Annotated in this window: 44 protein-coding genes (1 of these 44 cut by a window edge); 20 read left to right on the top strand and 24 right to left on the bottom strand. The window is 63.6% G+C overall.

Annotation, left to right across the window (positions count from 1 at the left end; translation table 11 throughout):
• Both AWB79_RS06055 and AWB79_RS06050 read left to right on the top strand, forming a co-directional pair.
• A partial coding sequence (locus AWB79_RS06055; RefSeq protein WP_198398973.1) for an electron transfer flavoprotein subunit alpha/FixB family protein occupies nucleotides 1-198 on the top strand: 198 nt, incomplete at its 5' end.
• Nucleotides 199-200: 2 nt separating this feature from the next.
• Nucleotides 201-725, top strand: a complete 525-nt coding sequence (locus AWB79_RS06050) for a DUF2889 domain-containing protein (RefSeq protein ID WP_061166441.1) — start codon at nucleotides 201-203, stop codon at nucleotides 723-725.
• A 12-nt stretch (nucleotides 726-737) separates the two neighbouring features.
• Here AWB79_RS06050 and glcF read toward each other — a convergent pair whose 3' ends face one another.
• From glcF to glcD, 3 genes are read right to left on the bottom strand one after another with little or no spacing between them, the layout of a single operon-like run.
• Nucleotides 738-1,964, bottom strand: coding sequence for a glycolate oxidase subunit GlcF (gene glcF, locus AWB79_RS06045; protein WP_061166440.1), 1,227 nt, complete (start codon nucleotides 1,962-1,964; stop codon nucleotides 738-740).
• Between the two features lie 21 nt (nucleotides 1,965-1,985).
• Entirely contained in the window at nucleotides 1,986-3,053 is a 1,068-nt protein-coding gene (gene glcE, locus AWB79_RS06040; RefSeq protein ID WP_061166439.1) for a glycolate oxidase subunit GlcE, read from the bottom strand.
• Nucleotides 3,053-4,552: a glycolate oxidase subunit GlcD gene (gene glcD / locus AWB79_RS06035; RefSeq protein ID WP_061166438.1), complete on the bottom strand. Its 1,500-nt coding sequence runs from the start codon at nucleotides 4,550-4,552 to the stop codon at nucleotides 3,053-3,055. The genes glcE and glcD overlap by 1 nt, the downstream gene beginning before the upstream one ends.
• Nucleotides 4,553-4,775: 223 nt before the next feature.
• On the opposite strand from glcD, the gene glcC reads away from it, so the two are divergent.
• The gene (gene glcC, locus AWB79_RS06030) at nucleotides 4,776-5,540 is read left to right on the top strand and encodes a transcriptional regulator GlcC (protein ID WP_061166437.1); all 765 of its coding nucleotides are present in this window, start codon (nucleotides 4,776-4,778) and stop codon (nucleotides 5,538-5,540) included.
• Between the two features lie 20 nt (nucleotides 5,541-5,560).
• Here the strand turns inward: glcC and AWB79_RS06025 are convergent, their stop codons facing one another.
• From AWB79_RS06025 to AWB79_RS05990, 8 genes are all read right to left on the bottom strand, one after another.
• Nucleotides 5,561-6,163, bottom strand: coding sequence for a phosphatase PAP2 family protein (locus tag AWB79_RS06025; protein WP_061166436.1), 603 nt, complete (start codon nucleotides 6,161-6,163; stop codon nucleotides 5,561-5,563).
• A 112-nt stretch (nucleotides 6,164-6,275) separates the two neighbouring features.
• On the bottom strand, nucleotides 6,276-6,776 hold the full coding sequence (locus tag AWB79_RS06020; protein ID WP_198398972.1) for an SRPBCC family protein: 501 nt from the start codon (nucleotides 6,774-6,776) through the stop codon (nucleotides 6,276-6,278).
• Nucleotides 6,777-6,790: 14 nt separating this feature from the next.
• The gene (locus AWB79_RS06015) at nucleotides 6,791-8,254 is read right to left on the bottom strand and encodes an efflux transporter outer membrane subunit (RefSeq protein WP_374728524.1); all 1,464 of its coding nucleotides are present in this window, start codon (nucleotides 8,252-8,254) and stop codon (nucleotides 6,791-6,793) included.
• A complete protein-coding gene (locus AWB79_RS06010; RefSeq protein ID WP_061166435.1) occupies nucleotides 8,251-9,216 on the bottom strand; it encodes an efflux RND transporter periplasmic adaptor subunit in 966 nt (321 codons plus the stop codon). The genes AWB79_RS06015 and AWB79_RS06010 overlap by 4 nt, the downstream gene beginning before the upstream one ends.
• Nucleotides 9,213-9,422 (bottom strand): DUF1656 domain-containing protein, encoded by a 210-nt coding sequence (locus AWB79_RS06005; protein WP_061166434.1) that lies wholly within the window; start codon nucleotides 9,420-9,422, stop codon nucleotides 9,213-9,215. Before AWB79_RS06005 ends, AWB79_RS06010 begins: the two co-directional genes overlap by 4 nt.
• 34 nt (nucleotides 9,423-9,456) lie before the next feature.
• A complete protein-coding gene (locus AWB79_RS06000; protein WP_061166433.1) occupies nucleotides 9,457-11,559 on the bottom strand; it encodes an FUSC family protein in 2,103 nt (700 codons plus the stop codon).
• Between the two features lie 4 nt (nucleotides 11,560-11,563).
• A complete protein-coding gene (locus AWB79_RS05995) occupies nucleotides 11,564-12,076 on the bottom strand; it encodes a MarR family winged helix-turn-helix transcriptional regulator (RefSeq protein ID WP_061166432.1) in 513 nt (170 codons plus the stop codon).
• Between the two features lie 76 nt (nucleotides 12,077-12,152).
• Complete coding sequence (locus tag AWB79_RS05990) at nucleotides 12,153-13,034, bottom strand: LysR family transcriptional regulator (RefSeq protein WP_061166431.1); 882 nt, start codon at nucleotides 13,032-13,034, stop codon at nucleotides 12,153-12,155.
• Between the two features lie 108 nt (nucleotides 13,035-13,142).
• On the opposite strand from AWB79_RS05990, the gene ampC reads away from it, so the two are divergent.
• The 4 genes from ampC to AWB79_RS05970 all read left to right on the top strand — a co-directional run bounded on the left by ampC (nucleotide 13,143) and on the right by AWB79_RS05970 (nucleotide 18,767).
• Entirely contained in the window at nucleotides 13,143-14,306 is a 1,164-nt protein-coding gene (gene ampC, locus AWB79_RS05985; RefSeq protein ID WP_061166514.1) for a class C beta-lactamase, read from the top strand.
• Nucleotides 14,307-14,322: 16 nt separating this feature from the next.
• Complete coding sequence (locus tag AWB79_RS05980; protein ID WP_061166430.1) at nucleotides 14,323-15,216, top strand: LysR family transcriptional regulator; 894 nt, start codon at nucleotides 14,323-14,325, stop codon at nucleotides 15,214-15,216.
• 93 nt (nucleotides 15,217-15,309) lie between these two features.
• Nucleotides 15,310-17,271: an aconitase family protein gene (locus AWB79_RS05975; protein WP_061166513.1), complete on the top strand. Its 1,962-nt coding sequence runs from the start codon at nucleotides 15,310-15,312 to the stop codon at nucleotides 17,269-17,271.
• A 53-nt stretch (nucleotides 17,272-17,324) separates the two neighbouring features.
• Complete coding sequence (locus AWB79_RS05970) at nucleotides 17,325-18,767, top strand: MFS transporter (RefSeq protein WP_061166429.1); 1,443 nt, start codon at nucleotides 17,325-17,327, stop codon at nucleotides 18,765-18,767.
• Between the two features lie 32 nt (nucleotides 18,768-18,799).
• Here AWB79_RS05970 and AWB79_RS05965 read toward each other — a convergent pair whose 3' ends face one another.
• Nucleotides 18,800-19,705 (bottom strand): LysR family transcriptional regulator, encoded by a 906-nt coding sequence (locus AWB79_RS05965; protein ID WP_061166428.1) that lies wholly within the window; start codon nucleotides 19,703-19,705, stop codon nucleotides 18,800-18,802.
• A gap of 98 nt (nucleotides 19,706-19,803) precedes the next feature.
• Here AWB79_RS05965 and AWB79_RS05960 point away from each other — a divergent pair, with 98 nt between their 5' ends.
• Complete coding sequence (locus tag AWB79_RS05960; RefSeq protein ID WP_061166427.1) at nucleotides 19,804-23,340, top strand: indolepyruvate ferredoxin oxidoreductase family protein; 3,537 nt, start codon at nucleotides 19,804-19,806, stop codon at nucleotides 23,338-23,340.
• Here the strand turns inward: AWB79_RS05960 and AWB79_RS05955 are convergent.
• Complete coding sequence (locus AWB79_RS05955) at nucleotides 23,304-24,284, bottom strand: LysR family transcriptional regulator (RefSeq protein ID WP_232470828.1); 981 nt, start codon at nucleotides 24,282-24,284, stop codon at nucleotides 23,304-23,306. The genes AWB79_RS05960 and AWB79_RS05955 overlap by 37 nt on opposite strands.
• 116 nt (nucleotides 24,285-24,400) lie before the next feature.
• Here AWB79_RS05955 and AWB79_RS05950 point away from each other — a divergent pair, with 116 nt between their 5' ends.
• The 6 genes from AWB79_RS05950 to araH are packed head-to-tail and all read left to right on the top strand — an operon-like array spanning nucleotide 24,401 to nucleotide 31,698.
• Nucleotides 24,401-26,134, top strand: coding sequence for an IlvD/Edd family dehydratase (locus tag AWB79_RS05950; protein WP_061166426.1), 1,734 nt, complete (start codon nucleotides 24,401-24,403; stop codon nucleotides 26,132-26,134).
• A gap of 29 nt (nucleotides 26,135-26,163) precedes the next feature.
• Entirely contained in the window at nucleotides 26,164-27,093 is a 930-nt protein-coding gene (locus AWB79_RS05945) for a dihydrodipicolinate synthase family protein (RefSeq protein WP_061166425.1), read from the top strand.
• A 45-nt stretch (nucleotides 27,094-27,138) separates the two neighbouring features.
• Nucleotides 27,139-28,077, top strand: a complete 939-nt coding sequence (locus tag AWB79_RS05940) for a Gfo/Idh/MocA family protein (protein ID WP_061166424.1) — start codon at nucleotides 27,139-27,141, stop codon at nucleotides 28,075-28,077.
• Nucleotides 28,078-28,124: 47 nt separating this feature from the next.
• The gene (locus AWB79_RS05935; protein ID WP_061166423.1) at nucleotides 28,125-29,129 is read left to right on the top strand and encodes an arabinose ABC transporter substrate-binding protein; all 1,005 of its coding nucleotides are present in this window, start codon (nucleotides 28,125-28,127) and stop codon (nucleotides 29,127-29,129) included.
• 6 nt (nucleotides 29,130-29,135) lie between these two features.
• Nucleotides 29,136-30,662, top strand: coding sequence for an L-arabinose ABC transporter ATP-binding protein AraG (gene araG, locus AWB79_RS05930; protein ID WP_061166422.1), 1,527 nt, complete (start codon nucleotides 29,136-29,138; stop codon nucleotides 30,660-30,662).
• A 40-nt stretch (nucleotides 30,663-30,702) separates the two neighbouring features.
• A complete protein-coding gene (gene araH / locus AWB79_RS05925) occupies nucleotides 30,703-31,698 on the top strand; it encodes an L-arabinose ABC transporter permease AraH (protein WP_061166421.1) in 996 nt (331 codons plus the stop codon).
• Nucleotides 31,699-31,701: 3 nt separating this feature from the next.
• On the opposite strand, the gene AWB79_RS05920 is transcribed toward araH, so the two are convergent.
• Nucleotides 31,702-32,733, bottom strand: coding sequence for a LacI family DNA-binding transcriptional regulator (locus AWB79_RS05920; protein ID WP_061166420.1), 1,032 nt, complete (start codon nucleotides 32,731-32,733; stop codon nucleotides 31,702-31,704).
• Nucleotides 32,734-32,932: 199 nt separating this feature from the next.
• On the opposite strand from AWB79_RS05920, the gene AWB79_RS05915 reads away from it, so the two are divergent.
• Together AWB79_RS05915 and AWB79_RS05910 are read left to right on the top strand one after the other, a co-directional pair.
• Nucleotides 32,933-34,240 carry an MFS transporter gene (locus AWB79_RS05915; protein WP_061166511.1) on the top strand — a complete coding sequence of 436 codons (1,308 nt, stop codon included), beginning with the start codon at nucleotides 32,933-32,935 and terminating at the stop codon, nucleotides 34,238-34,240.
• 35 nt (nucleotides 34,241-34,275) lie between these two features.
• Nucleotides 34,276-35,418: an L-talarate/galactarate dehydratase gene (locus AWB79_RS05910; RefSeq protein WP_061166419.1), complete on the top strand. Its 1,143-nt coding sequence runs from the start codon at nucleotides 34,276-34,278 to the stop codon at nucleotides 35,416-35,418.
• A gap of 1 nt (nucleotide 35,419) precedes the next feature.
• Here the strand turns inward: AWB79_RS05910 and AWB79_RS05905 are convergent, their stop codons facing one another.
• The 5 genes from AWB79_RS05905 to AWB79_RS05885 form a co-directional block, all read right to left on the bottom strand.
• Nucleotides 35,420-37,885, bottom strand: a complete 2,466-nt coding sequence (locus AWB79_RS05905; RefSeq protein WP_061166418.1) for a glycosyl hydrolase 2 galactose-binding domain-containing protein — start codon at nucleotides 37,883-37,885, stop codon at nucleotides 35,420-35,422.
• 69 nt (nucleotides 37,886-37,954) lie between these two features.
• Nucleotides 37,955-38,959 carry a DUF1839 family protein gene (locus tag AWB79_RS05900; protein WP_061166417.1) on the bottom strand — a complete coding sequence of 335 codons (1,005 nt, stop codon included), beginning with the start codon at nucleotides 38,957-38,959 and terminating at the stop codon, nucleotides 37,955-37,957.
• A complete protein-coding gene (locus AWB79_RS05895; protein ID WP_061166416.1) occupies nucleotides 38,956-40,023 on the bottom strand; it encodes an amino acid--[acyl-carrier-protein] ligase in 1,068 nt (355 codons plus the stop codon). The genes AWB79_RS05900 and AWB79_RS05895 overlap by 4 nt, the downstream gene beginning before the upstream one ends.
• Before the next feature lie 4 nt (nucleotides 40,024-40,027).
• Nucleotides 40,028-41,272: an acyl-CoA dehydrogenase family protein gene (locus AWB79_RS05890; RefSeq protein ID WP_061166415.1), complete on the bottom strand. Its 1,245-nt coding sequence runs from the start codon at nucleotides 41,270-41,272 to the stop codon at nucleotides 40,028-40,030.
• Entirely contained in the window at nucleotides 41,269-41,520 is a 252-nt protein-coding gene (locus AWB79_RS05885) for an acyl carrier protein (protein ID WP_061166414.1), read from the bottom strand. The genes AWB79_RS05890 and AWB79_RS05885 overlap by 4 nt, the downstream gene beginning before the upstream one ends.
• A gap of 228 nt (nucleotides 41,521-41,748) precedes the next feature.
• On the opposite strand from AWB79_RS05885, the gene AWB79_RS39345 reads away from it, so the two are divergent.
• Complete coding sequence (locus AWB79_RS39345; protein ID WP_157695698.1) at nucleotides 41,749-41,901, top strand: hypothetical protein; 153 nt, start codon at nucleotides 41,749-41,751, stop codon at nucleotides 41,899-41,901.
• Between the two features lie 27 nt (nucleotides 41,902-41,928).
• The gene (locus AWB79_RS05880) at nucleotides 41,929-42,645 is read left to right on the top strand and encodes a YdcF family protein (RefSeq protein ID WP_061166413.1); all 717 of its coding nucleotides are present in this window, start codon (nucleotides 41,929-41,931) and stop codon (nucleotides 42,643-42,645) included.
• Nucleotides 42,646-42,664: 19 nt separating this feature from the next.
• On the opposite strand, the gene AWB79_RS05875 is transcribed toward AWB79_RS05880, so the two are convergent.
• Entirely contained in the window at nucleotides 42,665-45,346 is a 2,682-nt protein-coding gene (locus AWB79_RS05875; RefSeq protein WP_061166412.1) for an excinuclease ABC subunit UvrA, read from the bottom strand.
• 154 nt (nucleotides 45,347-45,500) lie between these two features.
• On the opposite strand from AWB79_RS05875, the gene AWB79_RS39340 reads away from it, so the two are divergent.
• Entirely contained in the window at nucleotides 45,501-45,764 is a 264-nt protein-coding gene (locus tag AWB79_RS39340; RefSeq protein ID WP_061166510.1) for a hypothetical protein, read from the top strand.
• A 77-nt stretch (nucleotides 45,765-45,841) separates the two neighbouring features.
• Here AWB79_RS39340 and AWB79_RS05865 read toward each other — a convergent pair whose 3' ends face one another.
• Entirely contained in the window at nucleotides 45,842-46,264 is a 423-nt protein-coding gene (locus tag AWB79_RS05865) for a hypothetical protein (protein WP_061166411.1), read from the bottom strand.
• Between the two features lie 357 nt (nucleotides 46,265-46,621).
• Nucleotides 46,622-46,816 (bottom strand): hypothetical protein, encoded by a 195-nt coding sequence (locus AWB79_RS39335; RefSeq protein WP_157695697.1) that lies wholly within the window; start codon nucleotides 46,814-46,816, stop codon nucleotides 46,622-46,624.
• Between the two features lie 60 nt (nucleotides 46,817-46,876).
• On the opposite strand from AWB79_RS39335, the gene AWB79_RS05860 reads away from it, so the two are divergent.
• Complete coding sequence (locus AWB79_RS05860; RefSeq protein WP_061166410.1) at nucleotides 46,877-47,632, top strand: FadR/GntR family transcriptional regulator; 756 nt, start codon at nucleotides 46,877-46,879, stop codon at nucleotides 47,630-47,632.
• 68 nt (nucleotides 47,633-47,700) lie between these two features.
• Here the strand turns inward: AWB79_RS05860 and AWB79_RS39330 are convergent, their stop codons facing one another.
• Together AWB79_RS39330 and AWB79_RS05855 are read right to left on the bottom strand one after the other, a co-directional pair.
• Nucleotides 47,701-47,955 carry a hypothetical protein gene (locus AWB79_RS39330; protein WP_157695696.1) on the bottom strand — a complete coding sequence of 85 codons (255 nt, stop codon included), beginning with the start codon at nucleotides 47,953-47,955 and terminating at the stop codon, nucleotides 47,701-47,703.
• Nucleotides 47,956-48,333: 378 nt separating this feature from the next.
• Nucleotides 48,334-48,412, bottom strand: partial view of a hypothetical protein gene (locus tag AWB79_RS05855; protein WP_061166409.1) — the 3' portion only. Its footprint extends 332 nt past the window's final position; 79 of the gene's 411 nt are visible here — the last part of the coding sequence; the start codon falls outside the window, past its right edge; it ends in the stop codon at nucleotides 48,334-48,336.

Raw genomic sequence — 48,412 nt, 5'->3', positions numbered from 1 at the left:
ACCGGCAAGATCGTCGCGCCGCAACTGTACGTGGCCGTCGGCATCTCGGGCGCGATCCAGCATCTCGCGGGCATGAAGGACTCGAAGGTCATCGTCGCGATCAACAAGGACCCGGAAGCGCCGATCTTCAGCGTAGCCGATTACGGTCTCGTCGGCGATCTCTTTACCGTCGTGCCCGAACTCGCGAGCATCCTGTGACGATGGAACGTGCGCCCTTACATACGCGGCAGATCACGCTGCAAGGCTTCAAACGCGCGGACGGCCTCTACGACATTGAAGGCCGTCTGCGCGATACGAAGTCGTACGATCGAGCGTCACATGGCGTGATCGTCAAGGCGGGCGAACCGGTGCACGAGATGATGCTGCGCATCACGACAGGCATCGACTTCGTGATACGTGACGCGCATGCCGAATCGATCACCGTGCCTTATGTCGGACATTGCGAAACGATCACGCCCGAGTATCGCAAGCTAAAGGGCATGAAGCTCGCGCCGGGCTTCATGCGCGAGATCAGGAGCCTGTTCGGCGGCGTTCAGGGTTGCACGCATCTGACCGAACTCATAGGCGCCGTGGCGACCGCTGCATTCCAGACCATGAGCGAGGAAGTCAACGCGAGTGGCGCCACGCGGCCGTTTCAGCTCGACGGTTGCCACGCGCTGCGCACCGACGGCCCGCTCGTGAAAGCATTTCATCCGAAGTGGTATACGGCGCCACAGCGCGCGTGACTTGGTGCTGACTCAGCGCAGCGCGTCTTCCACCAGCTCGATCCAGTGACGCACGCCTGTGCGTTGCGCTCCCGCCAGATGCGTTTGACAGCCGATATTCGCCGTGACGATCTCATCGGGCGCGCCGCTTTCGAGCGCATCCATCTTGCGGTCGCGCAGTTGCTTCGACAGCTCCGGCTGCGTGATCGAATACGTGCCCGCGGAACCGCAGCACAGATGCGCATCGGGCACGGCGGTGAGGTCGTAACCGAGACGCGTGAGAATCGCTTCGACCGCGCCCCCGAGCTTCTGCGCATGCTGCAATGTGCAGGGACAATGAAAGGCGATGCGCCGGCGTTGTTCGGAGTCGGGCGCTTCGAGTGACTCGAGCGGCTCCGCACCGAGTACTTCGACGAAATCGCGCGCCAGTTCGCTTACGCGCGCCGCTTTGGCCGCGTAATGCGGATCGTCGCGCAGGAGGTGCCCGTATTCCTTGACGAACGCGCCACAACCGCTTGCGGTCTGCACGATCGCTTCCGCGCCGGCTTCGATCGCGGGCCACCATGCGTCGATGTTGCGCCGCGCGCGCATCAGCCCCTTTTCCTGCGCGTTCAGGTGATAGTCGGTGGCCCCGCAACATCCGGCCTTCGATGCATCGATCACGCTGATGCCGAGCCGGTCCAGCACGCGGGCCGCTGCCGCGTTAGTGTTCGGCGACAGCGAAGGCTGCACGCAGCCTTCGAGCATCAGCACGCGTCGCGCATGCCGTGCGGGCGGCCGAGGCTTCGCGGTCACCGTGCCCGCCGGAATCTTGTGCCGCAGCGATGCGGGCAGCAACGGACGCGCGATACGCCCGGCCTTCAGGAGCGCATCGAAGACGGCTGGGCGCGGAATCACCTGACGCAAGCCGCCGCGCAACATGCGCTCGCGCGCGGGACGCGGCACACGGCGCTCCAGTTCGGCGCGGCCGATATCGAGCAGCGCGTGATACGTGACGCCCGAGGGACAGGTCGTTTCGCAATTGCGGCACGTGAGACAGCGGTCCAGATGCAACTGCGTCTTGTCGCTGACCGGCTCGCCTTCGAGCATCTGCTTGATGAGATAGATGCGCCCGCGCGGACCATCGAGTTCGCTGCCCAGCAATTGATAAGTCGGGCACGTGGCGTTGCAGAACCCGCAATGCACGCATGAGCGCAGAATGTCTTCGGCTTCCTTTGCGCGCGCGAGCGTTTTGGCTTCGTCGCTGAGATTCGTTTGCATGGCTTGTGCGAGTCGGTGACGTCAATAGTCCGCGTACATGCGGCCGGGATTGAATACGCCGTGTGGATCGAGGCGTTGCTTCAGTTGCCGGTGAACGCGCATGAGCGGCGCAGCGAGCGGATGAAATGGCTCGCTTGCCGCGCCGGGCGAGAAGCAGGTCGCATGACCGCCCGCAGCGCTGGCGATGCCGCGGATCACATCGGCGGAGGCATCGCTCCTGAGCCAGCGTTGAGCGCCGCCCCAGTCGAGCATGACCGCGCCGGGCAGGTCGATGAGCGGCGTATCGTTGGGCAGGGATAAACGCCAGAGCGGGCGAGCATCGTCGAAGAACGGCAGGCGACGTTCGCGCAGATCGGCCCAGAAACACGCATCGAGATGCTCTCCGCCGATGCGTTCGACGGCCGCACGCACCGAACCCGTGCCGCCTTCGAGGCGTACATGCAGACGGCCATCGACATGACACGCGCCGCTGACGGGCAACGCCGCCTCGCGCCAGGCGGAAAGCTCGCGCATGGCCTCGCCGGGTTCCAGCGCCAGAGTGAGGCACCTCGTTTCGCGTGGCTTCGGCAGAACTTTCAGCGAGACCTCGGTGAGAAGACCGAGACAGCCGAAGCTGCCGCTCATCAGGCGCGATACATCGTAGCCCGCGACGTTTTTCATGACCTGGCCGCCGAAGCGCAGATGCTTGCCTTCGCCGGTCACGACACGGCAGCCGAGCACGAAGTCGCGCACCGAGCCCGCCCACGGACGACGCGGTCCCGCCAGTCCCGTCGCCACCACACCGCCGATGGTCGCCGCTTCGCCATGTGTGGACGGCTCGCATGGCAGCATCTGGCCAGCTTCATCGAGGATCGCGTTCACTTCGGCAAGCGGCGTGCCGGCGCGCGCGGTAATCACGAGTTCGCTCGGGTCATAGCTGACGATGCCGCGATGCGAGCGCGTGTCGAGCGCTTCCGCCTGGACCGGTCTGCCGAGAAACGCCTTGCTGTCGCCGCCATGAATGCGCAACGGCTGCTTGCGCGCGATCGCGCGCTGCACTTGATCGACGAGGCGCGCGCTGTCGTCGATTGAGATGAGGTCGCGTCGCATCAGAAGCGCTCCAGTTCGGGATGAGGCAATGCGCCGTGGTGCACGTGCATCGAGCCGAATTCGGCGCAGCGATGCAGTGTCGGCACGTTCTTGCCGGGGTTCAGCAGCCCGTCGGGATCGAACGCGGCCTTCACGGCATGAAAGAACGTGAGTTCGTCGCTATTGAATTGGGCGCACATCTGGTTGATCTTTTCGCGGCCCACGCCATGCTCGCCCGTGATGCTGCCGCCCACTTCGACGCACAGTTCGAGGATGCGCGCGCCGATGATCTCGGCGCGTTCCGTTTCGCCAGGTGCGTTGGCGTCGAAGAGAATGAGCGGGTGCATGTTGCCATCTCCTGCATGGAACACGTTTGCAACGCGCAGCCCATATCGTTCCGACAGTTCCGCGATGCCGCGCAGCACGCGCGACAACTCGCGGCGTGGAATCGTGCCGTCCATGCAGTAATAGTCGGGCGAGATGCGGCCCACCGCCGGGAACGCGTTCTTGCGGCCCGCCCAGAAGCGCTGGCGCTCGGCTTCGTTCGCAGCGAGGCGGATCTCGGTCGCGCCCGCCGTGCGCAGAAGCGCTTCCACGCGCGCGCAGTCTTCATCGACGTCCGATTCCGCGCCATCGACTTCGCAGAGCAGGAGCGCCTGGGCATCGACGGGATAGCCCGCATGGATGAAGTCCTCGGCGGCGCGAATCGCGAGGTTGTCCATCATCTCCAGGCCGCCGGGGATCACGCCCGCCGCGATGATCTGCGCGACTGCATCGCCGGCCTTCTCGACGTCCTCGAAACTGGCGAGGAGGACCTTGGCGCTCTGCGGCTTCGTCAGCAATTTGACGGTCACTTCGACGACCACGCCGAGCATGCCTTCCGAACCGGTGATGAGCGCGAGCAAATCGAAGCCGGGTGAATCCAGTGCTTCGGAGCCGAGCGTCAGGCGAACGCCATCGATCGTCACGATCTCGACGCGCAGGATGTTATGCACCGTGAGACCGTACTTGAGGCAATGCACGCCGCCCGCGTTCTCCGCCACATTGCCGCCGATGGAGCATGCGATTTGCGAGGAAGGATCGGGCGCGTAATACAGACCATGGGGCGCGGCCGCCTGCGAGATGGCGAGATTGCGCACGCCGGGCTGCACGCGCGCGATGCACGCTTGCGCGTCGATCCCGATGATGCGGTTGAAGCGCGACATCACGAGCAGGATGCCCTTTTCCAGCGGCAACGCACCGCCCGACAGACCCGTGCCCGCGCCGCGCGCGACCACCGGCACGCCATGGGCGTGTGCGTATTCGAGCAGCGTCTGCACCTCGTCGACGGTGCCGGGCAGGGCGACGAGCATTGGCGTGATGCGATAGGCGGAAAGGCCATCGCATTCGAAAGGGCGCAAATCCTCTCTGGAATGGAGAAGCTGAAGATCGGGAAGCAGCGCCTCGAGGTCGCGCACGATCGCGGCCTTGTCGTGATCGCGCAGCGGGCCGTCGAGCTTTTCGTCGTATGCGTAGGACATGCGGTGTCTCCGGTGGGACGCGGGTGCGTGCCCACGTATGCTTTGGGGCGATTCTTGCGGGTCCGCGCCGCAATGTCGATTCCTTTTCGGCTGGTAATACCAGTTTGTGAACTTGCTCGTGTGCCGAATGTCAGCTTGGATAGCGCAGGTAAAAGGCGAAGCGAAGGCCGATAAGCGAACGGCGTGCTACCATTTTTCACTGGTAATACCAGCGGTGAGCGCGATGAACGAAGCAGACGGAAGCAAACGGAAACTGGCGGATGTGGTCGTCGAACGCATCGAGGCGCTGATCGTCGATGGCGTGTTGAAGGTCGGGCAGACGCTGCCGTCCGAGCGGCGGCTGACGGAGAAGCTCGGCGTGTCACGGACCGCGCTGCGCGAGGGCTTGAAGATTTTGCGGGCGCGGGGATTGATCGAGACGTCGCAGGGCAAAGGTTCGGTCGTCGCGAAGCTGACCGCCGAGCCCGTTCAGACGCCAATGATGCATCTGCTCGGCTCGCAACCGCGCACGCTTTACGATCTGCTGGAAGTGCGCGAAATGCTCGAAGCGGAGGCGGCGCGTCTCGCGGCGCTGCGTGGCACGGCGGCCGATCACATCATGATCCGGCGGCGCTACGATGAACTCGTCGCCGCCGACATGCACGAAACCGATGCATCGACTCATGCGCGGCTCGATCACGCGTTTCATCTGGCGATTTGCGAGGCGTCGCACAATCCCGTGCTCGTTCACACGCTGGGCATGTTGAACGACCTGATGCTGAGCGCGGTGTATGCGTCCGTGAACAACCTCTATCACCGCGAGCCGCAGAAGCGCCTGATCGACAGGCAGCACGCGCGGCTCTATAACGCCGTGACCGGCATGCTGCCCGAGCAGGCGCGGCGCGCGGCGGGTCAGCATGTCAGGAGCGTGCGCGACAGCCTGGCCGAGATCGAGCGCGAGGAAGAGCGGCTCGTGCGCTCGACTTTACGGCTGGAAGGATGGAGTTGAGGGGCAGGCGCTCATGGCGCTCATGGCGCGAGCCAACCCCGGTTGATCGGCCACGCAAGCACCTTGCGATACAGGGCGATCAGCACGCGCATCAGCGTGGCGCCCGCGCGGGCCCACAGCGGGGCGACGAGCATATACGCCACGCATGCGACGCCCGCCGCGCCTGCCATATCGAGCGGAAAGTGCACGCCGACGCGCACGCGCGCCCACGCGATCATCAGGCCGGCCAGCGCAACCAGCATCCCGTTACGCCAGAGCCTCGCGAGCAAAAACGTCAACGCGACGCTCGCGCAGACGGTCGCGTGATCGCTGGGAAACGACGAGTCCGGCGCGTGCTCGATGAACGTGTGCCCGAGCCCGATCATGAACGGCCTTGGATGCATCCAGACCAGGCCGATCAACTGATTGAAGCCGAGCGCGAGCAGCGCGACGCAACATGCGCGCACGGCTGCGTCGCGCTGGCGGCGATCGCCGAGCAGCCACAACAGGGCAAGCAGAAGGGGAATCAGATAAACGAGGTCATTCGCTATGGCAATCGCGACTTCGACTTGCCATTGTGGCGTGGCGGGCGTCGCGTTGATCGAAAGGAACAGTGCGCGGTTCAACGCTTCGAGTGTATTCATGCGGCTGATTCACGGGCTACGAGAAGTCAGGTCATCGTAGCGCGCGAACCTTATGCGAGACTTAGCCCTCCGCCACGGCGGCGCGTGGGCGGTTTCCGGGCGGCGTCGTGTCTCAGCCATCCGGTTCGCGATGACTTATGCTCACCAGCGCCGCGCCGAGACGTCGTGCGAGCGCTTCGCCGCCTTGCTGCATGACGTAATCGTGATTCCATTCGAAGAGCGGGCGCGCCACGGGCGCGAGCAGGTTCATCCATCCACGACCGGTGCGCACGCGCCAGTCGTATCGCACGACGGTGACGTCATCGCTCGATGAAAAGGTCCAGCGTCCGATGCCCTCCACATCGCCGCTCGCAACGCCCTCGAGCAAGGCGAGCGGCTCGACCCGCGTGACGCGCATGTCGAAGCGCACGCGATACGGCAGACGTCCTTTCCACGTATAGCGATGCAAGGCGCCGACGCCATCGGCCGCGCCGCTTTGCACTTCGGTCACATGTTCGACGCAGGTCCACCATTGCGGCCACGCAGCCGGATCGTGGATGGCGTCCCATACCGCCTGAAGCGGCGCCGCGATCTTCCAGACGGTGACGAACCGGTATTCGCTCGTGCGCACCATCGCCTCCGGAGCGCTTATTTGCCCTTCGAATTCTGCGCGATGGCTTGGTCGGTTTCCCAGCCGCCGCCGAGCGCGCGGAACAGATTCACCTGATCGATCGCGACCTGTCCGTTCGCGGCGGCGACCTGAGCGGCGACGCCGGTGAGCGTGCGCGTGGCGTCGAGATCGTTGAGGAAGGACTCGCGGCCCGAGCGATACAGCCGGTTCGTTTCATCGGCCGACTGGATCGCGGATTTGTACGCGGTGCGCAATGCATCGGCGCGCGTGGTGTCGGATGCATACGTCGCGAGGCTGCTCTGCGTTTCCTGCAACGCCTTCAGCACGACGCCGTCGAAGTGCGCGAGCGCGCCGCCGGTTGCCGCTTCGGCCTGATGCACGCGCGCGCGCTGGCCGTTGATCGGAAAGCTCCAGCTGATGAGCGGACCGAACGCCCAGCGATTCGTGTTCGAGCCGAACAGGTCTTCCGCTATGCCGACGGAACCCACCGACGCCCCCAGCACCACCGACGGATACAGCGCCGCCGTCGCCACGCCGATGCGCGCGGTGGACGATGCAAGCTGCCGTTCGGCCTGGCGCACATCGGGGCGGCGCTTGAGCAGCGCGGCGCCGTCACCGACGGGAATCGGCGCGCGCAGCTTCGGCAGCTTCTTGCATTCGAGCGCGGCCTTGGGCAAGTCCGAGGGCGCGCGCGCGAGCAGCATCGCAAGGCGATATTGCGCGACCTTGCGGCGCGCGACGAAGCGCGGAATGTCGGCGGCGAGCGTATCGGCCTGCGTTTGTCCGCGCGTCACTTCCGACTGATTGCCGCGGCCCGCATCGCGCAGACGTTGCGTGAGCTTCACGCGCTGCTTCTGCAAATCGAGCGATTGACGGGCGATATCCAGCTCTTCCGCCGCCGAGCACGATTCGACATACGCGCGCACGACATCCGCGACCACGGTGATACGAGCGAGATCCTGCGCGGCTTCGACGGCTTCGTCGTCGGCGTTCGCGGCTTCTATGCCGCGTTTGATCTTGCCGAACAGATCGACCTCGTAGGAGATGGACAGATCGAGCGCGCCTTCGTTGACGACCGGAAGCTTTTCCGTCAGCAGATATTGTTCCGCTGATTCCTGCGCACGCTGAAACGCCGCCGATGTCTTGCCCGAGAACCCGCCTTGCTGATTCGCGAACTCGACTTCGGCGCGCGAGCGCGCGAGATTCGCGGCGGCCACGCGCAGATCGGTGTTCGATGCGAGCGCCTGCGTGACGAGCTGATCGACCACGGGATCGTCATAGAGACGCCACCATTTCGCCGGTACTTCGCCCTGCGTGACGGGCGCCTGATCCGCGCCGTCGATAGGCGCGTTCACATAAGGCGCGTTGACGGCCGCGTTCGCGGGCAGCTTGTAATCGGGTCCGACGGTCGTGCAGCCGAACAGCGCGACTGTCGATGCAATCGCCACGCTCAGCGCCTTCATGTTGCGCACGTCCTTCATTTCGAGGCACCCGAAGCCGGCGCGGCCACGCTCGACGTAGGCGCGGGCGCCGATGCGGGCGAAGTCTCCGACGCCGCGCGCTTGCCGATACTCGGTCCGATGCCGCGCACCGACACCGTCGCCGTGCGGCCCGCGATCATGCGGAAGTCGGCGGGAATTTCATCGAGCGTCACGCGCACCGGAATGCGCTGCGCGAGACGCACCCAACTGAACGCGGGGTTCACGTTCGGCAACAGACTCGGGCTCTGCTGACGGTCACGGTCCTCGATTGCCGCGACGATGCTCTGCACATGTCCGCGCAGGATATTCGGCTCGCCCATCACCTTGATATCGACGGGCTGGCCAATGTCGATGCCATGCAGCTTCGTTTCCTCGAAGTAGCCATCGACGCGGAACGAATGCATGTCGACGACGGAAAGCACCGCGCGCCCCGACGCGACGAATTCGCCGACGCGCGGCGCGCGGTCGTTCAGATAACCATCGACCGGACTGACGATCTCCGTGCGTTGCAGATTGAGACGCGCGGTATCGATGGCGACTTCGGCATCGGCGAGCGCCGCTTGCGCCTGCTCGACGCGCGAATGCGTTTCCTCGACCACTTCACGCGCCACGAGATTGCCCAGCGTGCGATTGCGCGCATCTTCGCGACGCGCCTGATCGAGCGTCGCGCGACGCTGCTGCGCCGTGGCCTGCGCGTTGCGCAAGGCAAGCGCATAACGCGCCTGATCGATCACGAAGAGCACGTCGCCTTTCTTGACCTGCTGGTTGTCGGCGACCTTCACGTCGGTGATGAGGCCGGACACATCGGGTGCGACCTGGATCACGTCGGCGCGCACGTGGCCGTCGCGCGTCCATGGCGCGAACATGTAGTAGTCGACGAGCTTCCACAACACGACCGCCGCGATTGCGACGACGATGAGCGTAAGCAGAATCTGCCCGAGAGAAAGCCAGGTTTTTTTCACGTGATGAGCCGATGCGAAACGATGACGACAACTCCCAGCACCAGCACATAGATGCCGAGATCGAAAATGGAGCGATGCCAGACGAAACGATAGAAGCCGACTCGCGCGAGCACCGTGCGGATCGCCAGATTCACGAGGTAGGCGATGAACATCAGCACGAGCACCGAAGGCACGAACACGCCGAGAATGTCGATTTCGCCGATCATGTGTGGCGTTCCGATGAAAGGTGATTGAGCAGCATCATGCCGGCTCCGCGCGCGGCGGCGCGCCGTTTGCAGTGTCCGCCTGCGCTTGCGTTTCGGGCGGATGCAGCGACAGGCGCATGCCGACGAGAGCATGCAGCGTGTCGCGCAGCCACTTCTCCGCGATCGCGTCCTGCGACTGCGCGATGGCGCGCGAGCTGACCCGTGCGCTCGTCGCATCGATGTCGCGGATGAGTTCGGCCGGCACCGGCTGACGCGTTCTTCTCGCGATGCAGAGCTCGAAGTAACGGCGCAACGCATCGAGCACATCGTCGACCGAAGACTGCAATTCCGCAGGCAGCTTGCGGCGCGTGCGGCGCAGATCGAGCGCATTCAGCGCGACGCGAAAATCGCGAAAGCTTTCGATCGACGGATGACGGTGCGAGTCGGTCGCGGCATGACGCGGCAGGAGTTGCATCAGGCGGTCGAGCATGCGTGCATAGAGATTGCGCTGATCTTCGATCACTTCAGCCTGCGACGCGCTCAAAACGATATCGGCCCATGCCGAGCGCGTGAGACGCGACGCCGCCAGCTCCGCGCCGAACGGACGCGTGACGAGCGTCCAGATGAACGCGAACAAAAGTCCCGCGACGCCCGCGAGATTGCTATTGAGAAACACGAAGAAATTCGCTTCGTACGCGCTCTGAATGCTGATGAACGTGGCCGTGTTCACCGCGACGAGCATCGTGACGAGACTGAAGCGCGGGTTCGTCGTCAACGTGCCGATGAGAAGAAACGGCACGGCGAAGATCACGACGAGCATTGCGAAATCATGCACGTTCGGCAGCACGACGAACACATAGAGACCAGCAAGCACCACGCTCATGCTCGTCGCCACGAAGAACTTGAAGAGCTGCGGCGCCGGTTCGTCGAGCGCGGCGAAGAAGCAGCACGACACAGCGGCGAGCGCCACGGCGGAGGCGCCATCGTTCCAGCCCGATTCGATCCACAGCGCGGACGCGACGATGATCGCGCCTACCGCGACGGCCGTCGAAAACATCATCATGCCGCGGTCGAAGAAGCGTTCGGCGCCGCCGAGACGCCAGTGGCGGAAATGCGGACGCCACTCGCTCGTCTCGTTGAGAATGGCCGCGCGCAGCGCGCGGATGTCCTGCCACACGTCGATGACCTGTCCGAGACGCCAGAGCGCATTCGAGAGCAGCAAGCCATCGGCGTTCGCGAGCGCTTCGACGGAAGGGCGCATCGCGTTGATGCGTTCGCGCAACGCATCGGGCTCGCGTTCGTTCTCGATATCCTTCTCCGATTGCGGCGTGGGCGAACCGACCCACGCGGCCACGTCCTTGAGCAGCGCTTCGAGCCCTTCGGGGTGATGGCCGCGCTTGGCGACGAGTTCGATCAACGGGTCCGCCATCGACGAGATCAGCGGCAGAAAAATCTGCATGCGGCCCTGCAGCGCGCGCGCGCGGCGGATGATGTCGGGGCGCGTGTGATCGTAGGTCAACTGGCTCAACAGCAACTCCAGCCCGTTCACAGTGGCGGCAAGCCGTTGTCGGGCCGCCGAGATCTTCGCGCCCGCGATATGACCCGAGAGGGTTTCGCACGCGTAATACGCGGCATCGCGAAACCATGCGTCCGTTCGTGCGATGAGCGTGGGCGCGAGACGGCTCGGAAACACCGCGCTGCCGACGATGCTCGCCACGATGATCCCCAGCAGAATCTCTTCGGTGCGCGTGATGGCGAGTTCGAACACACTGGCGGGATTGGTCACGGTGGGCAGCGCGATCAGCGGCAGCGTGTAGCCCGCGAGCAGGAACACGTAGCTGCGCGCGCTGCGATCGAACATCGACAGATAGAGCAGCGTGCCCGTCCACAACGCGACGATCACGCTGAACAGAAACGGCGACTCGACGAAGGGCGGCACGATCACCACCGCGCCCGCCGCGCCGATCATGGTGCCGAGCGCGCGATAGAGCGCCTTCGAACGCGTTGCACCAACAAAGGGATTCGACACGATATAGACCGTCGCCATCGCCCAGTAAGGACGCGGCAACTCGAGTCTCAAGCCGATATAAAGCGCGATCATCGCTGCCGCGAAGGTCTTGGCGGAAAAGAGCCACTCGCGCGCGGAAGGAAAGGGCATGATGCTACGCTCCGCGCCTGGACGGAGCGAGCGCCGGCTTGTCGGCGGGCACGTCGATCGCTTCGAGCGCGGCCAGCAGCTTCGCGTCGGGCGAAGCGCTGAACGCATTGAGCACGCGCAGCGTCGTTTCCAGGTCTTCGCGGGTCACGCCCTTCAACAGACGCGCGCGCAGCGTGACGAGGCGCTCTTCCATGCGCGCCGTGACGGCGCGGCCTTCATCGGTCAATGTGATGGTCTTGGCGCGCTTGTCCTCGGGGTCTTCGTCGCGACGCACGAGGCCCGCCGCGCAAAGCTGATCGAGCAGGCGCACCAGCGACGGCCCTTCGATGCCGACATGCTCCGCGAGCGTCACCTGCCGCACCGCTTCGCCGAGCCGGTTCGCCGTGAGCAGCGGCACGGCGCAGGCTTCCGACACACCATAAGAGGCGAGCACGCCGTGGCTCGTGCGCCGCCAGCGTCGCGCGGCAAGCACGAGCGTGCTGCTCACGGAGCGGCGCAGAATATCGAGATGGGTCATGCGGCGGGATTATAGCGACAAGCTTATTCGTTAGCATCCTATCTAACGATGAATTTTTCTTTCAGTTTCCGTACGGTCAGGACGCGTCCGCGGCTTGCGCGATGATCCAGTCGCGAAACAATCGCATGCCTGGCGACAAGCGCCGCGACCTGAGCCACGTGAGCCAGTAGCTTCCGGTCTTCACTTCGATATCGAACGGGCGTACGAGCAGGCCCGCCTGCAATTCGCGCACGAACATGCGCGACGGCGCGAGCGCGACGCCCGCGCCCTGCACGGCGGCTTCCACCATCAGGCGCGACGAATCGAACACCGGGCCGTTCATGGTCCAGGGCTCGATGCCGGCCGCCTCGAACCATTCGATCCAGTCGTCGGCGCGATACGAACGCAACAGCACTTCGCTCGCGAGGTCGGATGGCCTCGCGAGACGTCGCGCGGTATCGGGCGGGCACAGCACGGCGAGCGGCGCATCGAGCAGCGGCGCGTTATGCGTCGCGGGCCAGATGCCGCTGCCGAAGCGGATCGCGAAGTCGAGTCCCTCCGAGGCCGGATCGACGAGATTGTTATGCGTGAGCAGCCGTAATTCGACGAACGGATGCGTTTCGCGAAACGCCTTCAGGCGCGGCATGAGCCAGCCCACGGCGAACGTGCCGACGACGCCCACTGTAAGCACCTCATGGAAATGACCGCCGTCGAACTGCTTGAGCACGGCTTCGATGCGGCCGAACGCATCGCTCAGCACGGGCAATAGCGCGCGGCCTTCGTCGGTGACGCCGAGCCCGCGCGGCAGGCGTCTGAACAGCGGCGTGCCGAGCCTTTCCTCCAGCGCGCGCACTTGCTGGCTCACGGCAGCCTGCGTGACGTTCAGTTCCTGCGCGGCGCGCGTGAAGCTCAAATGCCGCGCGGACGCTTCGAACGCTCGCAGCGCATTCAGCGGAAGATGGGGTCGCATGACTGGCATAAGAATTTCTATTGCGTGCGGTAAATTATCCTCGTTTGTGGAAGTGGTCGAAAGAGCGGATATTTCGCTTCGTTCCCTTAACACATAGAACGAGCAAGGATCATGACGATGAAGTTCCGGGCGCTGGGTCTTTTGGCGACAACTATTTTTTCTTTTGGCGCACTGTCCACTGCCGCGCATGCGGACGATACGGCGAACATCAAGGCGACCGTCGACAAGACGATCAAGCCCTTGATGGCATTGCACGGCATCGCGGGCATGGCGGTGGGTGTCGTCGTGAATGGCAAGCCCTATGTGTTCGATTACGGCGTGGCCTCGAAGGAGACGAAGCAGCCGGTCACGCGCGACACGCTCTTCGAACTCGGCTCGGTCAGCAAGACCTTCACCGCGACGTTGACCACCCATGCGCAAGGGCAAGGCGATCTCTCGCTGAACGATCCGGTGAGCAAATATCTGCCGACGCTCGACGGTAGCGAATTCGGCAAGGTAACGCTGTTGAATCTTGGCACGCACACGCCCGGCGGACTCCCGCTGCAAGTGCCCGATGAGGTCCGCAACAACGACGAGCTGATGCAGTACTTCAAGACGTGGCGTCCGACGCAGCCGCCAGGCACGATCCGCACGTATGCGAATCCCGGTATTGGCACGCTCGGCCTCATTACCGCGAAGAGCATGAGACAGGACTTCGATTCGTTGATGCAGAAGCGCCTGTTCCCCGCGCTCGGCCTCGCGCACACCTATATCGACGTGCCCGCCGCGAAGCAGCGCGACTATGCGCAAGGCTATGCGAAGAACGATGCGCCGATTCGCATGAAAGGCGGCGTGCTGTCTTCCGAGGCTTACGGCGTGCGATCGACGGCGGCGGACATGACGCGTTACATGCAGATCAACATGAACCTGGTGCGCGTCGATGCGCCGTTCCAGCGCGCAGTCGATGCCACGCACACCGCCTATTTCCAGGCCGGTCCGATGACGCAGGATCTCATCTGGGAACAGTATCCGTATCCCGTCGCGTTGCAGTCGCTGGTCGAAGGCAACTCGCAGTCCATGATCCTGAACGCGACGGCCGTCACGAAGATCGAGCCGCCGCAAGCGCCGCGCGACGATGTATGGATCAACAAGACTGGATCGACCAACGGCTTCGGCGCGTATATCGCGTTCGTGCCGAAAGCGCGCACGGGCATCGTCATGCTGGCGAATCGCAACATCCCGAACGAGGAGCGGGTGAAGGCCGCGTATGCGATCATCACGTCGCTCACCGGCGGACAATGACCACCCACGACGAACGATGCGTATCGATCCCTATAGTCTCGAACTCTTCATCTCGGTGGTCGAGGAGGGATCGATCGCGCGCGCGGCGAGCCGTAGTCATATCGCGCCTTCCGCATTGAGCAGACGCATCGCGGATCTGGAGGCGGCCATCGGCGTCGCGCTGCTGATCCGCTCGCCGTCGGGCGTGCAACTCACCGAAGCGGGTCAGCATGCCTACGCGAGCGCCCGCTCCATTCACGGCCAGCTCGAAAGCATGGCGCGCGAAGTGCAGTCGCTGAGCGGGCAGATCGCGGGCGTCGTGCGGCTGCATGCGAATGCATCGGCGATCGTGGGCTTTTTGCCGGAGCGTCTGACGCTTTTCAAGGCGCGTTATCCGCTCGTGCGGATCGCGCTGACCGAACAGATCAGCGATGAAGTCATGCGCGCCTGTCTCGACGATCGCGCGGATGTCGGCATCTCCGCTAGCACGAAGACGCCCGCGGGCCTCGACTCATGGCGCTTCGCCGACGACCCGCTGATGGTCGTCATGCCGCCCGCGCACGAACTCGCGCAAGCCGAGGGATTGAGCTTCGCTGAAGTGGTGCGCTTTCCGCTCGTCGCGCTGCAGGCGGGCGGCTCGCTCGATCAGACCATGAAAGAACATGCCGAAGCCGCGCGCGTGCCGCTCGAAGTGAGCGTCACCGTCAACAGCTTCGATGCGCAATGCCGCATGGTGGAAGCAGGCCTTGGAATCGGCATCGTGCCGACGAGCGCGGCGTCGGCGTTCGCGGGCTCGCGCAATTTCGTGCGTGTGCCCTTGCGCGAAAGCTGGGGCAGCGGCCGTCGCCTGTATGTACATGCGCCGCGTAAATCGACGCGTCTGAAGGCGGTGCAGGCGCTTATCGACATCCTCGTCGACGACAAGGGTTAACGCGGACATCGCATCTCGCGATGCCCCCAGTGCCCAACGAACACTTCGTGCCCGCGCGCTCGCGCGACTAGATTGGCATCCAAGGAGAATGCGATGGCCAATCTTGAAGTAAGCGGGCGAATCCTGTTTCTGTGCGCGGACGCGGCGCAAGTGGAGCGTCAGCTCGCGGGCGAGGACTTCACGCTCGATGAAGCCGGCGCCTTGCGCGACGATATTTCCACCGACGAGATCACGCCGATCAGCGTGCTCACGCGCTTCGACGAACGGCTCGGGCAGTGTCCGTATGTGGGCTTTCATGTCGGCGGGCGCAACCCCATCGGTCATGACGCGGTGCGCGCGGGCGGCTTTCAGGTGACCGTCGGCGGGAATCGCTACGGCAAGGGCTCGTCACGGGAACATAGCCCGCTCGCGGAATATTCGGCGGGCATTCGTCTCGTGATCGCGCGCAGCTTCGAGCGCATCTATCGGCAGAATGCGGACAATCTCGGTCTCTTCACATCGACCGATTTCGGTTTGATCGAGCGCATCCGGCGCGGCGAGGCGATCGATATAAATGAACTCGTCGCGGGTCGCGATCCGCTCGCCGCCGCGATTCTCAAGAGCGGCGGCTTGCTGCGCTTCGGCCAGTTGCATATGCAGCGCGTGAGCGTCGGCGCTGAAGCGAACGACGATACGCCACGCACGCTCGTCGAAAAGATTCTCGCGCGCCATGTGTTGACCACCGACGCGACCAACGCATCGCTCGAACCGGGCAACGGCATTTTCGTGCGCGCTGACTGGCGCTTCGTCCACGAGTACTACACCGGCATGGCCGCGCACATGCTGCACGCAACCTTCGGACGACCGCTCAACTTGCGCGAGCCGCAGAGCATGCTCGCGTTCGAGGATCATCTGTCGTACTCGCATCGCAGCGAACTGCATATCAGGAATGGCCTGCTGCCGAACGTGCGTGAGATGTCGCAGGCGCATCGCGCGTTCGCGCGCGACTACGGCGTGCGCAATCACGGCTATCTGAACGAAACGAACAGCGAACTCGAAGAAGGCTCCGAAGGAATCTCGCACGCGATGATGGCCGAACGTTATGCGTTGCCGGGGCAGATCGTCGCGGGCACGGATTCGCATACGCCGCATAGCGGCGCGTTGGGCTGCGTCGCGTTCGGCGTCGGCACGACGGACATGGCGAACGCGTTCGTCACTGGCGCCGTACGCATGACGGTGCCGCAATCGTTGCGCATCGAATTGTCGGGTGCGAATCGGGCGGGCGTGACGGCGAAGGACATCGTGCTGCATCTGCTCGCCGATGCGCGCATTCGCGCGGGCGCGGGCGTGGGCAAGGTGTTCGAGTTCGCGGGACCGGGCATCGCCACGCTTTCCACCGACGAGCGCACGACGCTCACCAACATGACGGCGGAGCTGGGCGGCTTCACCGGCATCGTCGCACCGGACGATGAAACCGTGCGCTTCCTGAAGGAGCGCCGCGGTATAGACTTCACGATCGAGCCGTGGATGCACAGCGACGAAGGCGCGCGCTACGCCGATGTCATCGAGATCGATTGCGCGCGTCTTGCGCCGATGCTCGCCGCGCCCGGCGATCCGGGCAACGGCATCACGCTCGACGCGCTCGATGAGCGTCCGCGCATCGATATCGCTTATGGCGGTTCGTGCACGGCCGGCAAGCGCGAGGACTTCGACCACTATCATGACGTGCTGTCGTGGGCGGCGGAGCGCGGCCTGCGCGTGCCCGATCACGTGAAGCTGTATTTGCAGTTCGGCACACAGGACGTGCGCGACTATTGCATCGCACAAGGTTATGTCGATGCGTTCGAGCGCGTCGGCGCGATTCTGCTTCAGCCTTCGTGCGGCGCGTGCGCGAACTGCGGGCCGGGTTCATCGACCGACACGAACCAGATCACGATCAGCGCGATCAATCGCAATTTTCCGGGCCGTTCGGGTCCGGGCAAGGTATGGCTCGCGAGCCCGCCGACGGTTGCGGCGAGCGCGCTCGCGGGCAGCATCGCATCGTTCGCGGAGTTGCAGCAGCGCTTCACGAAGTAAGCGGCATGAAAGCCGCCATCGATGCGGCATCACACTACAAACAGGAGACAGTAATGGCCATCTTGCAGGGCACTTCCGATATGCCCGACGCCGCCGGCCACGCGCTCGCGGACGCCCCCGCAGTCGTGGACACGGCGGGCATCTCGGCGCGCCTCGACCGGCTTCCCGCGACGCGCGCCGTGTGGAAGCTCATCTTTCTGTTGAGCCTCGGCTTCTTCTTCGAGCTATACGACCTGCTTTTTACGGGCTATATCGCGCCGGGGCTCGTGAAGAGCGGCATTCTCACATCGACCACGGCGGGTTTATTCGGCACGACGGGTGTCGCGAGCTTCATCGCGGCGCTGTTCTGCGGGCTGTTCATCGGCACGATCGCGTGCGGCTTTCTCGCGGACCGCTATGGCCGCCGCGCGATCTTCACGTATTCGCTGCTCTGGTATGTCGCGGCGAACACGGTGATGGCCTTTCAGGACACGGCGGGCTGGCTCAACTTCTGGCGCTTCGTGTCGGGGCTGGGCATCGGCGTGGAGCTCGTGACCATCGGCACGTATATGTCGGAGCTCGCGCCGAAGCATCTGCGCGGCAGGGCCTTCGCGGTATGTCAGGCGATCGGCTTTTCCGCCGTGCCCGTGGTCGCGTTTCTCTCGTACCTGCTCGTGCCGCGCGCGCCGTTCGGTTTCGATGGCTGGCGCTGGGTCGCACTCGTGGGCGGCGTGAGCGCGCTGTTTGTCTGGTACTTCCGGCGCAATCTGCCGGAAAGCCCGCGCTGGCTCGCGAGCAAAGGCCGTATCGAAGAAGCCGACGCCGTTCTGCGTCAGATCGAGGAAAAGGTTGCGCAGCAAACCGGCAAGCCGCTCCCCGCGCCGGGCCCGTCCGATCCGATCGCGCAGAAAGCCGGCTTCGCGGACATGTGGAAGCCTCCGTATCGCAAGCGCACGCTGATGCTGATCATCTTCCACATCTTCCAGACGGTCGGCTTCTATGGCTTCGCGAACTGGGTGCCGACGCTACTCGTCAAGCAGGGCGTGACGGTCACGTCGAGCCTGCTCTATACGACGGTGATCGGACTTGCCGCGCCCATCGGCCCGTTGCTTGGCTACTGGATCGCGGACCGTTTCGAGCGCAAGCATGTGATCGTGTTCATGGCGGGCGTGAACATCGTCGCGGGCCTGTTGTTCAGTCAGGCGTCGGCTGCCGTGATGATCGTCACGCTCGGCGTCATGCTCACGCTTGCGGGCAACATCATCTCCTTCACGTATCACACCTACCAGCAGGAGCTTTATCCGACGGCCATCCGTGCTCGCGCCGTGGGCTTCGTGTATTCGTGGAGCCGCTTGTCGGCGGTGTTCAGTTCGTTCGTGATCGCGTTCGTGCTGAAAGAGGCGGGCGTGACCGGCGTGTTCGGCTTCATCGCGGGCGCGATGCTGCTCGTCATGCTTTCAATCGGCTTGATGGGTCCGCGCACGCTCGGCCGATCGCTCGAAAGCATCTCGCACTGAGCGGTCCTCACGCGTGCGCGCGGCGCGTTGCTTCAGCCGCCGCACGCGTGAATCAGGAATTGCTGCACGGCGGTCGCGGGATCGCTCAGTGCAGCGCCTTTGCGCCAGATCATGCCCGCTTCCATATGAGGAATGGCGTCGTTCACAGGCCGCGCCTCGATGCGCTTGCCTTCCAGTGACCACGGCCGGAACACCATATCCGACAGCACGGTGATGCCGAAGCCGTACGCCACCAAGCCGCGTAACGCTTCCATCGAACTCGTGCGAAACGCGATGTTCGGCTCGATGCGCTTCTTGTGCCAGTAGCGCATGGTCGACTGCTCGCCTTCATCGATCGTGATGAGGATATACGGATGCGCCGCGATATCTTTCAGCGACACCGTCTGCTGCTGCGCGAGCGGATGCGTGGGCGCCACCCATAGCTGCCGCCGCGAACGCATCAATACCTGACTGTCGAAGCGATTCACGCGCTGCACGTTGGAAAGCAGCGTGACGCCGAAATCGACATCGCCATTCGCCACTGCTTCTTCGATCTCGGGCCGCTCCATGTCGCGCAGATCGAAGTCGATGAACGGATACGTCGCACGAAACCGCGCGAGCAACTCCGGCAAAAAATACCCGAGCACCGTATAGGACGCCGCGATGCGCGCGACGCCACGCATGTCGTGCGAACGAAACGGCGGCTTGTGCATGGCGTCGCGCGCGGCGTCGAGCACGCGGCGCGCGTGGTTATGAAAGTCCTGACCGTCGGGTGTGAGCGCGACGCCCTGGGGCAGGCGCTCGAACAGCTTCGTGCCGAGCGCGCTTTCGAGCGCGAGCACCGCATTCGTGATCGCCGATTGCGACACGTGTTCGTTGGCCGCCGCCATGGAGAACTGGCCGGTTTGCGCGGCGGCCACGAAGTAGCGCAATTGCCGGAGCGTGAGATCGAACGCCATCTGATTTTCAGATACCAGAGTTGTTTATTCGTGATTTTACGATAGCGAATCGGCTTCCTATACTCGGTCGGAAAAACAATTTCCGGAGACGAGCCCACATGAACGCACCCGATCGCGCCGCGCTAGCCGCCGCCACTGTTTCGCTGGACGACAAATACACGCTGGAGAAAGGCCGTGTCTATATCAGCGGCACGCAGGCGCTGGTGCGCTTGCCGATGCTGCAAAAGGCGCGCGACCGCCGCGCCGGACTGAACACCGCGGGCTTCATCTCGGGCTATCGCGGCTCGCCGCTCGGCGCGCTCGATCAGTCGTTGTGGAAGGCGAAGAAGCATCTGAAGGATAACGACATCGTCTTTCAGCCGGGCGTGAACGAGGATCTCGCGGCCACGTCCATCTGGGGCACGCAGCAGGTCAACCTGTGGCCCGGCGCCGAGCGCGATGGCGTGTTCGGCATGTGGTACGGCAAAGGCCCGGGCGTGGACCGCACCGGCGACGTGTTCAAGCACGCGAATTCCGCCGGCACCGACAAGCACGGCGGCGTGCTCGTGCTAGCGGGCGACGATCACGCGGCGAAGTCGTCGTCGGTTGCGCATCAGTCGGATCATGCGTTCATCGCGGCGGGCATTCCGGTGCTGTATCCGTCGAATGTTCAGGAGTATCTCGACTACGGCCTGCACGGCTGGGCGATGAGCCGTTACTCGGGTCTATGGGTCGCGATGAAATGCGTGACAGACGTAGTCGAATCCACCGCATCGATCGATCTGGATCCGGATCGCGTCGAGATCGTCACGCCTGCCGATTACGCGATGCCCGAAGGCGGCCTCAACATTCGCTGGCCCGACTCGCCGCTCGCGCAGGAAGCGCGTCTGCTCGATGAAAAGTGGTACGCGGCGCTGGCGTATGTGCGAGCGAACAAGCTCAATCGCGTGGTGATCGATTCTGACAAGCCGCGCTTCGGCATCATCACTGCGGGCAAGGCCTATCTCGATGTGCGCCAGGCGCTCGTCGATCTCGGTCTCGACGACGCGACCTGCGCGCAGATCGGTTTGCGCGTGTTGAAAGTGGGCTGCGTCTGGCCGCTCGATGCGCAGGACGCACGCGCGTTCGCAACGGGTCTCGAAGAGATTCTCGTCGTCGAAGAGAAGCGGCAGATTCTCGAATATGCATTGAAGGAAGAGCTTTACAACTGGCGCGAGGACGTGCGGCCACGCATCTACGGCAAGTTCGACGAGCGCGACAACGAAGGCGGCGAATGGTCGGTGCCGCGCGGCGACTGGCTGTTGCCCGCGCATTATGAGCTGTCGCCCGCGTTGATCGCGAAGGCGATCGCCCGCCGTCTCGCACGCGCCGATCTGCCCGAGGACGTGCGCGCACGCATGCTCGCGCGCGTTGAAACCATCGAAGCGAAAGAGCGCGAGGCGATCAAGCCGCGCGTGGATGTCGAGCGCAAGCCGTGGTTCTGCTCGGGTTGTCCGCACAACACATCGACGCGCGTGCCCGAAGGTTCGCGCGCGCTCGCGGGCATCGGCTGTCATTACATGTCGATGTGGATGGACCGCAAGACCGAGACATTCAGCCAGATGGGCGGCGAGGGCGTCGCGTGGATCGGCCAGATGCATTTTCACAGCGACAAGCACGTGTTCGTCAATCTCGGCGACGGCACGTATTTCCATTCGGGCCTGCTCGCGGTGCGCGCGGCCATCGCGGCGAACGCGAACATCACGTACAAGATTCTGTATAACGACGCCGTGGCGATGACCGGCGGTCAACCCGTCGACGGCGTGCTAACCGTGCCGCAAATCGCGCATCAGGTGTCTGCGGAAGGGGCGAAACGCATTGTCATCGTGACGGACGAGCCGCAGAAATACGATGCGAAGATTGCGCTCCCCGAAGGCGTGAACGTGCATCATCGCGACGAGCTGGATCGCATTCAGCGCGAGCTGCGCGATACGCAGGGCACGACCATCCTGATCTACGATCAGACCTGCGCGACCGAAAAGCGCCGTCGCCGCAAGCGCGGCACGTATCCCGATCCGGCGCGCCGTGCGTTCATCAATGAGGCCGTCTGCGAAGGCTGCGGCGATTGCTCGGTGCAATCGAACTGCCTTTCCGTCGAGCCGATGGACACGCCGCTCGGCACCAAGCGCAAGATCAATCAATCGTCGTGCAACAAGGACTTTTCGTGCGTGAAGGGCTTCTGCCCGAGCTTTGTCACGGCTGAAGGCGCGCAGGTTCGCAAGCCCCGTGCCTCGAAGGAAAGCAAGCCTGATTTCGACAAGCTGCCGTTACCCACGCTCCCCGCTTTGTCGAAGCCTTACGGCATTCTCGTGACGGGCGTAGGAGGCACGGGCGTGGTGACGATCGGTGGTCTGATCGGCATGGCGGCGCATATAGAACGCAAGGGCGTGACCGTGCTCGACATGGCCGGTCTCGCGCAAAAGGGCGGCGCGGTGCTGAGCCACGTGCAGATCGCGCCGGAGCCGCAGGCGCTACATGCGACGCGCATCGCGACGGGCGAAGCGCGGCTCGTGATCGGTTGCGATGTGATCGTGTCGGCATCGAACGATGTGCTCTCGCGCACGCGTCATGGCATGACGCAAGCCGCCATCAATAGCGGCGCGACGCCGACCGCCGAATTCGTCACCAACGCGCAGTGGACGTTCCCCGCCGCGCAGACGGAGCAGGCATTGACGCAGAGCATCGGCGCGGGCTGTGCGTTCATTGACGCCAATGCGCTCGCGTTGAAGCTGCTCGGCGATACGATCTATTCGAATCCGCTATTGCTCGGCTTTGCGTGGCAAAAGGGCTGGCTGCCGCTAGAACTCGAAAGCCTGAAGCGCGCGATCGAACTGAATGGCGTGGCGGTCGAGAAGAACGTGCTCGCGTTCAACTGGGGACGTCATGTCGCGCAGCATGGCGTGGGCGATCTGATCAAGTCCACGCAGCAGGCGATCGTCATGAAGATGCCGGAGTCGCTGGAAAACGTGATCGCGACGCGCGAAGCCTTGTTGACGGCGTATCAGAACGAAGCGTATGCGCGTTCGTATCGCAGCGTGATCGAGCGCATCCGCGACAAGGAAAATGCGTTGAACGCGAAGCTGCCGCTGACGCGCGCGATCGCCGTGAATCTCGCGAAGCTCATGGCCTACAAGGACGAATACGAAGTCGCGCGCCTCTATGCCGACCCCGCGTATCTCGACAAGCTGCGCGAGCAGTTCGAAGGCGAGCCGGGCCGCGATTACAAGCTGATGTTCCATCTCGCGCCGCCGCTGTTCGCCAAACGCGACGAGCATGGCCATCTCGTCAAGCAGCGCTTCGGTGCGTGGATGCTGCCCGCGTTTCGCGTGCTCGCGAAGTTGAAGGGCTTGCGCGGCACGTCGCTGGATGTGTTCGGCAAGACGGAAGAACGCCGCACCGAACGCAGGCTGATCGCGGATTACCTCGCGCTAGTCGATGAGTTCTGCGCGACGCTCGACGTGGACCGCTTCGACACCGCGCTGCAACTCGCGAAGCTGCCCGATGCGATTCGCGGCTTCGGCCACGTGAAGGAGCGCAACATGGCGGCTGCGGCGCAGAAGCGCGAGCGTTTGCTCGAAAGCTATCGCACGCCGGTGCCGATGGCGGCGACGGCCTGATCGCCATACACATCGCGGGCGGCATCGCGCAACGCTTCGACCATGACTTCGGTCGCTGGCGTGAACAAGCGGTCCGCCCGCGTCACGATGCCGAAGTCATCCATCTGGCAGTCCATCGGCAAAGGCAGCATCGCAACGACGCCATGTCGCGCGTAGTACAGTGCGACATCTTCCGCGAGCACGGCGATCATGTCGCTTTGCTCCAGCAATTGCGTGATGAAGAGAATCGCCGCCGTCTCGACCACATTCGATGGCGGCGCGAGGCTCGCGCGCTGAAACGCCAGATCGAAGCGATGTCGCAACACGCTGCCCGCAGGCGGAACGAGCCACGCGGCATCGCGCACGTCGCGTAACGTAAGCGACTTCTTCTTCAGCAACGGATGACCCGCGCGCACGACCGCGCGCACCGGCTCGCCGGCAAGGGGCTCATAACGCAACTGCACCTTGTCATGCTCGACCGATAAACGGCCGATCACGATATCCAGCTTCTCCTGCGCCAGCCGTTCCAGTAACACGTTGCTGGTATCGATCTCCACCGAGATGCGGATATCCGCATGCACGCGCTTGACGGCTGCGACGGCCGCGGGCAACAGCCGCACGCCTGGCGACGTGATCGCGCCGATGGCCACATGCCCGAGCCGTCCCGACGCGAGCGCGACCAGTTCTTCCTGAGCCTGATCGAGACTGCCGAGCACCGCGCGCGCATGGCGGATGATCGCGTCGCCATACAACGTGGGATGAACGCCACGCGGCCCGCGCTCGAACAGCGTGACGCCGAGCGTCTCTTCGAGCTCGCGCAACAACTTCGACGCGGCAGGCTGAGTCATGTTCAGCACCGCCGCCGCGCGATGCACATTGCCTTCTTCCGCAAGCGCCACCACGAGCAAGAGCTGCCGTGTTTTCAGGCGGTTACGCACATACCAGGGATTGGGATTGAGCAGCATTTAAGGGTTTATACGAATGCTGATTTGGATATCGAACACGTCCAACTTTTCATTGGTCGATTATCGCGCGGCCTCTTAGACTTCGCCACATATCGAATTTGACGGGGAAGACACCGATGTCGGCATCGAAGCCCAAGCTGCGCTCCGCGCAGTGGTTCGGCACCAATGACAAGAACGGCTTCATGTATCGAAGCTGGATGAAGAACCAGGGCATTCCCGATCACGAGTTCGACGGCAGGCCGATCATCGGCATCTGCAATACGTGGTCGGAACTCACGCCGTGCAATGCGCACTTTCGCAAGATCGCGGAGCACGTGAAGCGCGGCGTGTTCGAGGCGGGCGGCTTTCCGGTCGAGTTTCCGGTGTTCTCCAACGGCGAATCGAACCTGCGTCCCACGGCGATGCTCACGCGCAATCTCGCCGCGATGGACGTCGAAGAAGCCATTCGCGGCAATCCCATCGATGCGGTCGTCCTGCTCACCGGTTGCGACAAGACCACGCCCGCACTCCTGATGGGCGCGGCAAGCTGCGACGTTCCCGCGATCGTCGTCACGGGCGGCCCGATGCTGAACGGCAAGCTCGACGGCAAGAACATCGGCTCGGGCACGGCGGTGTGGCAACTGCATGAGTCGTTGAAAGCGGGCGAGATCGATCTGCATCAGTTCCTGTCGGCGGAAGCGGGCATGTCGCGCTCGGCGGGCACCTGCAACACGATGGGCACCGCATCGACGATGGCGTGCATGGCCGAAGCGCTCGGCACGTCCTTGCCTCACAACGCCGCGATTCCCGCCGTCGATGCACGCCGCTACGTGCTCGCGCACATGTCGGGCATTCGCATCGTGGAGATGGCGCTCGAAGGGCTGACGCTCTCGAAGATCCTCACACGCGAAGCCTTCGAGAACGCGATCCGAACGAATGCGGCGATCGGCGGCTCGACCAACGCGGTCATCCATCTGAAGGCGATCGCGGGGCGCATCGGCGTGCCGCTCGAACTGGAAGACTGGACGCGCATCGGCCGCGATACGCCGACCATCGTCGATCTGATGCCCTCGGGACGCTTCCTGATGGAAGAGTTCTATTACGCGGGCGGTTTGCCTGCGGTGCTGCGGCGTCTCGGCGAAGCCAATCTGATCCCGCATCCCGATGCGCTGACCGTGAACGGCAGGTCGCTTTGGGAGAACGTGAAGGGCGCGCCCATCACCAACGATGAAGTGATCCGCAAGCTCGACAATCCCTTGATCGACGACGGCGGCATTCGCGTGCTGCGCGGCAATCTCGCGCCGCGCGGCGCGGTGCTGAAGCCATCCGCCGCGACGCCTGAATTGCTGAAGCATCGCGGTCGCGCGGTCGTGTTCGAGAACCTGGAGCATTACAAGGAACGCATCGTCGATGAGTCGCTTGACGTCGATAAAGACTGCGTGCTCGTCTTGAAGAACTGCGGACCGAAAGGTTATCCGGGCATGGCCGAGGTTGGCAACATGGGCTTGCCGCCGAAGCTCTTGCGTCAAGGCGTGAAAGACATGGTACGCATCTCCGACGCACGCATGAGCGGCACCGCATACGGCACGGTGGTGCTGCACGTCGCGCCGGAAGCAGCGGCGGGCGGACCGCTCGCGGCGGTGCGCGACGGCGACTGGATCGAACTCGATTGCGACGCGGGCACGCTGCATCTCGACATCAGCGATGAAGAACTCGCGGCCCGCATGAGCGATCGCGAGCCGCTGCGCAAGCACGGCGATGGCGGCTATCAGCGGCTCTATGTCGAACACGTATTGCAGGCCGACGAAGGTTGCGATCTCGACTTCCTCGTGGGCAAGCGCGGCGCGGCCGTGCCGCGACATTCGCATTGAACCTCACACAAGAACCTGAGAACGAAAGCATGAGCAGCTTCTCGAATCCGCGCTATCGCGGCATCTTTCCGGTCGTGCCGACGACCTTCAGCGAATCCGGCGAACTCGATCTCGAAAGCCAGAAGCGCGCGGTCGATTTCATGATCGATGCAGGATCGGACGGCCTCGCGATTCTCGCCAACTTCTCCGAGCAGTTCTCGCTCGCCGACGACGAACGCGACACGCTCACGCGCACGATTCTCGAACACGTCGCGGGCCGCGTGCCGGTGATCGTCACGACATCTCATTACGGCACGCGCGTGTGCATTGAGCGCAGCCGGCGCGCGCAGGAACTCGGCGCGGCGATGGTCATGGCAATGCCGCCGTATCACGGCGCGACCTTTCGCGTGCCCGAAGTGTCGATCTACGACTTCTATGCGCGTCTCTCGGATGCGTTGACGATTCCCGTCATGATCCAGGACGCGCCCGCTGCGGGCACGCCGCTGTCCGCGCCGTTTCTCGCACGCATGGCGCGCGAGATCGAGCAGGTGTCGTACTTCAAGATCGAAACGCCGGGCGCGGCGAACAAGCTGCGCGAATTGATCCGGCTCGGAGGCGAAGCGATAGAAGGTCCGTGGGACGGCGAAGAAGCGATCACCTTGCTCGCGGATCTCAACGCGGGCGCGACCGGTTCGATGACCGGCGGCGGCTTTCCCGACGGCATTCGTCCGATCATCGACGCGCATCGCAATGGCCGCGCCGATGAAGCGTTCGACCTCTATCAGCGCTGGCTGCCGCTCATCAATCACGAGAACCGGCAAGCGGGCCTGCTCGCGGCGAAGTCATTGATGAAGGCGGGCGGCGTGATCGCGTGCGAAGCGCCGCGTCATCCGCTGCCTGCGATGGCGCGTGAAACACGCGAAGAATTGATCGCGATTGCAAGACGTCTCGATCCGCTCGTGTTGCGCTGGGCGCGATAGCGTTATCGTTAGCGCTCTGACAATCCATCGGAAGGAGACGAACGCATGAAACCTGTTTATAAGCTCGGTGTGATCGGCATCGGCAAGATCGCGCGGGATCAGCACTTGCCCGCCATTGCGGCGCAACCGGGCTTCGAGCTCGTCGCGTGTGCGAGCCGCAATGCGAGCGTCGAAGGCGTGTCCAACTATCAGGATATCGACGCGCTGCTCGCGGCCGAGCCTTCCATCGAAGCGGTGTCGTTGTGCGCGCCGCCGCAAGTGCGCTATGCGCAGGCGCTCGCCGCGCTCGAAGCGGGCAAGCATGTGATGCTCGAAAAACCGCCCGGCGCGAGCGTGAGCGAAGTCGAAGCCCTGCATGAAATCGCACGCGCACGCGGCTGCACGCTGTTCGCTTCGTGGCATTCGCGCGCGGCGAGCGCGGTGGAACCGGCGCGCGCATGGCTCGCGTCGAAGGACGCGGGCGCGATTCGCACGGTCGAAGTGCGCTGGAAGGAAGATGTGCGCCGCTGGCACCCGGGACAGCAATGGATATGGGAGCCGGGCGGTCTTGGCGTGTTCGATCCGGGCATCAACGCATTGTCGATCGTCACGCGCATTCTGCCGCATGAGATCGCGCTGCGCGGCGCCACGCTCACCATTCCCTCGGATACCTCCACGCCGATAGCCGCCGAACTCGATTGCATCGCGACCAACGGCGCGCCGGTGCGCGCGGTGTTCGACTGGCGTCATGGTCCCGTTGAGGAATGGGACATCGATATCGACACCGATGCGGGACGTCTCTCGATGCGAGAGGGCGGCAAGCGTCTGTCCATCGCGGGCAAGGAGATCGATGTCGGCGCCGAGCGCGAATATCCGGCGTTGTACGAGCATTTCCACGAACTCATCGCGACGAAGCAGGGCGATGTCGATGTACGTCCCTTACGTCTCGTCGCCGATGCGTATCTGAACGGACGGCATGTCGAAACCGAGGCGTTCGGTCGTTAGTGACGCAAGCAGATTCAACACACAAGCAAACACAAAGGAGACACCGCATGACCAGCACTTTTCGCCGCCTGACCTTGCGCGCCATGATCGCCGCGATGATCGCCGCGCCCTTCGCGATGCACGGCGCAGCGTTTGCCGACGAGCCGCTCAAGATCGGCTTTCTCGTGAAGATGCCCGAGCAGGCATGGTTCATCAACGAGCAGAAGGCCGCAACTTCGCTCGGGCAGAAGGAGAACTTCACGTCGGTGAACATCGGCACGCCGGACGGCGAGAAGGTGCTGGCCGCCATCGACAATCTCGGCGCGCAAGGCGCCCAGGGCTTCGTGATCTGTGCGCCCGACGTGCGTCTCGGACCGGCGATTGCCGCGCGCGCGAAACGCTACAACATGAAGTTCGTGTCGGTCGATGACCAGCTCGTCGATTCGTCCGGCAAGCCGCTTTCGAACGTACCGCATCTGGGCATGTCCGCATTCAAGATCGGCAATCAGGTGGGCGACGCGATCGCGGGCGAAATGAAGCGGCGCGGCTGGAAGCCCGAAGAAGTGGGCGCGTTGCGCATCACCGATTACGAGCTTCCGACCGCGAAGCTGCGCACCGAGGGCGCGACGCAAGCGCTGATCGCGGGTGGCTTCAAGAAGGAAAACATCTTCGATGCGCCGCAAAAGACCACCGATGACGAAGGCGGGTTCAATGCGTCTTCGCCCGTGCTCGCGCAGCATCCTAACATCAAGAAGTGGGTGATCTTCGCGCTCAACGAAGAGAGCGTGCTGGGCGGCGTGCGCGCGACGGAGCAACTGCATATTCCTTCGTCGGATGTGATCGGCGTCGGCATCAACGGTGCGGGCGAGGCGTTCGCGGAGTTCCAGAAGAAGGAGCAGACGGGCTTCTTCGGCACCATCGCCGTCAGTTCGACGAATCACGGCAAGGACAGCGCGCAGAACCTCGTCAACTGGATTCGCAACGGCAAGCAGCCGCCCGCCGACACGCAAACCACCGGCAAGCTGATGACGCGCGAAAACTGGAAGTCGGTGCGCACGGATCTCGGCATCTGAGGCGACATGGACACGACGACGCTTGATGAAACGCGCACGGCGGCCTCCGCCGGCTATCTGGAGCTCGAAGGCATCACCGTGAGCTTCCCGGGCGTGCGCGCGCTCGACGGCGTCTCGCTGTCGGTGCGCGCGGGCGAGGTGCACGGGCTGATGGGCGAGAACGGCGCGGGCAAGTCGACGCTGCTCAAGGTGCTGTCCGGCGTGAACAAGCCGATGGCGGGTACGCTTGCGCTCGACGGCGTGGAGCATCGTTTCACGTCGACGCGCGAGGCGATCGCGGCGGGCATTGCGATCATCTATCAGGAACTGCATCTCGTGCCCGAACTGACGGTCGCGGAGAACCTGATGCTCGGAGCAATGCCCAATCGCATCGGCGTGCTCGATGAACGCGCGCTCGTCGCACGGGCGATGAAAGAGCTGGAGCGTCTGGGTGAGCGCATCGATCCGCGCACGCCGGTGAAGAATCTCTCCATCGGCCAGCGTCAGATGATCGAGATCGGCAAGGCGCTGATGCGCGATGCCCGCGTGATCGCCTTCGACGAACCGACCAGTTCGCTCTCGGCGCGCGAGACCGCGCAGCTCTTTCGCATCATCGATGCGTTGCGTGCCGATGGCCGCGCGATCATCTACGTGACGCATCGCATGGACGAGGTGTACGAGCTGTGCGATCGCGTGACGGTGTTTCGCGACGGCAAGCGCATCGAGACCTTCGAGTCGGTCGCGGATCTCGAACGCGACAGGCTCATCGGCTGCATGGTCGGCCGCTCGATCAGCGACGTGTACGGCTATCGTCCGCGCGAAGCCGGTGACGTGATGATCGAAGCGAAATCGCTGCTGGGGCCGGGGCTGAAAGAGCCGGTGTCGTTCGCGGCAAGACGCGGCGAGATTCTCGGATTCTTTGGACTGGTCGGTGCGGGCCGATCGGAGTTGATGAAGCTGCTCTACGGCGCGGCGAAACCGAGCGCGGGTCATGTCGAGCTGAAGGGCAAGCGCGTCGCGTTCGCGAGTCCGCGCGATGCGGTGCGCGCGGGCATCGCGCTGTGTCCCGAGGATCGCAAGCAGGAGGGCATCGTCGCGATTGCATCGGTGGCGGACAACCTCAACATCAGTGCGCGCCGTCATTTCAGTCCCGCGCGCTTCCTGCTCGATGCGCGCCGCGAACGGGCGCTGGCGCAGGAATACATCGCGAAGCTCTCGATCAAGACGCGCAGCGGCGAAACGGCCATCGGCACGCTTTCGGGCGGCAATCAGCAGAAAGTGATCCTGTCACGCTGGCTCGCTGAACAGATCGACGTGTTTCTGATGGACGAGCCCACGCGCGGCATCGACGTCGGCGCGCGCGCTGAAATCTACAACCTGTTGTACGAACTCGCCGAAGCAGGGCGCACCGTCATCATGGTGTCGAGCGATCTGGCCGAAGTCATCGGTGTCGCGGATCGCATCATCGTGATGAAGGAAGGGCGCATAGCGGGTTCGTTGTCCAAGGCCGACGCTACGCCCGACGAACTCATCAAGCTCGCGCTGCCGCGTTGACGGCACCGCACTGAAGGACGAACACGTTATGAGTCAACTCATGCAAACTCCAGGCACCTCCGCAAGCGATACCGCCGCCCCGATCACGTCTTCGCAGGCGCGCATGTGGGACCTCATCAACAAGTCGGGCATCGTGGTGGTGTTCCTCGTGCTGTTCGCGGCGCTGTCCGTGACGGTGCCCGGCTTTCTCACGCCGCGCAACATTCAAGGGCTCTTGCTCTCCGTGACGCTGATCGGCTCCATTGCGGTCACCATGATGTTCGTGCTCGCATTGGGCGAAGTGGATCTGTCTGTCGCGTCGATCGTCGCGTTCGCTGGCGTGATGGCGTCCACTGTCATTACAGCGACGCACAGCGTCATGCTCGGCATCGTCGCGGGCGTGCTCGCGGGTGGAGCGGTCGGGCTGGTCAACGGCGTGCTGATCGCGCGCTTCAGGATCAACTCGCTGATCGCCACGCTGGCGATGATGGAAGCGGTGCGCGGCCTCGCGTTCCTCACATCGAACGGCGACGCGGTGATGATCTCCGAAGAAAGCTTCTTCGATCTCGGCGGCGGCTCCTTTCTCGGCATCTCGTTTCCGATCTGGAGCAATATCATCGGCTTCGTGGTGTTCGGCTTCCTGTTGAAGAAAACCGTGTTCGGCAAGAACGTGCTCGCGGTGGGAGGAAACAGCGAAGCGGCCACGCTCGCGGGTCTGCCGGTCACTCGCATCAAGATCACGGTGTTCGTGCTGCAAGGGCTCGTCACCGGCTTCGCGGGCGTGATGCTCGCCTCGCGAATGAGTCTCGGCGACCCGAAGACATCGGTGGGGCTCGAACTCGGCGTGATCTCCGCGTGCGTGCTCGGCGGCGTGTCGCTGACGGGCGGTGTCGCGACGATCTCCGGCGTGCTCGTCGGCGTGCTCATCATGGGCGGGGTGCAGGACGCCATGAGTCTGCTCAACGTGCCGACGTTCTATCAGTATCTGATTCGCGGCGGCATCCTGCTGCTCGCCGTGCTCTTCGATCAGTTCCGCCGCAGCAAGCGCGCGGTCTGAGCGTCATGCGCTCTGCCGGTCGATGATCGCGAATCCCGTATCGATGCGTACATCGGCCGGCTCGGTCTCGCCATCGAAGCGCGCGAGCAGCGCCTGTGCCGCGCGCATGCCGATGATCGCGCCGTCGATCCGCACGGTCGACAGCGCGGGATAAACATGCGCCGCCGTGCTGAGGTCGCCGAAGCCCATCACGGCGATATCGCGCGGCACCTTCATGGCGCGGCTCGCGGCTTCGGCGAGCACGCCTTGCGCGAGCGTGTCCGAGCTGCACACGACGATTTCCGGCGCATTCGCTTCGAGCAGACGGTTCAATCCTTCGCGTCCCGCCTGCAAGGTCGCGGGCGCGGGCAGCACTTCGAATGGCGGCTTCGCGACGCGATGCTTGGCCAGCTCGCGCTTGAGGCTCTCGCATCGCCGCAAGCCGCGCGGATCGTCGACCGAGACGATGCCGAACTTTCGATAACCCTTTGCAAGCAGATGGCGCGCCACCTGCTTGCCGACGTCCTCATGCGAGAAGCCGATCATCATGTCGATCGGTTTGTCCGCAAGGTCCCATATCTCGACCACCGGAATGCGTGACTTCGTGAGCCGCTCAATGGTGGCCTTGCTATGGCTCGTGCCCGCGAGCACGATGCCGTCCGGACGACGGCCCATGATCGCCTCGACGAGCGCTTCCTCGCGCTCCTGCGAATACGCCGTCAAGCCCATAAGCGTCTGATAGTTCGATGAGCTCAGGCCGTCCATCAATGCCTGAACGGTATCGGAGAAGATCGAGTTCGCGATGGTCGGCACGAGAATCGCGACGAGCCGGCTCTTGCTGCTCGCGAGTCCGCCAGCCAGCATGTTCGGCACATATCCGGTCTTGCGCACCGCGTCCAGAACCTTGCGCTGCGTTTCGCTGCGCACGAGTTCGGGGCGGTTGAGCGCACGCGAGACTGTCATCGGCGCGACGCCTGCAACGCGTGCGACATCGATCAGCGTCACGCTTTCGCCCGAGCCCGTAGCGACTGCCTTTCGTTCGTATTTCTTCACCATCTGCACTCGTCCTGCATGGGCGCCTTCTGCGCGATGACATCAGTGTAAACGATAGTGATTGCGCAACCATCGATGCTTGAATGATTGCGCAATCATTGTATCATCCAGTCCATGAAGCGATAAGGCAAACTCAGGAGACCCCTTGGAAACCGCTATTTCCGCAACGAAACGCACCAACGTGCGCTGGTTCATCCTCGCGATGATCTTCATCGTCACGGTGTTCAACTATGTCGATCGCGCGACGCTGTCGATCGCGGCGCCGAGCATGCGTCACGAACTCGGCTTCGACGCGCTGACCATGGGCATCGCGTTTTCGGCGTTCGGCTGGGCGTACACCGGCATGCAGATTCCGGGCGGCCTGATTCTCGACCGCTTCGGTGCGCGCATCGTGCTCGGCGCGAGTCTGATCGTGTGGTCGGCGCTCACGTTCATGCAGGGCTACGTGCACATGTTCGCATCGGCGTTCGGCGCACTGTTCGTGCTGCGTTTTCTCATGGGCATCGCCGAATCGCCCGCGTTTCCCTGTAATAGCCGCCTGACGGTGATGTGGTTTCCGAGCGCGGAACGCGGCCTCGCGACTTCCGTGTTTCAACTCGCGCAGTACTTCGCGCTCGCCGTGTTCACGCCGGTCATGACCTACACCGTGAGCGCATGGGGCTGGCATTACGTGTTCTTTACGACCGGCGCGGTGGGCATTCTCATTGGCCTGTGGTGGCTCAAGGCGGTGCGCGAACCGCAGCGCGATCATCGCGTGAATGCGGCGGAACTCGACTACATCGCGGCGGGCGGGGGATTGCCGAAGATGGGCGACCGCCCACAGCCGTTCCGATGGAAGCAGGTCAGCGCCATCGCGGCCAACCGCATGATGATCGGCATCTACATCGGACAGTTCTGCCTTACGTCGATCACATGGTTCTTTCTTACCTGGTTTCCCACCTACCTGATCGAAGCAAAGGGCATGTCGATCCTGAAGGTCGGTCTCGTGGCCGCGCTGCCTGCGATTGCGGGATGCGTCGGCGGACTGATCGGCGGCGTATGGTCGGACTGGATGCTCAAGCGCGGCTTCTCGCTCACCGCCGCGCGCAAGACGCCGATCATCTTCGGCCTCGTGCTCTCCAGTTCGATCGTCGTGGCGAACTATGTGCAGTCGACGTCCATCGTGATTCTCGTGATGTCGATCGCGTTCTTCGCGAAGGGCGTGGGCAATCTCGGCTGGTGCATCGTCGGCGATGTGTCGCCACGACACGCGATGGGCATCAGCGGCGGCATCTTCAACTTCTGCGGCAATCTCGCGAGCATCGTCACGCCGCTCGCGATCGGCTGGATGATCAAGCGGACGGGCTCGTTCGAAGTGGCGCTTACCTATGTGGCGACGCTTTCATTGCTCGGCGCGTTCGCGTATCTCGTCATCGTCGGCAAACTGCAGCGTCTCGATCCGGACGAGCGCGACGGCGCATCCGGCGAGCGCAGCGCGCCCGCACCACTCGAACCGCGCCACGGCAATTGAGCGCACGACATTACCTTCAGCAAAGGACTCGCATCATGAACACGACATCGTCAAACGACCAGATCAAATGGATTCGCGTCGCATCCACATTTCTGCCGCTCGCCAATCCGATCAGCGACGCCAAGGTCCTCACCGGCCGTCAGAAACCGATGACGGAGATCGCGATTCTGTTCGTAGAGATCGAAACCGCCGATGGTCATCGCGGCCTCGGCTTCAGCTATTCGAAGCGCGCGGGCGGTCCCGGCCAGTTCGCGCATGCGAAGGAAATCGCGCCGGTGCTGATCGGCGAGGACCCGAGCGATATCGCGCGCCTGTGGGACAAGCTGGCATGGGCGGGCGCATCGGTGGGGCGCAGCGGCATGGCCGCGCAGGCCATCGGCGCGTTCGACGTGGCGCTGTGGGACCTGAAAGCGAAGCGCGCGAATCTGTCGCTCGCGAAACTGCTCGGCGCGCATCGCGATTCGGTGCGCTGCTACAACACGTCGGGCGGCTTTCTGCATACGCCGCTCGATCAACTGCTCGTGAACACGGACGCTTCGCGCGAGAAGGGCATCGGCGGCATCAAGCTGAAGGTCGGGCAGCCGGATTGCGCGCTCGACATTCATCGCGTCGCGACCGTGCGAAAGCATCTCGGCGACAGCTTCCCGCTGATGGTCGATGCGAACCAGCAATGGGACCGGCCGACCGCGCAACGCATGTGCCGCACGTTCGAACAGTTCAACCTGATCTGGATTGAGGAGCCGCTCGATTGCTACGACGCGGAAGGTCATGCCGCGCTCGCCGCGCAGTTCGACACGCCGATCGCAACGGGTGAAATGCTGACGAGCGTGTCCGAGCATTGGGACTTCATCCGCCAGCGCGGCGCGGATTACCTGATGCCGGATGCGCCACGCGTCGGCGGCATCACGCCCTTCCTCAAGGTAGCCACGCTCGCGGACCATGCCGGCCTGATGCTTGCGCCGCACTTCGCGATGGAACTGCACGTGCATCTGGCAGCATGCTATCCGCGCGAGCCGTGGGTCGAGCATTTCGAGTGGCTCGAACCGCTGTTCAACGAGCGGCTCGAAACGCGCGACGGCCGCATGATCGTGCCGACGCGCCCGGGCCTCGGGCTCACGTTGAGCGAGCGCGTTGCCGGATGGACGGCTCAGGAAGCGGAGATCGGCACGCGCGCCTGAATCATGCAGCGCGATACGCCGCGCTTCGCGAGGCGTTGACCGCGCATACATCGCCTTCGGGTGCGGCGCGCACGTTCGCGTGCCGCGCGACGAGCGGTATGCGTTTCGTGCTGCCGGGCGCGAGATGAAACCAGTCGATGCGCGCGTGATAGTTCGGATCGACTACATGCACCCAGCGCGCGAGCTGCGCGGTCTGGACGATCAGACTCCAGCCTTGATCGTCTTGCTCGACGCTCACGCTCAGGCCTACGTCGCGGCGTTCGCCAATCGAAGGATCGGGAAAATGGAAGGCTTCCGACAGCACCTCGCCGGTCTCGGCGTCACGTAAAACGACATGCGTCGCATCGTGCGCGCGCGGGCCGAAGCGGTATGCATACGCGCTGTCGAAGAACGCGCCAATCAACGCATTCGCTGAAACACGCTGCACGCTGCGCGGTTGCAGCACGATATCGCATGCGCCGCCCGCGACCTTGACCGAACCTTCACGCAAACACGCAAGTTCGACACGCGCGCGAATTTCACGCGCTGTCTCGTTGACGAGATGGACGTCCAGGCCTTCGAGCCCTTCATCGAGGATCAGCGCCTGCACGGGCTGAAGCACCCGCGCAAGACCATGCAAGGCGCTCTTTGGCGCACCGAGCACGTCGATCACGCCCCAGCCCGCGCCGGGGCGCACATCGAGCAGGTTCCATACGATGCCGCCCGAGCAGCTTGATCCTTCGCGACGCCATTCGGAGAACACGGCGCCGATCACGTCGGCGACTACGGCGCGCGACAACTCCAGATAGCGCGCGGGATCTTCATAACGCAGCCGCGGCACGTCCTGACGATAGAGCGACTGCATGTAGTACTCACGCACGTCGTCGAAGTCCCACGCGGAACCGGGATCGCGCGCGACGCCCGCTTTCCAGCGCGGTTCGTGAAAGCGCGGGTTCGGCAGCGCGCGCAATGCGACATCGTCCGGGACGTTGGCGAACGCGAGACATTCGGAGGCGAAGCGCACTTGCGCGCGACGCACGTCGTCGAAGGAACGTTGATATGCGGGCACGCCGTAGTAATGCGTGATGCCGCCGCGTGTGCCGAAGGGCATCGATACCGTGTCGCCGGGCGCGGCGCTCGGCGAGTTCACGACGTACGCGACATCGGGCCGTTGCGCCGCGATCGCGCCAGGCAACCACTCGGTGAAAAGGCGTTGCTGATAGGCGTCGAAGGGCAGGCCGAGCATGGCCGCCTGCTGATGCACTTCGCTTCCGCCGCACAGTACCGCGAGCGAGGCGAAGCGGCGCGTGCGCGTGAGAAACTGCTCCGCTTCGCGCTGCACGCTGTTGCGGAAAGCTTCGTCATCGGGATAGTCGAAATTGGCGAACGCGAAGTCCTGCCACACGAGCACGCCGTGTTTGTCGGCGAGTTCGTAGAACGTGTCGGACTCGTACAGCGTGATTCCGCTGACGCGAACGATGTTGAGGCCCGCATCGCGAATCAGTTGAAAGAGGTGGTCGAGCTTGTCGCGCGGCGCATCGAGCGCGACGATATCCGCCGAAGTCCAGCACGCGCCGCGCGCAAACACGGGTACGCCGTTCACGACGACCTGAAAGCCCTTGCCATCCGCGCCTCGATCGACTTCGATCGTGCGAAAGCCGACTTCGCCGAGATCGATATCGCTTATTTTCACCGCGTAACGCGATGGCTCGCCGTGCGTGTGCGGATACCAGACGCGCACGTTCGGCACGCGCGCGCTTCCTGCGAGCGTATGCGCGTCTTGCCACTCGAGCGTGGCTTTCGCTTCACCGCATTCGAGTTGAACCGGCGTTTGCTCTTGCGCGTGAAAGTAGCGAATGGTGATATCCAGCACGCCATCGCTGCCATCCACACGCGTGCGCATGTCGATGCCATCGATGCACGTCTTCGATTCCCCGATCAATTCGATGGAGCGCCACGGTCCCGCAGGCTGAATCGTCGGACACCATCCGTTCATGTGTCCGAGCAGCGTCGTGCGCACGTTGCGCAATGTGGCTGGTTGCGCGAGCTTCGGGCGCCAGCGCGCGCGGCCGCGTTTGGCGGCCAGCGCAGGCGCGATCGAACGAAAGCACAGATGAAGCGCGTGCTCGCCGTTCAGGTCTACATCGAGATCATGCGCGACGAACATCGAATCCGATTCGAGCAGCTTGCGATCGTCCAGCCATACTTCGGCTATTGTCGCGAGTCCGTTGAAGCGCAGGCGCCGTTTGCCTTGTCCCCTCAGCTTCACGCGATACCAGTGATCCGCATGCGCGAACGGCTGCGCGAGGGCGTCTTCGCTGACACCCGACGCACGCAGCGCCGATGCGATCGTGCCGGGTACGGGGGCGTCGATCCATTGCGTGAATGCATCGAGCGATGCGGGTGTCGCGCATGCGCCCGCCGGCGTGCTCACGCATTGCCAGTCTTCCGAAAGACGTCGCGGCGCGTGCGCGGACAGGACGTGCATGGACCTTCCTCGATGATGGGATTCGCAGAATGAAGCCAAAGCCGCGCGTGGACAGCGCGGCTTTGGCGGTCAGAGAAAGCGCGCGGCGAGCGGCTCGATGACTTTATCGTACGAAGTCTGCATCGATTCGAGGCAGTCTTCGCAAGCGTCCGAACGCGAGCGCATGCGGGCGCGCGCGAGACGGAACTGCATGACCATCGCTTCGCTTGCGATGGCCTGCGCGCTCGACTGGATCTCGCCCGATACTTCCACGCCGTTGCGGTTGAGCCAGCCCAGATACTTCGACAGCAACTCGAAGTTCGATCCGAGCTGGCGCATCACATTGAACGTGTACAGGTGATAGTACGCAGGATCGCGTTCGAGCATCGCCCGCAAGTGCTCGGGAAACTCGGCGCGCCACTGTGCTACCGGATTCGTCACCGGACGATCCGCAAGCCGTAGCTTGAGCAGTTCCACCGAGCGCTTCACGAGCGCTTCGCCCTCGAGAGGATCACGCGCACGCTTCACGAACTCGACATACGGAAACAGCGCCTGCACGTCGCCGGCGAGATCGGGCAGCAGACGGAACACGCCGTTGTAGTCTTCTCCCGACAACGCGAAATAGCCCGCGTTATGGAAGTACGTGATGCGCTTCGCCTGCGTGTCGATCGCGTCGATGGCAATGGTCGTCTTCGTATGATTCTGCCGATACGCCGTCACGCGGGTATCCGGCAACCAGAACGAATCGACCTCGGCCACGACAATCTGCCCGCGCTTCGTCTGCTCGCGCACGTGTGCTTCGAGTGTGTCGTAGATCGCGAGCTCCTGCGCCTGCAGGCCATAGAGCCGCGATATATCGTCGAGCGAGAACTTCGGAAAGGTGAATTGATCGCCCTCGAAGGCCTGCGTCACCGTGAAGCTCAGCGCCGCATGCGGATCGCAGCCGTAATGATGCAACAGCTCGATCCACAAATCGACGTAGCAGTTCGTCTCCAGCCACACGCGCTCTTCGCGATGCAGCGCGTGCTGGCGGGATTCGTCGGCGACAGGCGTGGACGTGGCGGTCACGGCTTCGGCCGGCGAGCGTGCGTTCATGCCTTGCTTCCCAGGTTCGCGAGTCCCTGCTCGATGAGCGGCGCCTTGTCGCCCCACAGCAAGGTACGCACCGTCTCGGGCCATGCCTTGACATCGAGACCGTGATGACGGAACAGCGCCAGCGTCGTGCGCTCCATGCCGAAGCCGACGCATGCCGTGTGCGCGACCTGATCGTCGGCCTGCTTGATATGCCACAGCTCGCCGAAGTGATCCTGGTGGTAGTTGAACGACAGGCACGCGGTCGGGCGATCCGGCGTCGCGACCGGCACGAGCAGCTCGAACTTCAGTTGCTGCTCGCGCTGGCTGTCCGCGACGATCTTGCCGCCACGGCCGAAGAACGGATCGTTGGCGAGGTCGATCTCGTACGGCAGTTGCAGCAGTTCGATCAGCAGCGAGCCGCGCTGAATCCACTTCTGGCGGAACTCCATTACCTGTTCGGGGCTGCCGACGCGAATGTATTCGCGCATGCGGAACATCTGCATGCGGCCCGGATCGATGGACGGCTCGTGACGGAAGCAGTACGAGAATGCATCGAAGATCGCGCCGTCTTGCGCGAGCGCGCCGCGCTTGGCCACGAGCGGATAGATCGGATAGCACGCGGCCGGCGTGAGCACGAGGCGCGTCGGCTTCTGCTGATCCATCCATTCATCGGAACGCTCTTCTTCCTCGCCGATATGCACGATCTTGTCGAGCGCTTCCAGCAGACGATGATGTCCGCGGTCGTTGCCCTGGAACGAGTGGATCGTGCCCGCGAGGTTCGGGAAGCTCTTCAGGTACTCGCTGTCCTCGAAGTCGCGGCGGCGCATCGCCGGCGGAAAGCGCAGCACTTCCGCGTGCTGATCGGCGCCCAGCAGCGTGATGGCCTGATTGAGGCGCTCGACGATGTCCTCGAACACTTCGCTGCGGCCGTACAGGCCGTCTTCGCCGGTGTCGAGCAGGATGCCTGCCTCGATCAGGCGATCGCGCAAGGTCAGATCCGATTTGTCATACGGCGCCTGAGTCTCTTTTGCTTGTGCTTCTGCTTCGGCCTGCATCATTGCGGCCTGTTCTGTCGGCATGTTCATATCGTCAAAGGGTCCCCGTTGCGGTGCGCTGCGCGAGCAGCAGATTTGCCGTGTTCAATTCGATACGGTCGTTACTGATCATGAGCGGCGCCGAATGCAGATCGCGCAGATGACGCCCCACGCTGAACGGCGTGTCGTTTTTGTAGCCCGCCATGCCGCAGATCATCAGCGTTTCCTGCACGACATGCACAGCCGATTGCGAGATCGCGAGCTTGAGCATGTTGAGGTCCGCGTTGATGCCGATCGACGCCGTGAGCGGCGCGTCGTCGTCATCGCGCTGAACCGACTTGCGCGCTGCGCTCGCGGCTTCGACATTGGCGAGCGATTCGCGCAGACGCGCCTGCATCATCTTGATGAGCGTCAGCACCTGTGAAAGGCGCGCGGCCGACGGAGGCAACGCGGGCTTGCCACGCGCCTGATTGCGGAAGAACTGATGCGCGCGGTTGGCCGCGTCGGCGGCAATGCCGCACCATACCGACGACCACAAGGTATGCGATACGGGCAGCATGCTTTCGTCGGCGATCTTCGAGAACGGCGTCGGCAGAATCTGTTCCGCGATGCCGCTCGCAACGAGCCGGTGCCCTTCGCTGCACGTGCCGCGCATGCCGAGCGTGTCCCACGTGCCGCGCGGCTCGAGCGTGAGCGTCTCGCGCGGCGCCACGATCAGCACCTGATCGGAGGGCGGTGCATCCGGATGACGGCGCGCCGTCACGAGAATGCAGTCCGCGTAGGTGCCATACGAAATGGTCGGTGCGAGCTTCTCGATGCGGAAAGCGTTATCGACGAGATCCACCGCACAGGCGCTCGTGCGCATGTTGCCGCCGATGTTCTCTTCCGAAGTCGCCGACGCCAGCAACAATTGCTCGTTCACCATGCGCGCGAGAAACGCGCGCTGCCACGGCACGTTCGCGCCATGCTCGACGATGCACACGACCTGGCTCTGATGCATCGCATAGATCATCGCCGACGAGGCGCAGCCGTGCGCCATCGCTTCGCACAGGCGCGCGACGCCGGTGAGCGACAAACCGTCGCCGCCGCAGGTTGTCGGGATCATCGCCGAGAAGAGCCGCTCCTCGCGCATTGCCGCAACGGCTTCGGCGGGAAAGCGTGCTTCGCGATCCACCGCGTCGGCGTGCTTCGCCGCGATCACGGCGACACGCTTCGCAGCCTCGATCAGCTCGCTTTCGCTCCGGGCGTTCACGGCGTTCGCGAGCTCGGCCGCTTCCAGCTCCTGAGCGGGCGCGTTCATGCGGCCGCCTGCGAGCGACGCAGCTCTTCGACGGCGGACGCGAGCGAATCGACGCTCGAGAACAGCCGGCGCGTGAGCATGTGATCGGGAATCTCGACGTCGAACTCGTCTTCGATCGCGAGCATCACATGCACGGTCGCGAGAGAGGAAAGACCCGCGGCGTAGAGATCATCGCTGTCGGAAAGCGTGTCGATGGGAACGTCGAGCCGAGCGGACTCGGCGAGGATACGGCGCAATTCAGTTTTCATTGTCTGTGTTTTCCCTTGTACCCGGCCAACGGTGCAAACGATCCGGACTGCGACGATGTTGTCTTTTCGAATGTCGCGTTCGCTCCGGGGCGAAACGGCAGCGGTGTTGTCTATCCCGTGAAGACGTTTTCACGAAAGTCCTCGCACACACTGCTTCTTATTTTGTTTGATCGTATTTAACGAATTACGAGGCCTGTGCGTCCGTGCGATGGCGCACGGAGAGCTTCTATGAGCGAAGCGGTGTTTTGTGCGTTATCAAGCACGCAGGGCTTCTTCGAAATCATTCAAACTCACGCCTGCCGTGGCGTAGCGGCCATGCCAGTAATTCCTGCATATCTCGCGACGAATCTCTCGCAAAAACCATGCGCGATTGAAAGCTAATTGAAATTTATGTCACGGGTGAGGTAATTGGTACTGATCTCTCTGTTGCTCGTATTCGTCGTGCTGTTCGTTGTGTGGAAGAAACGGCGCGTCGCGATTTTTCTTCTGGCGTGCGCGGTGTTCTGGCTGCTCGGAAGCTGGCTGCCGGGCCCGCTTGTGCGCCTTGCGAACTCCGGCTACGACACCATGCACGAGCCACGCTTCGGCACGCGCACGGTGATCATCGTGCTTGGCGGCGGGACCAAGCACGATCGTCATGGCCTGCTGGTGCCGAAGGGCGATTCGATGACGCGCATCGTTCTCGCGAGTTCGCTCTACAGACGCTGCATGGAAATGGAGAAGGAGTGCCTGGTCGTCATGAGCGGGGGCAATCCTCAGCGACACGAACAAAGCGAAGCGGATCTTTACGGCAGCCTCTTGCTCGATGCCGGAGTGAACCGGGCGGATCTGATCCTCGAAAACAAGAGTCTCGACACATACGAGAACGCCCGCAATACGGAAAAGATCCTACGGTCGCGGCAATACGACACGTCGGTGCTTGTCACGTCGTCGCTACACATGCGCCGCGCGCTGCTCGCGTTCGCTGCATTCGACCTCGATCCGCAACCGGCGGTGGCCATCGTGCGCCGTCCGATGTCGTGGTGGGTGCCGCATCCGCGAGGATGGTTCGATTCGAATAGCGCGCTCCACGAGCTGGTCGGTATCGCACGTTTCTACGTGTGGCGCTTGCTTGGCTTGTATTGAATACCGTCAGGGCATGCGCTCACAACGTGCGACCGGAGCCCAGCGCTTCCTGCAGGTAATGCGCTGTGCGGCTCGCCGGGTGCGCTGCGACCTGTTGCGGCGTGCCTGCGACCACGATTCCGCCGCCGTCCTCTCCCGCACCCGGGCCGATGTCGATGACCCAGTCGCTCACCGACGCCACGCGCATGTCGTGTTCGACGACGACCACGGTATTGCCAGCATCGACGAGACCTTGCAGTTGCGTCATGAGGCGGTCTACGTCGGCGGGATGCAGACCGGTCGTCGGTTCATCGAGGATATAGAGCGTGTCGCCGCGATGTGCGCGCTGCAGTTCGGTCGCGAGCTTGATGCGTTGCGCCTCGCCGCCGGAAAGCTCTGTCGCGGGTTGCCCGAGCCGCAGATAACCGAGGCCGATATCGCGCAGCACGGCGAGCGGGCGCATCACGTTCGGTTCATCGGCGAAGAACTCGCATGCGCTGTCGACGCTCATGCCGAGCACATCCGCGATGTTCTTGCCGCGCCACTCGATTTCCAGCGTCTGCGCGTTGTAGCGTGAGCCGTGACAGGTCGCGCACGAGGTGTAAACACTCGGCAGGAACAGAAGCTCGACACTCACGAAGCCTTCGCCCTCGCAAGTCGGGCAACGTCCCTGCGCGACGTTGAACGAGAAACGCCCCGCGCCATAGCGGCGTTTTCGTGCGGCGGGCGTGTCCGCGTACAGCTTGCGGACGTGATCGAAGAGACCGGTGTAGGTCGCGAGATTCGAGCGCGGCGTGCGGCCTATCGGCTTTTGATCGACGCGCACGAGACGCCTGATCGTCTCCATGCCCGCGACGATGCGCCCGTCTGCCGGTGCATCGCGGGTCGCGAAGAGCGGGTCCTGCTCGTCGTCCTGAGCGTCGTCGAGCGCGCGGCCGAGCCGCTCCGCGATGAGCTCCGGCAGTGCCTGGCTCACGAGACTCGACTTGCCCGAGCCCGAGATGCCGGTGACCGCCGTGAAGGCGCCGAGCGGAAACGCGGCATCCACGCCATGCAGGTTGTTGCGCGTGATGCCCGCGAGTCGCAGCCAGCCGCGTGGTTCGTGCACGGCGCGTTCGATGATTCGATCCGCCGCGAACAGATGCCTGCGGGTCTGCGATGCCTCGACCGATGCGAGACCTTCCGGTGGACCGCTGTAGAGCACATGTCCGCCTGCTTCGCCCGCGGCCGGGCCCACGTCGACGAGCCAGTCGGCCCGGCGCATCGTGTTGAGATCGTGCTCGATGACAAAGAGCGAATTGCCCGCGGCCTTCAGGCGCTGCAATGCGGCGAAAAGCGCTTCGCTGTCAGCGGGATGCAGTCCGGCGGAGGGTTCGTCGAGCACATACACGACGCCAAAGAGTTGCGACGCGAGTTGCGTCGCGAGCCTCAGGCGCTGCAGTTCGCCGGACGAAAGCGTGGGCGTCGCGCGATCGAGCGAGAGGTAGCCGAGACCGAGATCGGTCAGCGTACCGAGCCGTTCCAGCAGCTCCGCGGCGATGCGCGCGGCGGCGGCGCGTTTCTCATTCGAGAGATTCGGCGTGCGGCGTACATCGGGCGCGGCCTGGTGGGCCGAGCCGCCCGCGGCGACGCGTTTCGCCGTGGCCGCGCGCCGGTCTTCCTTCGCGAGTGTCCGTCCGGGCGCCGGATCTTGCGCGGCCCATTCGCCACGCGCGATCGGTGCGAGCAATTCCGCGAGACGATTCAGCGGCAGCCGCGCGAACTCGGCGATATCGAGCCCGGCGAACTTTACCGATAGCGCTTCCTTCTTGAGCCGTTTGCCCGAACATGCGGGGCAATCGCTGCCGATCATGAAGCGAGACACGCGCTTCTTCATCAGCGCGCTTTGCGTGTGCGCGAAGGTGTGCAGCACATAGCGGCGCGCTCCGGTGAACGTGCCCTGATAGCTCGGCTCCGCGCCGCGCTTCAGAGCCGCCTGCGTCTCCTTCGGCGTGAGGCCGGCATAGACGGGTGCGGTCGGTTGTTCCTCGGTGAAAAGAATCCAGTCGCGGTCCTTCTTCGGCAGATCACGCCACGGTTTGTCGACGTCGTAGCCCAGCGTCACGAGGATGTCGCGCAGATTCTGCCCGTGCCACGCCGGCGGCCATGCGGCGATCGCGCGCTCGCGGATCGTCAGCGAATCGTCCGGCACCATCGACTTCTCTGTGACTTCGTACACGCGCCCCAGGCCGTGACACACGGGGCATGCGCCCTGAACCGTGTTCGGCGAAAAGTCCTCGGCGTAGAGCATCGGCTGCTTTGGCGGATAGCTGCCGGTACGCGAATACAGCATGCGCACGAGGCTCGACAGCGTCGTCACGCTTCCGACCGAAGAACGCGCGTTCGGCGCGCCACGCTGCTGCTGGAGCGCGACGGCGGGCGGCAGGCCCTCGATCGAATCGACTTGCGGCACGCCTACCTGTTCGATCAGCCGCCGCGCATAAGGCGCGACCGACTCGAAGTAACGGCGCTGTGCCTCCGCGTACAGCGTGCCGAACGCGAGTGACGATTTTCCCGATCCCGAAACGCCTGTAAAAACCACGAGCGCATCGCGCGGCACGTCGACATCGACGTTCTTCAGGTTGTGCTCGCGTGCGCCGCGAACGCGCACGAAACCTGCTCTCGATGCAGGCGCGGCATCGTCGCTTGCGGTGGATTTTGAAAAAGCTTTGCGGACATCCATGGCTGGAAGGTGTCTGAAGGCCGACGCGGCGCTGGAAGTGAAGAGGTTTGCATGCAGCATGCCATATGCCGGGTGGCACTTTGCGTTATGCACTTTGCGTTATGCACTTTGCCTGCGAAAAACCAGAGCGGACCTCAGCCCAAGGAGGGCGAACATGAGTACGGTCGGATCGAGGATTTTATTGGCGCTCACGGCGAGCCTGGCGATAGGCGTGTCGGGCGCGGCAATGGCCCAGTCGGGCGGCAATGGCAACGGCGGGTCGGGAGGGGGCAACGCGCACGGCGCGGCGACCGCCGGGCCGACGGTGGGAGGTGACAACACGTCCGCGCCCGGCAGCACACGCCACGGCGGGTTTCATTCCAAGCACAAGAAGAAGGCAAAGCCAGCGTCGACGGAAACGACACAGCCTGTGCAATGATGCGCCAACGCGCCAGCGTGATGACGGAGTGACGCGCGATGAAGCGCGCTAACCGCGCGCGCTGTGCGTGATGCGGATCAGGCCGGCGCGTTTTCCACGTCGATATCGTCGGTGCCGAGGCGGGAAAAAATATCGCACACGGCACGCATCTCGGCTTCGTCGCGAATGCTGACGATCACGCGTGTAATACCGCAGGACGTGTCCGCATCGCCGCCGTCGGCGCCGAACGAAGGGAGGATATCGTCGCCGGAAACATCGAGCCCGAACGGGTAGTCGTGGGTATCGACCACGCCGAGGTGCTCGCCGTGGCCGGCGTACTCCGCCGAGATCCACTGCGTCTGCGAGGCGGCGCTCTGCACCTGTTGAGTGCGGAAATCGGCGAAACCACTCAGGGTCGCGAGGCGCACCCGGTCGCCCGCGATGCCTTCCGCGCGTAAATCTTCCAATGCTTCGTCGAGCTTACGGGAGCCAAATATCGCTCCGGTCACTTCACGCATCATTTGCTTGTCTCCTTGCCTGCCCACCACGATGCTGCGCGTCAGTATCGCCGTGATTCCGGCGATTGTGAATACGGATGTGCACTGGCTGCCGCGCGAATGCGAATGTGGTGCGCGGGAGGCGCGATGCGCTTGATGAGTCGTGTGGCGAAGCGCGCCGACACCCGCGGCGACAGGCCGGTGAACCGGTTTGCTCTGGCCCGCGAGTGCGCGAGAAGAAGGCGAATCCAACCGATGCGGACATGGAATTCGCGAGCCAGACGATAAAGCGAATTCCCCGGCTAAAGACGAACGGGAACCGCCAGATTGCAGGCATACGCTGCGTGGCTAACTTGATTTACTTCATGCGGTACTTGAACTTTACGCCGCAACACTCGGTTTATCAACGGGTTGCTTTGTCCCTAAACGAATGATTTTGCGAATCTTTTTACGGTTGATTTCGAGCGCTCCGGGAATATGGTGCCGGTCGCCAACCAGCCGCCGAATTAAAGCGAACACTGCTTCTAAATCGGGCGAATGCACACATGCAGGCAGACGCATCGAGTCAATAGTCATCGTACAAGCTGTCTCGCGCCCTATAATGGGCGATCAGCACTCTCATGATCGGCCTTCGCCATGTCCCAAGCACTGTCGTCCGGCGCATTACGCCGCTCTCGCAATCTCACCGAGGAAGTCGTCGCCGAGTTGTCCGAGCGGATCCGCAGCGGCGCGCTGCAGCCGGGCGACAAGCTGCCGACGGAATCCGAAATCATGGCGCAGCTCGGCGTGAGCCGCACGGTCGTGCGCGAGTCGATTTCGCGCCTGCAGGCCGCGCGCCTCGTGCAGACGCGTCACGGCATCGGCACCTTCGTGCTCGAAGGAGGTGATCAGGAGCGCTTCCAGATCGAAGCCGCGGGCGATCTTACCGTGCGCGACGTCATGGCCATACTGGAGCTGCGTATCAGTCTCGAAGCGGAAGCTGCCGGTCTCGCTGCGATGCGTCGCACCGACGAGAATCTCGCGCAGATGCGCCGCGCGCTGGACGAGTTCGAACGGCTGGTGGAGGCGGGCGAAGGTAACGCCGTCGCCGCCGACGTCGCGTTCCATCTCGAGCTCGCGAAGGCCACGGGTAATCGCTACTTCCACAGCATTCTGAGCCAGCTCGGCAACACGATCATTCCGCGCACGCGTGTCAACTCGGCTGCGCTCGCACATAACGATCCGGGCAGCTATCTCGATCGCGTGAACCGCGAGCACGAAGATATCTACGATGCGATCGAGCGTCGCGATCCCGAGGCGGCGCGCGCGGCGATGCGCATGCATTTGTCGAACAGTCGCGAGCGCCTGAGGCGCGCGCATGAAGCTTCGGCGAAGCCGCAGGACGCGGTTTGAGGCAAGGCGGTCAGATTCGACTCGCGCGCTGGTCCGCTCGTTTCAGACGGGCGATTTGCTATCGCGGTTCACGGTGCGCCTTCGCGGCTGATCGGTGGACAGGATTCACCGTGAGCGCGGCACTCGACGATCCGGCCGACGCGGGGCGAAACTCGACGCCATAAGCGGCGTGCGCGCCATCCGCGCGCAGTCTTGACGTACTCGACTTCCTGACGGCCGACGCGCGCGATGGCCTCGGGCCGTTTCTCACGGTATTTCTCAAAGGCAACCGGCAACGGGATGCGGCCAGCATCTGTCCCGTGTTGCTCGTCGATGTGTTTCACGCGAAGCGTCTTCTCGTCGCGATATCAGGCTTGCTGGTGAGGCTCGCATGTCCCGTCATCGAGTTCGATCCGGGTCTGGGTGTCGTGCATGCCGCGCGGGCTCGGCGCGGCCTTGGGGATCACACCGCCGTGACTCGCGGAATTGACTCTCAGGCTCGTCGGACATCGCATGTTGCCCGCGCACCCCCGCCATAACTAAGGCTTCAATCATGCGGGCAAATTTGCCGCCACCGTGCTTGCCGGAGCGCTCGGGCGGTATGCCGGCTCCATCTGGCTGTTCTCGCTCGAGTGCGGCTTCACGATCGCGAGCGCCCTCGTCACGATGTTGCTCGTGCTTTTTGCATTCTTCATGCCGAAAACCAGCGCACAACGCACTATCTAGTTTTCGTCGAGCATGACCGACATCGTGCCCGCTTCGCTCTGTACGCCCGCATCGAGATCGATCTCATGCGGCGTC

Origin of the sequence: Caballeronia hypogeia (assembly GCF_001544875.2) — a bacterium.
GTDB classification, from domain to species: Bacteria; Pseudomonadota; Gammaproteobacteria; order Burkholderiales; family Burkholderiaceae; genus Caballeronia; species Caballeronia hypogeia.
The sequence above is the reverse complement of the archived record's forward strand: the minus strand, read 5'-3'. Positions and strand labels throughout refer to the sequence as shown.

What these genes read in the sequence shown, in the direction of transcription:
- AWB79_RS06050 (WP_061166441.1), top strand. Translation starts at nt 201, where the DNA reads ATGGAACGTGCGCCCTTACATACGCGGCAGATCACGCTGCAAGGCTTC.
- glcF (WP_061166440.1), bottom strand. Translation starts at nt 1,964, where the DNA reads ATGCAAACGAATCTCAGCGACGAAGCCAAAACGCTCGCGCGCGCAAAG.
- glcE (WP_061166439.1), bottom strand. Translation starts at nt 3,053, where the DNA reads ATGCGACGCGACCTCATCTCAATCGACGACAGCGCGCGCCTCGTCGAT.
- glcD (WP_061166438.1), bottom strand. Translation starts at nt 4,552, where the DNA reads ATGTCCTACGCATACGACGAAAAGCTCGACGGCCCGCTGCGCGATCAC.
- glcC (WP_061166437.1), top strand. Translation starts at nt 4,776, where the DNA reads ATGAACGAAGCAGACGGAAGCAAACGGAAACTGGCGGATGTGGTCGTC.
- AWB79_RS06025 (WP_061166436.1), bottom strand. Translation starts at nt 6,163, where the DNA reads ATGAATACACTCGAAGCGTTGAACCGCGCACTGTTCCTTTCGATCAAC.
- AWB79_RS06020 (WP_198398972.1), bottom strand. Translation starts at nt 6,776, where the DNA reads ATGGTGCGCACGAGCGAATACCGGTTCGTCACCGTCTGGAAGATCGCG.
- AWB79_RS06015 (WP_374728524.1), bottom strand. Translation starts at nt 8,254, where the DNA reads ATGAAGGACGTGCGCAACATGAAGGCGCTGAGCGTGGCGATTGCATCG.
- AWB79_RS06005 (WP_061166434.1), bottom strand. Translation starts at nt 9,422, where the DNA reads ATGATCGGCGAAATCGACATTCTCGGCGTGTTCGTGCCTTCGGTGCTC.
- AWB79_RS06000 (WP_061166433.1), bottom strand. Translation starts at nt 11,559, where the DNA reads ATGCCCTTTCCTTCCGCGCGCGAGTGGCTCTTTTCCGCCAAGACCTTC.
- AWB79_RS05995 (WP_061166432.1), bottom strand. Translation starts at nt 12,076, where the DNA reads ATGACCCATCTCGATATTCTGCGCCGCTCCGTGAGCAGCACGCTCGTG.
- AWB79_RS05990 (WP_061166431.1), bottom strand. Translation starts at nt 13,034, where the DNA reads ATGCCAGTCATGCGACCCCATCTTCCGCTGAATGCGCTGCGAGCGTTC.
- ampC (WP_061166514.1), top strand. Translation starts at nt 13,143, where the DNA reads ATGAAGTTCCGGGCGCTGGGTCTTTTGGCGACAACTATTTTTTCTTTT.
- AWB79_RS05980 (WP_061166430.1), top strand. Translation starts at nt 14,323, where the DNA reads ATGCGTATCGATCCCTATAGTCTCGAACTCTTCATCTCGGTGGTCGAG.
- AWB79_RS05975 (WP_061166513.1), top strand. Translation starts at nt 15,310, where the DNA reads ATGGCCAATCTTGAAGTAAGCGGGCGAATCCTGTTTCTGTGCGCGGAC.
- AWB79_RS05970 (WP_061166429.1), top strand. Translation starts at nt 17,325, where the DNA reads ATGGCCATCTTGCAGGGCACTTCCGATATGCCCGACGCCGCCGGCCAC.
- AWB79_RS05965 (WP_061166428.1), bottom strand. Translation starts at nt 19,705, where the DNA reads ATGGCGTTCGATCTCACGCTCCGGCAATTGCGCTACTTCGTGGCCGCC.
- AWB79_RS05960 (WP_061166427.1), top strand. Translation starts at nt 19,804, where the DNA reads ATGAACGCACCCGATCGCGCCGCGCTAGCCGCCGCCACTGTTTCGCTG.
- AWB79_RS05955 (WP_232470828.1), bottom strand. Translation starts at nt 24,284, where the DNA reads ATGCTGCTCAATCCCAATCCCTGGTATGTGCGTAACCGCCTGAAAACA.
- AWB79_RS05950 (WP_061166426.1), top strand. Translation starts at nt 24,401, where the DNA reads ATGTCGGCATCGAAGCCCAAGCTGCGCTCCGCGCAGTGGTTCGGCACC.
- AWB79_RS05945 (WP_061166425.1), top strand. Translation starts at nt 26,164, where the DNA reads ATGAGCAGCTTCTCGAATCCGCGCTATCGCGGCATCTTTCCGGTCGTG.
- AWB79_RS05940 (WP_061166424.1), top strand. Translation starts at nt 27,139, where the DNA reads ATGAAACCTGTTTATAAGCTCGGTGTGATCGGCATCGGCAAGATCGCG.
- AWB79_RS05935 (WP_061166423.1), top strand. Translation starts at nt 28,125, where the DNA reads ATGACCAGCACTTTTCGCCGCCTGACCTTGCGCGCCATGATCGCCGCG.
- araG (WP_061166422.1), top strand. Translation starts at nt 29,136, where the DNA reads ATGGACACGACGACGCTTGATGAAACGCGCACGGCGGCCTCCGCCGGC.
- araH (WP_061166421.1), top strand. Translation starts at nt 30,703, where the DNA reads ATGCAAACTCCAGGCACCTCCGCAAGCGATACCGCCGCCCCGATCACG.
- AWB79_RS05920 (WP_061166420.1), bottom strand. Translation starts at nt 32,733, where the DNA reads ATGGTGAAGAAATACGAACGAAAGGCAGTCGCTACGGGCTCGGGCGAA.
- AWB79_RS05915 (WP_061166511.1), top strand. Translation starts at nt 32,933, where the DNA reads ATGATCTTCATCGTCACGGTGTTCAACTATGTCGATCGCGCGACGCTG.
- AWB79_RS05910 (WP_061166419.1), top strand. Translation starts at nt 34,276, where the DNA reads ATGAACACGACATCGTCAAACGACCAGATCAAATGGATTCGCGTCGCA.
- AWB79_RS05905 (WP_061166418.1), bottom strand. Translation starts at nt 37,885, where the DNA reads ATGCACGTCCTGTCCGCGCACGCGCCGCGACGTCTTTCGGAAGACTGG.
- AWB79_RS05900 (WP_061166417.1), bottom strand. Translation starts at nt 38,959, where the DNA reads ATGAACGCACGCTCGCCGGCCGAAGCCGTGACCGCCACGTCCACGCCT.
- AWB79_RS05895 (WP_061166416.1), bottom strand. Translation starts at nt 40,023, where the DNA reads ATGAACATGCCGACAGAACAGGCCGCAATGATGCAGGCCGAAGCAGAA.
- AWB79_RS05890 (WP_061166415.1), bottom strand. Translation starts at nt 41,272, where the DNA reads ATGAACGCGCCCGCTCAGGAGCTGGAAGCGGCCGAGCTCGCGAACGCC.
- AWB79_RS05885 (WP_061166414.1), bottom strand. Translation starts at nt 41,520, where the DNA reads ATGAAAACTGAATTGCGCCGTATCCTCGCCGAGTCCGCTCGGCTCGAC.
- AWB79_RS39345 (WP_157695698.1), top strand. Translation starts at nt 41,749, where the DNA reads ATGAGCGAAGCGGTGTTTTGTGCGTTATCAAGCACGCAGGGCTTCTTC.
- AWB79_RS05875 (WP_061166412.1), bottom strand. Translation starts at nt 45,346, where the DNA reads ATGGATGTCCGCAAAGCTTTTTCAAAATCCACCGCAAGCGACGATGCC.
- AWB79_RS39340 (WP_061166510.1), top strand. Translation starts at nt 45,501, where the DNA reads ATGAGTACGGTCGGATCGAGGATTTTATTGGCGCTCACGGCGAGCCTG.
- AWB79_RS05865 (WP_061166411.1), bottom strand. Translation starts at nt 46,264, where the DNA reads ATGATGCGTGAAGTGACCGGAGCGATATTTGGCTCCCGTAAGCTCGAC.
- AWB79_RS39335 (WP_157695697.1), bottom strand. Translation starts at nt 46,816, where the DNA reads ATGACTATTGACTCGATGCGTCTGCCTGCATGTGTGCATTCGCCCGAT.
- AWB79_RS05860 (WP_061166410.1), top strand. Translation starts at nt 46,877, where the DNA reads ATGTCCCAAGCACTGTCGTCCGGCGCATTACGCCGCTCTCGCAATCTC.